The 49,073-nt window shown below is 38.9% G+C and carries 39 protein-coding genes, 1 pseudogene and 1 riboswitch; of the genes and pseudogenes, 19 read left to right on the top strand and 21 right to left on the bottom strand.

Going from position 1 to position 49,073, the window contains the following annotated elements; all coding sequences use genetic code 11:
- Positions 1-159: pseudogene (locus HMPREF2750_RS09985) on the bottom strand (metalloprotease TldD); the annotation flags it as partial.
- 66 nt (positions 160-225) lie between these two features.
- A complete protein-coding gene (gene rsmI / locus HMPREF2750_RS06805) occupies positions 226-1,074 on the bottom strand; it encodes a 16S rRNA (cytidine(1402)-2'-O)-methyltransferase (RefSeq protein ID WP_070583147.1) in 849 nt (282 codons plus the stop codon).
- 69 nt (positions 1,075-1,143) lie between these two features.
- Between rsmI and HMPREF2750_RS06810 the strand changes: the two genes are divergently transcribed.
- From HMPREF2750_RS06810 to lysS, 7 genes are all read left to right on the top strand, one after another.
- Positions 1,144-2,865 (top strand): penicillin-binding protein activator, encoded by a 1,722-nt coding sequence (locus tag HMPREF2750_RS06810; protein WP_070583148.1) that lies wholly within the window; start codon positions 1,144-1,146, stop codon positions 2,863-2,865.
- 3 nt (positions 2,866-2,868) lie between these two features.
- Positions 2,869-3,228 carry a YraN family protein gene (locus HMPREF2750_RS06815; protein ID WP_049384218.1) on the top strand — a complete coding sequence of 120 codons (360 nt, stop codon included), beginning with the start codon at positions 2,869-2,871 and terminating at the stop codon, positions 3,226-3,228.
- A 12-nt stretch (positions 3,229-3,240) separates the two neighbouring features.
- Entirely contained in the window at positions 3,241-3,825 is a 585-nt protein-coding gene (locus tag HMPREF2750_RS06820) for a D-sedoheptulose-7-phosphate isomerase (protein WP_070583149.1), read from the top strand.
- Positions 3,826-3,909: 84 nt separating this feature from the next.
- Positions 3,910-4,491 carry a division/outer membrane stress-associated lipid-binding lipoprotein gene (gene dolP / locus HMPREF2750_RS06825; RefSeq protein ID WP_070583150.1) on the top strand — a complete coding sequence of 194 codons (582 nt, stop codon included), beginning with the start codon at positions 3,910-3,912 and terminating at the stop codon, positions 4,489-4,491.
- Positions 4,492-4,766: 275 nt separating this feature from the next.
- On the top strand, positions 4,767-7,037 hold the full coding sequence (gene nrdA / locus HMPREF2750_RS06830; RefSeq protein ID WP_070583151.1) for a class 1a ribonucleoside-diphosphate reductase subunit alpha: 2,271 nt from the start codon (positions 4,767-4,769) through the stop codon (positions 7,035-7,037).
- Between the two features lie 95 nt (positions 7,038-7,132).
- Complete coding sequence (nrdB, locus tag HMPREF2750_RS06835; protein ID WP_014065539.1) at positions 7,133-8,263, top strand: class Ia ribonucleoside-diphosphate reductase subunit beta; 1,131 nt, start codon at positions 7,133-7,135, stop codon at positions 8,261-8,263.
- 284 nt (positions 8,264-8,547) lie between these two features.
- Positions 8,548-10,056, top strand: a complete 1,509-nt coding sequence (gene lysS / locus HMPREF2750_RS06840) for a lysine--tRNA ligase (protein ID WP_070583152.1) — start codon at positions 8,548-8,550, stop codon at positions 10,054-10,056.
- A 135-nt stretch (positions 10,057-10,191) separates the two neighbouring features.
- Here lysS and HMPREF2750_RS06845 read toward each other — a convergent pair whose 3' ends face one another.
- From HMPREF2750_RS06845 to pxpB, 6 genes are all read right to left on the bottom strand, one after another.
- Positions 10,192-11,337, bottom strand: a complete 1,146-nt coding sequence (locus HMPREF2750_RS06845) for a 5-methyltetrahydropteroyltriglutamate--homocysteine S-methyltransferase (RefSeq protein ID WP_070583153.1) — start codon at positions 11,335-11,337, stop codon at positions 10,192-10,194.
- Positions 11,338-11,532: 195 nt separating this feature from the next.
- The gene (locus HMPREF2750_RS06850; RefSeq protein ID WP_070583154.1) at positions 11,533-12,897 is read right to left on the bottom strand and encodes a patatin-like phospholipase family protein; all 1,365 of its coding nucleotides are present in this window, start codon (positions 12,895-12,897) and stop codon (positions 11,533-11,535) included.
- A 135-nt stretch (positions 12,898-13,032) separates the two neighbouring features.
- Positions 13,033-14,226: an NRAMP family divalent metal transporter gene (locus tag HMPREF2750_RS06855; RefSeq protein ID WP_070583155.1), complete on the bottom strand. Its 1,194-nt coding sequence runs from the start codon at positions 14,224-14,226 to the stop codon at positions 13,033-13,035.
- 48 nt (positions 14,227-14,274) lie between these two features.
- Positions 14,275-15,018 (bottom strand): 5-oxoprolinase subunit PxpA, encoded by a 744-nt coding sequence (pxpA, locus tag HMPREF2750_RS06860; RefSeq protein ID WP_070583156.1) that lies wholly within the window; start codon positions 15,016-15,018, stop codon positions 14,275-14,277.
- Complete coding sequence (locus tag HMPREF2750_RS06865) at positions 15,005-15,934, bottom strand: 5-oxoprolinase subunit C family protein (protein ID WP_070583157.1); 930 nt, start codon at positions 15,932-15,934, stop codon at positions 15,005-15,007. Before HMPREF2750_RS06865 ends, pxpA begins: the two co-directional genes overlap by 14 nt.
- Complete coding sequence (gene pxpB / locus HMPREF2750_RS06870) at positions 15,931-16,572, bottom strand: 5-oxoprolinase subunit PxpB (protein ID WP_070583158.1); 642 nt, start codon at positions 16,570-16,572, stop codon at positions 15,931-15,933. Before pxpB ends, HMPREF2750_RS06865 begins: the two co-directional genes overlap by 4 nt.
- Before the next feature lie 208 nt (positions 16,573-16,780).
- On the opposite strand from pxpB, the gene fbp reads away from it, so the two are divergent.
- Positions 16,781-17,785: a class 1 fructose-bisphosphatase gene (fbp, locus tag HMPREF2750_RS06875; protein ID WP_065243994.1), complete on the top strand. Its 1,005-nt coding sequence runs from the start codon at positions 16,781-16,783 to the stop codon at positions 17,783-17,785.
- A gap of 90 nt (positions 17,786-17,875) precedes the next feature.
- On the opposite strand, the gene lptG is transcribed toward fbp, so the two are convergent.
- Together lptG and lptF are read right to left on the bottom strand one after the other, a co-directional pair.
- A complete protein-coding gene (gene lptG / locus HMPREF2750_RS06880; protein ID WP_371448516.1) occupies positions 17,876-18,949 on the bottom strand; it encodes an LPS export ABC transporter permease LptG in 1,074 nt (357 codons plus the stop codon).
- A gap of 11 nt (positions 18,950-18,960) precedes the next feature.
- Positions 18,961-20,052, bottom strand: coding sequence for an LPS export ABC transporter permease LptF (gene lptF, locus HMPREF2750_RS06885; protein ID WP_070583159.1), 1,092 nt, complete (start codon positions 20,050-20,052; stop codon positions 18,961-18,963).
- A gap of 104 nt (positions 20,053-20,156) precedes the next feature.
- On the opposite strand from lptF, the gene HMPREF2750_RS06890 reads away from it, so the two are divergent.
- Positions 20,157-21,632 (top strand): leucyl aminopeptidase, encoded by a 1,476-nt coding sequence (locus HMPREF2750_RS06890; protein ID WP_070583160.1) that lies wholly within the window; start codon positions 20,157-20,159, stop codon positions 21,630-21,632.
- Positions 21,633-21,691: 59 nt separating this feature from the next.
- Here HMPREF2750_RS06890 and HMPREF2750_RS06895 read toward each other — a convergent pair whose 3' ends face one another.
- Complete coding sequence (locus HMPREF2750_RS06895) at positions 21,692-22,543, bottom strand: endonuclease/exonuclease/phosphatase family protein (protein ID WP_070583161.1); 852 nt, start codon at positions 22,541-22,543, stop codon at positions 21,692-21,694.
- A 214-nt stretch (positions 22,544-22,757) separates the two neighbouring features.
- Here HMPREF2750_RS06895 and ytfE point away from each other — a divergent pair, with 214 nt between their 5' ends.
- Complete coding sequence (ytfE, locus tag HMPREF2750_RS06900; protein WP_070583162.1) at positions 22,758-23,432, top strand: iron-sulfur cluster repair protein YtfE; 675 nt, start codon at positions 22,758-22,760, stop codon at positions 23,430-23,432.
- 69 nt (positions 23,433-23,501) lie between these two features.
- Here ytfE and HMPREF2750_RS06905 read toward each other — a convergent pair whose 3' ends face one another.
- A complete protein-coding gene (locus tag HMPREF2750_RS06905; RefSeq protein ID WP_070583180.1) occupies positions 23,502-25,427 on the bottom strand; it encodes an LTA synthase family protein in 1,926 nt (641 codons plus the stop codon).
- A 146-nt stretch (positions 25,428-25,573) separates the two neighbouring features.
- Positions 25,574-26,848, bottom strand: coding sequence for a malic enzyme-like NAD(P)-binding protein (locus tag HMPREF2750_RS06910; protein WP_070583163.1), 1,275 nt, complete (start codon positions 26,846-26,848; stop codon positions 25,574-25,576).
- A gap of 201 nt (positions 26,849-27,049) precedes the next feature.
- Here HMPREF2750_RS06910 and HMPREF2750_RS06915 point away from each other — a divergent pair, with 201 nt between their 5' ends.
- From HMPREF2750_RS06915 to HMPREF2750_RS06925, 3 genes are read left to right on the top strand one after another with little or no spacing between them, the layout of a single operon-like run.
- Positions 27,050-27,679, top strand: a complete 630-nt coding sequence (locus tag HMPREF2750_RS06915) for a DUF1919 domain-containing protein (RefSeq protein ID WP_070583164.1) — start codon at positions 27,050-27,052, stop codon at positions 27,677-27,679.
- Positions 27,680-27,688: 9 nt separating this feature from the next.
- Positions 27,689-28,387: a 16S rRNA pseudouridine(516) synthase RsuA gene (rsuA, locus tag HMPREF2750_RS06920; protein ID WP_070583165.1), complete on the top strand. Its 699-nt coding sequence runs from the start codon at positions 27,689-27,691 to the stop codon at positions 28,385-28,387.
- A 1-nt stretch (position 28,388) separates the two neighbouring features.
- Positions 28,389-29,579, top strand: coding sequence for a Bcr/CflA family multidrug efflux MFS transporter (locus HMPREF2750_RS06925; RefSeq protein WP_070583166.1), 1,191 nt, complete (start codon positions 28,389-28,391; stop codon positions 29,577-29,579).
- Positions 29,580-29,652: 73 nt separating this feature from the next.
- Here HMPREF2750_RS06925 and HMPREF2750_RS06930 read toward each other — a convergent pair whose 3' ends face one another.
- The 3 genes from HMPREF2750_RS06930 to HMPREF2750_RS06940 form a co-directional block, all read right to left on the bottom strand.
- Positions 29,653-31,092 (bottom strand): alanine/glycine:cation symporter family protein, encoded by a 1,440-nt coding sequence (locus tag HMPREF2750_RS06930; protein ID WP_070583167.1) that lies wholly within the window; start codon positions 31,090-31,092, stop codon positions 29,653-29,655.
- 135 nt (positions 31,093-31,227) lie between these two features.
- Complete coding sequence (gene nagK / locus HMPREF2750_RS06935) at positions 31,228-32,145, bottom strand: N-acetylglucosamine kinase (RefSeq protein ID WP_070583168.1); 918 nt, start codon at positions 32,143-32,145, stop codon at positions 31,228-31,230.
- 145 nt (positions 32,146-32,290) lie between these two features.
- The gene (locus tag HMPREF2750_RS06940; RefSeq protein ID WP_049365786.1) at positions 32,291-33,016 is read right to left on the bottom strand and encodes a phosphatase PAP2 family protein; all 726 of its coding nucleotides are present in this window, start codon (positions 33,014-33,016) and stop codon (positions 32,291-32,293) included.
- 67 nt (positions 33,017-33,083) lie between these two features.
- Here HMPREF2750_RS06940 and ribA point away from each other — a divergent pair, with 67 nt between their 5' ends.
- On the top strand, positions 33,084-33,731 hold the full coding sequence (ribA, locus tag HMPREF2750_RS06945; protein ID WP_070583169.1) for a GTP cyclohydrolase II: 648 nt from the start codon (positions 33,084-33,086) through the stop codon (positions 33,729-33,731).
- 44 nt (positions 33,732-33,775) lie between these two features.
- Here ribA and HMPREF2750_RS06950 read toward each other — a convergent pair whose 3' ends face one another.
- Entirely contained in the window at positions 33,776-33,919 is a 144-nt protein-coding gene (locus tag HMPREF2750_RS06950) for a hypothetical protein (RefSeq protein WP_014065561.1), read from the bottom strand.
- 124 nt (positions 33,920-34,043) lie between these two features.
- A riboswitch (PreQ1 riboswitch) is annotated at positions 34,044-34,088 on the top strand.
- 1 nt (position 34,089) lies between these two features.
- Here HMPREF2750_RS06950 and queC point away from each other — a divergent pair.
- The 5 genes from queC to gltS all read left to right on the top strand — a co-directional run bounded on the left by queC (position 34,090) and on the right by gltS (position 41,590).
- On the top strand, positions 34,090-34,767 hold the full coding sequence (gene queC / locus HMPREF2750_RS06955; protein WP_070583170.1) for a 7-cyano-7-deazaguanine synthase QueC: 678 nt from the start codon (positions 34,090-34,092) through the stop codon (positions 34,765-34,767).
- A gap of 196 nt (positions 34,768-34,963) precedes the next feature.
- Positions 34,964-36,862: a DNA topoisomerase IV subunit B gene (gene parE, locus HMPREF2750_RS06960; protein WP_070583171.1), complete on the top strand. Its 1,899-nt coding sequence runs from the start codon at positions 34,964-34,966 to the stop codon at positions 36,860-36,862.
- A gap of 16 nt (positions 36,863-36,878) precedes the next feature.
- Positions 36,879-38,072: a copper-containing nitrite reductase gene (gene nirK, locus HMPREF2750_RS06965; RefSeq protein WP_070583172.1), complete on the top strand. Its 1,194-nt coding sequence runs from the start codon at positions 36,879-36,881 to the stop codon at positions 38,070-38,072.
- 11 nt (positions 38,073-38,083) lie between these two features.
- Entirely contained in the window at positions 38,084-40,339 is a 2,256-nt protein-coding gene (parC, locus tag HMPREF2750_RS06970; protein ID WP_070583173.1) for a DNA topoisomerase IV subunit A, read from the top strand.
- A 36-nt stretch (positions 40,340-40,375) separates the two neighbouring features.
- A complete protein-coding gene (gene gltS, locus HMPREF2750_RS06975) occupies positions 40,376-41,590 on the top strand; it encodes a sodium/glutamate symporter (RefSeq protein ID WP_070583174.1) in 1,215 nt (404 codons plus the stop codon).
- A 51-nt stretch (positions 41,591-41,641) separates the two neighbouring features.
- Here the strand turns inward: gltS and mfd are convergent, their stop codons facing one another.
- The 4 genes from mfd to HMPREF2750_RS06990 form a co-directional block, all read right to left on the bottom strand.
- Positions 41,642-45,079 (bottom strand): transcription-repair coupling factor, encoded by a 3,438-nt coding sequence (mfd, locus tag HMPREF2750_RS06980; RefSeq protein ID WP_070583175.1) that lies wholly within the window; start codon positions 45,077-45,079, stop codon positions 41,642-41,644.
- Positions 45,080-45,197: 118 nt separating this feature from the next.
- A complete protein-coding gene (locus HMPREF2750_RS10065) occupies positions 45,198-45,371 on the bottom strand; it encodes a DUF5363 family protein (RefSeq protein WP_014065161.1) in 174 nt (57 codons plus the stop codon).
- Positions 45,368-47,212 (bottom strand): tRNA(Met) cytidine acetyltransferase TmcA, encoded by a 1,845-nt coding sequence (locus tag HMPREF2750_RS06985; protein ID WP_070583176.1) that lies wholly within the window; start codon positions 47,210-47,212, stop codon positions 45,368-45,370. The genes HMPREF2750_RS10065 and HMPREF2750_RS06985 overlap by 4 nt, the downstream gene beginning before the upstream one ends.
- 3 nt (positions 47,213-47,215) lie before the next feature.
- Entirely contained in the window at positions 47,216-48,982 is a 1,767-nt protein-coding gene (locus tag HMPREF2750_RS06990; RefSeq protein ID WP_070583177.1) for an ATP-binding protein, read from the bottom strand.
- Positions 48,983-49,073: the final 91 nt, after the last annotated feature.

A 49,073-nucleotide genomic window follows, 5' to 3' on the forward strand; every position in this document is an offset into this window, starting at 1 on the left:
AATACTGTCTTCTAATACCCAGCTTTCATCTTGGCTCAATTGAAAATAAAGATCCGCATAATCAATATGACGATGCGACATCACATCAAAAATATTAAGCAATGATTGATACGATAAATTGCTTGGTGCAAGTAAGGTATCTGAAACCTGTTTTAACATTTGTTCTCCGAAATTAATCAAATTCTGTTTTCATCCCTCTTACTAAAGAGGGCTATTTCTTAAAAATTAGTCTAAATTATCCAATCCAAATTGGTATAAAGCATTTTTCTTATAACCATAAAGTTCTGCCACAATTGCTGCAGCTTTTTTTAAAGGTAATTCTTTGGCGATCAAGGTGAGCGCTTTAATTGCTTGTGGTGCAAATTCGTCACTACCTTCTGATTTTGGTTTGCCTTCCACGATTAACACCATTTCACCTTTCGTGCGATTCGGATCTTCACTTAACCATTGACGAAGATCACTTAATTTATCCCCCGCAATGCTTTCCCACGTTTTCGTAATTTCACGGGCAAGTACTACATAGCGTTCACCACCTAATACCTCTTGCATATCGGTAAGGGTATCTAAAATGCGGTGCGTTGATTCATAGAAGATTAAAGTGCGGTCTTCTTCCGCAACGTTTTCTAACTTATCCTTACGCGCCTTGGTTTTCGCAGGTAAAAAACCTTCAAAGCAAAAACGGTCTGACGCAATGCCCGATGCACATAATGCCGTAATTGCCGCACAAGCACCGGGTAGCGGCACCACTTTAATACCTGCCTCACGACATTGACGCACTAAATGAAAACCCGGATCGCTAATCAAGGGCGTTCCCGCATCAGAAATTAATGCAATATTGGTGCCTTGTTTTAGCTTTTCTACCAATACATGAGCTTTTTCTTGTTCATTGTGATCATGCAAGGCGAAAAAAGGCTTTTTGATACCATAATGACTGAGCAATAAACCACTGTGGCGTGTGTCTTCCGCAGCAATTAAATCCACTTGTGAAAAGGTCTCTAAAGCACGTTGTGTAATATCTTGTAAATTCCCGATTGGCGTGGCGACAATATATAAAATTCCGGTTAAATCATTCATTTTTGTTTGCTTTTACATTGTGAGATAAGTAAGATCGCCCATTATTGATTTATTCATTATGGAGCGAATATGTCTATTCTATTACAAGGCGGTCGTTTTAAAAAACGTTTAATGCCGATTTTATTGTCTGTTGCGTTAGCAGGTTGTTCTAACTTATTTGGCAGCAGCTTTACCCAAACATTACAACGTGATGCCAATGCAAGTTCTGAATTTTATATGAACAAATTAGGGCAAACACAGGATAAAGAAGATCAACAAACATACAAACTCTTAGCAGCTCGTGTATTAATTTCTGAAAATAAAGTACCCCAAGCGGAAGAGCTATTAACGGAGTTAGTTGACTTAAACGAAGCACAACAATTAGATCGTACGTTAATTGAAGCGCGCATCGCCGCAGCAAAAGGTAATAATGATGTTGCTGAAGGTAAATTACGTGCACTCGATCTGACTAAATTAAGTCCATCACAAAAATCTCGTTATTACGAAACCTTTGCTCAAACAGCAGAAAATCGTAAAGACGTGATTGAAGCGGTGAAAGCGCGCATCAAAATGGATGAAAATTTAACAGACATGCAACGTCGTAAAGATAATGTTGATAAAACTTGGTCATTGCTCCGTTCTGCGAATGCCGCTGTCATCAATAATGCCTCAGATGAAGGTAGCGTAGCATTAGGCGGTTGGCTCACCTTAATTAAAGCTTATAATGACAATATCCGTCAGCCAGTACAATTAAGCCAAGCGTTACAAAGTTGGAAATCCGCTTATCCAAACCACGTTGCGGCAACCTTTTTCCCTAAAGAGCTAGAAAGCTTGTTGAATTTCCAACAAACGAATTTAGCTCAAATTGGTTTAGTCTTACCTTTAAGCGGCGATGGCCAAATTTTAGGTACAACTATTCAATCAGGTTTCAATGATGCAAAAGGTGACTCAACCATCCCTGTACAAGTATTTGACTCATCAACTACACCGATTAATGACATTATTGCACAAGCAAAAGCATCGGGTATTAAAGCGTTAGTGGGTCCACTACTTAAACAAAACGTCGATGCCATCATTGCGAACCCAAGCGCAGTACAAGGCATGGATGTGCTCACATTAAATGCAACAGCAAATACTCAAGCAATTAACCAAGTCTGTTATTACGGTTTATCTCCAGAAGATGAAGCAGAGTCTGCAGCAAACAAAATGTGGAAAGATGGTATTCGCAATCCAATCGTTGCGATGCCGCAAAATGATTTAGGACAACGTGTAGGAAACGCTTTCAACGTGCGTTGGCAACGTCTAGCGGGTACAGATGCGAATATTCGCTACTATAATTTACCAGCTGATATTACCTACTTCTTCCAAGGTGCACCACAAGATACAAGTGCACTTTATGTCATCTCTTCACCAGATGAATTGGCTGAAATTAAAGGTTATTTAGATACCAGCAATCCGAATGTCCGTATTTATGCAAGCTCTCGTTCTAACGCAGCAAGCAATACACCAGAATACTATGCGAAAATGAATGGCGTTCAATTTAGTGATATTCCATTCTTTAAACAAAGCGATTCTTCACAATATCAAAAAGTGGCTGGCTCAACCGGTGGTGAATTCCAATTAATGCGTTTATATGCTATGGGTTCTGATGCATGGTTGCTCATCAATCACTTTAATGAATTACGCCAAGTACCAGGTTACACCTTAAGTGGTTTAACCGGTCAGCTTAGCGCGGATTCAAACTGTGATGTGGATCGCGATATGACATGGTATCAAGTACAAGATGGTAACGTGGTAGCGGTTGCGAACTAATCCATGTTTTCATTAAAACGTCAACAAGGGGCGGGCTTTGAACATCAAGCCCGCCTTTTCTTAGAGTCTAAAGGTCTCAAATTCATCGCAGCAAATCAACATTTCAAATGCGGTGAATTAGATCTCGTTATGCAAGACGGGCAAACCATTGTGTTTGTTGAAGTACGCCAACGCTCCAACTCAACATTTGGATCTGCTGTTGAAAGTGTAGATTGGCAAAAGCAACAAAAATGGCTAAATGCCGCAAATTTGTGGCTTGCCAAACGCAACCTAAGCCTCGAAGATGCGGATTGTCGTTTTGATCTCATCGCCTTTGGAAAAACCGCCAGTGATATCCAATGGATTCCTAATTTTCTCGATTAACCTTTTCCGATTATGTTACAAAAAGTTAAAGATATTTATAGCGAAAGTATTCAGATTCAAATCTCTGCTTCGAGCCTATTATCAGAAAATATTGCCACCGCCACACAAATGGTGATGCAATGTTTATTAAGTGGTCATAAAGTGATTGCCTGTGGTGTCGCTCGTTCTTATGCGAATGCGCAGTTCTTAGTGTCAAATTTGCTTAATCGTTATGATTTTGAGCGCCCGAGCCTGCCATCCGTACATCTTAGCCTTGAAAGTGCGGTCGGTTCTTCACTGGTTTTTGATCAACCTATCGATCAGCTTTATCAACATCAATTCAACGCTATCGCTAAGCCTGGCGATTTATTGATAGCCTTTGCGCCTCTTGGTACAGAAAAAGCGGTGCTGAATACGATTGCGAATGCCGTCAATAAAGAAATTCAGGTCATAGCCTTAACCGGTGCAAACAATGATGCAATTCAAGGTGTGTTAGCTGAAACAGATTTAGAAATCTCGATTCCCGCGACGAAAGAAGCACGCATTTTGGAAAATCATTTATTCATTATTAATGCACTGTGTGAGCTTGTTGATAGCACGCTTTTTCCAAGAGCTTGACATTAAAGGCTTTTCCAACCAAACTATTTCTAAAATTAATTGACTAATTAGTTAACTCACTCATTTATAAAAAGGAGATTAGTGATGAAATTAACCCCATTAAAAAAACTCGCCTTCGTACTTGGTGCATCTATTATGTTACAAGGCTGTGTGGCTGCTGTACTTGGTGGCGCGGCTGCTGGTGCTAAAGTTGCAACGGATCCTCGCACAATGGGGACCCAAGTCGATGATGAAACCCTAGAAGTAAAAGTTGAAAATGCATTAGATAAAGATGCACAAATTAAATCAGAAGGTCGTGTACATGCCGTTTCTTATAGTGGCCGTGTATTATTAATTGGTCAAGTGCCAAGTGAAGGCGTGAAAGAAACCGCAACCAGTCTTGCAAAAGGCGTGGAGGGTGTGAATGACGTCTATAATGAATTACGTGTGGGTAATAAAATTAACTTTGGTCAAATTACCAAAGACAGTTGGATTACCACACAAATTAAATCTAAACTCTTTGTAGGCGATAATGTAAAAGCAACAGATGTGAAAGTGATCACCGAAAATGGTGAAGTATTCTTACTCGGAAACGTCACACAATCACAAGGTGACTCAGCTGCAGAAATTGCAAGTAAAGTTACCGGCGTTCAAAAAGTTGTCAAAGTATTTAAATATTTGAATTAATTAATTTTTTAACCCTTAAAGTGCGATCAAAAATCATCTCGTTTTTGACCGCACTTTTTTCTTTACAAAGATTTACAAAAAAGATCCTGCTTAAAAAAACATCACTTCGAAAAAAAGTTATTTGTTTTAAATGACTTATCTTTTGTCAATAATGTAAGTAAAAAATTTACTGCTTGAATTCAATTTTAAAACACTCTATCTTGTGCATCGTTATTTTTCATAACACTATATCTTGTGTTTTTTTAAAGTCATCTCTCTAGCAGGTTTTATCTCCCATGAACAAAGGATTAATGGTTACAAAGCGCGATGGTACGCTTGAACAAATCAATTTAGACAAAATTCACCGAGTGATTACTTGGGCGGCTGAAGGCTTGGAAAACGTGTCTGTTTCTCAAGTTGAATTGCGTTCTCATATTCAATTTTATGAAGGCATTCGTACCTCTGATATTCACGAAACGATTATTAAAGCAGCGGCAGACCTAATCAGTAAAGATACCCCGGATTATCAATATCTTGCTGCACGTCTTGCGGTTTTCCATTTACGCAAAAAAGCGTATGGCCATTTTGATCCGCCTCGTTTATACGATCATGTGAAAAAATTAGTGCGCATGGGCAAATACGATCCTGCACTTTTAGCCGACTATACTCGTGAAGAATGGGATGAAATGGATGGGTTTATTGATCACTGGCGTGATATGACCTTTTCTTATGCCGCAGTAAAACAATTAGAAGGAAAATATTTAGTTCAAAACCGTGTAACCGGTGAGATCTATGAATCTGCGCAATTCCTTTATTTATTAGTTGCAGCGAGCTTATTCTCAAAATATCCACAAGAAACCCGTTTGGATTATATTCGTCGTTTCTATGATGCGACCTCAACCTTTAAAATTTCCTTACCTACGCCAATTATGGCGGGGGTTCGTACGCCTACTCGTCAATTCAGCTCTTGCGTATTGATTGAATGTGGTGACAGCTTAGACTCTATCAATGCTACCTCTGCAGCAATTGTGAAATACGTTTCACAACGAGCTGGTATCGGAGTAAATGCAGGTGCAATTCGTGCGTTAGGTAGCCCTATTCGTGGTGGTGAAGCATTCCACACTGGCTGTATTCCATTCTATAAACACTTCCAAAGTGCCGTTAAATCTTGTTCACAAGGTGGCGTACGTGGTGGTGCGGCGACAGTTTACTACCCGATTTGGCACTTAGAAGTTGAAAGCTTATTAGTATTGAAAAATAACCGTGGTGTGGAAGATAACCGTGTGCGTCATATGGACTACGGCGTACAGTTAAATAAATTAATGTATCAACGCTTAATTAAAGGCGCAGACATTACTTTATTTAGCCCTTCAGATGTACCTGGACTTTATGAAGCTTTCTTTGCTGATCAAGATAAATTTGAAGAACTTTACGTGAAATACGAACAGGATCCAAATATCCGCAAACGTGCTGTAAAAGCCGTTGAGTTATTCTCTTTATTAATGCAAGAACGTGCATCAACCGGTCGTATTTATATCCAAAACGTGGATCACTGTAATACCCATTCACCATTTGATCCGCTTGTTGCCCCAGTGCGTCAATCTAACTTATGTTTAGAAATTGCATTACCAACTAAACCATTACAACATTTCCATGATGAAAATGGTGAAATTGCCCTTTGTACACTTTCAGCGTTCAACTTGGGTCAATTAGATGATTTAGACGAGTTAGATAACTTAGCGGATCTTGCAGTACGTGCATTAGATGCATTACTAGATTACCAAGACTACCCTGTTCCAGCGGCAAAACGCTCTTCATTAGGTCGTCGTTCACTTGGTATTGGTGTAATTAACTATGCGTATTATTTAGCGAAAAATGGTGTGCGTTATTCTGATGGTTCAGCGAACGATTTAACTCACCGTACATTTGAAGCGATTCAATACTATCTATTGAAAGCCTCCATGAACTTAGCGAAAGAATTAGGTGCATGCGAATACTTCAATGAAACCAATTACGCGAAAGGTATTTTACCAATCGATACGTATAAGAAAGATATCGATAGCTTAACGCAAGAACCATTACATTATGATTGGGAAACATTACGTCAAGAAATCAAAGAATTCGGTTTGCGTAACTCAACCTTAACCGCATTAATGCCGTCAGAAACCTCTTCACAGATTTCTAACGCAACAAATGGTATCGAACCGCCACGTGGTCATGTGAGTATTAAAGCGTCAAAAGATGGTATCTTAAGACAAGTTGTACCGGATTATGAAAACCTAAGTGATAACTACGAGTTGCTTTGGGATATTCCAAGCAATGACGGTTACTTACACTTAGTGGGCATTATGCAAAAATTCGTAGACCAAGCGATCTCTGCAAATACCAACTACGATCCGAAACGTTTTGAAGACGGTAAAGTGCCAATGAAAGTGTTGTTAAAAGATCTTTTAACCGCTTACAAATACGGCTTAAAAACCCTTTACTATCAAAACACTCGTGATGGTGCTGAAGACAGCCAAGAAGATTTAGATGATGGCTGTGCGGGTGGCGCTTGTAAGATTTAATAATTTAGGTGGGCTTGTTTACAAGTCCGCCTTTTGATATTTTTAGGCAATCAATCATTAAGTGGGTAAAAGCCCGCTATAAATAAGGATATAACATGGCATATACTACTTTCTCACAAACTAAAAACGACCAATTAAAAGAGCCTATGTTCTTTGGTCAAAATGTTAATGTTGCACGTTACGATCAACAAAAATATGAGACGTTTGAAAAGCTCATTGAAAAACAACTTTCTTTCTTCTGGCGTCCGGAAGAAGTGGATGTTTCACAAGACCGTATCGACTATGCCGCGTTACCTGAGCATGAAAAACATATTTTCATCAGTAACTTAAAATATCAAACCTTATTAGATTCTATTCAAGGCCGTAGTCCGAACGTTGCATTGTTACCGTTAGTGTCTATCCCTGAATTAGAAACCTGGATTGAAACTTGGACCTTCTCTGAAACCATCCACTCTCGTTCTTACACACACATTATTCGTAACATTGTGAACGACCCATCTATCGTGTTTGATGATATCGTGACGAACGAAGAAATCATCAAACGTGCGCGTGACATTTCTTCTTATTACGATGATTTAATCCGTGATAGCCAACTTTACAGCCTGTACGGTGAAGGTACTTACACGGTAGATGGTAAAGAATGTGTGGTGACATTACGTAACCTGAAAAAACAACTTTACCTTTGCTTAATGAGTGTGAACGCACTTGAAGCGATTCGTTTCTACGTATCTTTCGCTTGTTCCTTTGCCTTTGCAGAGCGTCAATTAATGGAAGGTAATGCGAAAATCATTAAATTTATCGCACGTGATGAAGCCTTACACTTAACGGGTACACAGCACATTTTAAACATCATGGCTGCGGGTCAAGACGATCCTGAAATGGCAGAAATTGCGGAAGAATGTAAACAAGAAGCTTATGATTTATTCTTAGCCGCCGCAGAACAAGAAAAAGAATGGGCAGATTATTTGTTCAAAGACGGTTCAATGATTGGTTTGAACAAAGACATTCTGGTGCAATACGTGGAATATATCACTAATATCCGTATGCAAGCCGTTGGTCTTCCATTACCATTTGGTGCACGTTCAAACCCAATTCCATGGATTAATGCATGGCTTGTTTCTGACAACGTACAAGTGGCACCACAAGAAGTAGAAGTGAGTTCTTACCTTGTTGGTCAAATTGACTCTAAAGTCGATACCAATGATTTCGGTGATTTCGATCTTTAATTAATCATTCTACGTAAAGAGCGGTCAGTATTTTCAAAGTTTAAAACCTCTGAAAAATTGACCGCTCTTTTTGTTTGTATGAATATCAAGACATGATGATAAACGTTTTGATTAAAAAAATAGCACAATTTTGCTTTCCTGCATTTATCACCAACGCTTTCCCTATAAAACAGATGACTTCATTAAAAAAGGCTTAACAAAAAACAATGCTATGGGTAGAATAGAAGAAACCTTTTTATTTTCAATAAATCACATTCTAATTACAAACTAGCGAGGTAAAGGATATGTCAGAACAAGAAGTGAAAGAATTAGATCTCAATGGCGAAATGCTCGTTCGCCGTGAAAAATTAGCCGCATTACGTAAAAAAGGTAATGCGTTCCCGAATCAATTCCGTCGTGACGCCCTTGCTCAAGATTTACATGATAAGTACGAAGCCGAAGATGGTGAAGTATTAAAAGAAAAAGCCATTGAAGTTGCCGTTGCTGGTCGTATTATGACTCGTCGTGCAATGGGTAAAGCTACCTTTATTACCTTGCAAGATATGAGCGGCAAGATCCAATTATATGTTGCTCGTGATAACCTTCCTGAAGGCGTTTATGCTGAAGATGTAGGTAACTGGGATTTAGGCGATATCATTGGGGTGAAAGGTACACTTTTCAAAACCAAAACCAATGAATTAACCATCAAAACCACTGAAGTTCAACTTTTAACCAAAGCACTTCGTCCGTTACCAAATAAATTCCATGGTTTAACAGACATGGAAGCCCGTTATCGCCAACGTTACTTAGATTTAATTTCTAATGAAGAATCTCGTCGTACTTTTGTGATTCGTTCAAAAGTGGTAGCAGGTATTCGTGAATTCTTTATTTCTAAAGGCTTCATGGAAGTTGAAACTCCAATGCTACAAGTGATTCCAGGCGGTGCGTCTGCTCGTCCATTTATCACTCACCACAATGCATTAGACGTTGATATGTATCTTCGTATTGCGCCAGAACTTTACTTAAAACGTTTAGTGGTTGGTGGTTTTGAACGTGTCTTCGAATTAAACCGTAACTTCCGTAATGAAGGGGTTTCTGTCCGTCACAACCCAGAATTTACCATGCTTGAATACTACCAAGCTTATGCGGATTATCATGATTTAATGGATAACACCGAAGAATTATTACGCAAACTCGCGATTGATATTCTTGGTACAACCATTGTGAAATACGGTGATTTAGAATTTGACTTTGGCAAACCATTTGAACGTATTACATTACATGATGCAACCATTAAATATGGTGCTGATAAAGGTATCGTAAAAGAAGATCTTTATGACTTCGATCGTGCAAAAGCGACAGCTGAACGCTTAGGTATCGAAGTACAAAAATCTTGGGGTCTCGGCTCTATCGTAAATGCGATCTTTGAAGAAGTGGCTGAACATCACTTAATTCAACCAACCTTCTTAATGGCGCATCCAGCAGAAATTTCACCTCTTGCACGTCGTAACGATGAAAATCCAGAAGTAACAGACCGTTTTGAATTGTTCATTGGTGGTCGTGAAATTGGTAATGGCTTCTCAGAGTTAAACGATGCTGAAGACCAAAATGAACGTTTTGATGCACAAGTTGCAGCGAAAGAAGCGGGTGATGATGAAGCGATGTTTAAAGACGATGACTTCGTTGTTGCACTTGAACACGGTTTACCACCAACAGCAGGTGAAGGTTTAGGTATCGACCGCTTAGCAATGCTTTTCGCTAACGCACCATCTATCCGTGATGTGATCCTCTTCCCTGCAATGCGTCAAAAATAATTAAATTAAAATAACATAAAAGGAAGTCTATCGGCTTCCTTTTTTATTATTTAAAAGTGCGGTCATTTTTAACCGCACTTTCATAAAAAAGAGATAACCGCTTTCACCGTTATCCCTTTTACATTCCAATTGAAATTATTTACCCCAAACTTCTTCCGCGATACTACGGATAAATTCGAGTTTTTTCCATTGTTGTTCTTCTGTCAGAATATTCCCTTCTTCTGTTGAAGCAAAACCACATTGTGGACTTAAGCAAAGTTGATTGATATCCACATATTGTGCTGCTTCTTTAATACGAGCAATAATTTCATCACGGTTTTCTAACTCACCCGATTTTGAGGTTACTAATCCTAACACCACTTGTTGATTCTTAATAAAGCGTAAAGGTTTGAAATCGCCTGCACGATCACTGTCATACTCCAAGAAGAAACCATCTACATTACAATGACCAAATAAGGTTTCTGCGATAGGCTCATAACCACCTGCCGAGAACCACGTTGAACGGAAGTTACCACGACAAATATGCATTGTAATCGCTAAATCAGCTGGTTTCGCAGCTACGATTTTGTTTAACATATACACATAATCTTTAGCAATCTGATCTAAATCTAAACCGCGTTCAGTATAGGTTTTACGTTTATCTTCCGCACAGAACTCGCCCCAACTGGTATCATCCAACTGTAAGTTACGGCAGCCTAATTTATAGAAGATATTCATCGCATCAATATAAGCATCAGCAATATCATCTAATAACAACTGATTGTTATCTTTATAACGTTCAATTGGCTGATAATCTGTGGCTCGTACTGTACAAATTAAATGAAGCATAGACGGAGAAGGAATGGTTAATTTAACTTCAGTCTCCCCTGCCATTTTTTGCAATGAGCGGTAATGCTCTACGAAAGGATGGCTCTCTGAAAAACCGATCTTATCCACAATTTTTAACGTTTTCGGACGGACATTATCGTGCTTAAATTGCACTGAAAATTTTTCAGCATCCACTTCTTTCACGCCATCTAATGCCGCTAAGAAATCTAAATGCCAAAAAGTACGACGAAATTCACCATCGGTCACTGCATGTAATCCAACATTTTTTTGATGTTCAACCAATTTAGCAATTTCTGCATCTTCAACTTGCGTTAAATCAGCACAAGAAATATCACCACAACTGCATTGATGACGAGCCTGTTTTAAATTCTCTGGACGTAAAAAACTGCCTACAATATCAAAACGATATGGCGCAGAAGTCCGAATTGTGGCATTTGGAAAAAGTTTACTCATTTTGCTTTCCTATATTTAATTAATTTTAAGATAGACTGAGTGTAACAAAATTAACGTCTTCATTAAAGATTTAGACGTCTAGATGGATGTGAATTTTGTTGTGATTTTATATGAATAGAATTGATATAAAGAATTTAAAAAAGAAAAGTGCGGTTAATATTCCTGATAAATTTTAACTGCACTTTAATCATTGGGCTATTGTAATGCTTTCAGTGCCTTATGATATTCTTTCGATTGTTCCAATAAAACCTTGGCCGCTTCACGCAATTTGTCCACATCTGATTGGGGTAAATAGAAAGATGTCCCGATATTAAGCACATCATTTTTTAACTGCCCCTCAGGCAAATCTTTCAAACTTAAATTAACAAAATAAGCTTTAATTTTTGCACCTTTTTTATGTTTAGCGTAAGCATTCCATTGGTCAGCAAATTTTTGTGAATATTTCACGGTAGATTCCGTTGTTTTATCAATCGGTACATTTATCACCGTGTTCACCACTTCTTTGATTCCTGGCACATCAGCAGACTTATCAATATGGCTCGAGAGCTCATTTTGGGCATTGACGTTTATCACGACAATATTGCGTAAATTGTAATTTTTCAGCTCTGTATACAATTTTTTGACAGTGAGTAAATTCGACATATCCAACAAGCTTGCCAAGCCCAAATTATCTGTTAAACCACCGTCAACCAAATGTAAATAAGGTTTTTCCTCATTATTTTGATAAGAAGCCGTACGTTTTTTCATGGTTTCAAAATTGTTTAGCCACAAACGATTTCCTACTTTCATCTGTGTCAATAATTCTTTTTTACTCTTGGCTTGGCAAGCACCACCATGATTATTTTGTGTAATGGGTGAAAAAATTAATGGAACAGCACTGGATGCTGCCACCGCTCTTGCAATTTCAACATCATTTAAATCTACACAAAGCCAATCAAAAAAATCTTGAGTGAAAGAGACCTCCTGTCCAGCGACCATGTCGGTAGCATTAATTACAGCAAAAGGTCCTTTACGTTGTTCAAGATCTGCAAATTTTTTCCCACGATATAAAGCAAGATTGAGTTGCTCCTGCAACAAATCGCTTCGGCCAAATTGTGGTGATGTAAGCCGAGGCACATTACTCACCGAAAATACTTCATTGATGACTTTTTTCTGGAAATTCTTTTTCAAAAAAGAATTATTAAATTTAGGGATAATGTCCTGTCCCTCCAAAGCAAAATAGGCTGCTAATACTGAGCCGCCAGACACCCCATACACAATATCAATATTTTGCAATAAGGTGCTACCTTTCTCTGTTGGACGCACTGAGACATTTTGGAACTGCTCTAACACGCCATAACCTAAAGATGCCGCGCGAGAGCCACCACCTGAAAAAGTCATAATCACCAAATTTTCTTTTTGTAATGCCTGCTGCATCGCATTTTCCAAGCGATATCCCTTTTGTGGATCTATTTGCTCAATCGTTTTAGTGGGATGATAAGTAATTGAATTGCAAGCAGCAAGCAAAGCAATACTGCCAGCAAGTAAACTTGATTTGAAAGGAAAATGAGTAAGTTTCATAACAGTATTCCTTTATTGTGATTGAATACTTTTAATTCTACACAGATTTAGGGATAAAAAAAGTGCGATTGATTTTTGAATATTACACTGAAAACTCTCAGTAAATTCTAACCGCACTTTAGTTTGAAATAAAAACTAACTTACAAAACTAGACACATAAGAAATTATGGTTTTTCCACTTAATATTGCCATAATAATCACTACAAACCAGCCAGCAAAAGCTAAACAAATTGGGTGTTTATAGCTTCCAACAATATCACTTCGGTAAGCCGCTAACAGAATTAATGCGAGTGCAATTGGGAGAATTAAACCATTCAATGTTCCCACAAAGACTAATACCGCTGCAGGTTTTCCGACCGTCACCAACACAACTGTAGAAATCACGATAAAGGCGATAATCCAACGATTACGGTTACGTTCAATGGTTGGACAAAGGCTTGAGAGGAAAGAAACTGAAGTATAAGCCGCACCGATAACAGATGTAATGGAAGCCGCCCAAATCACGACGCCAAATAACACTTGACCGAAATTGCCAGCTACATATTCAAAAGGCGTTTCAGCAGGATTTTTAGGATTAAGAGGAACACCTTTTACCACGATGCCAAGTACCGCGAGGAATAACACAATTCGCATAGTTGAGGCGATCAAAATAGCCGAAACAGAACTACGACTCACTTCCGCCATCGCTTTTTCACCTTGAATGCCTGCATCTAATAAACGATGAGCTCCTGCAAAGGTAATATATCCCCCTACGGTTCCCCCAACTAATGTCACAATGGCAATCGGATCAATTTGCTCTGGAATGAAGGTACGATATGCCGCCTCAACAACAGGTGGTTCCGTTTTAAACATGACATAAAATGTAAGTGCAATCATGATAAAACCCATTAATTGCGCAAAGCGATCCATTAATAATCCTGCTTCTTTACGCAAAAAAATTAAAATGGCAATAATACCGCTAATGATCGCTCCCGTTTCTGGTGCAATACCGAACATTGAGTTTAAACCAAGACCGGCACCACCCACATTACCAATGTTAAACGCGAGTCCGCCCATCACAATAAGCGCTGCAAGGAAATATCCTGCACCAGGGAAAACCGCATTAGAAATATCCTGCGCACGTTTTCCTGATACCACCACAATTCGCCAAATATTAAGCTGAGCACCAATATCTAACAAAATCGATAATAAAATCACAAAGCCAAAACTGGCTAATAAGGTATTTGTAAACGTTGCAGTTTGAGTTAAAAAGCCCGGACCTATTGCTGAAGTCGCCATTAAAAAAGCCGCCCCCAGCACCGCATTTCGGCGGTGAGTGATTGATGCCATAAAGCACCTCCCTTATTAAGTTGATGTTGTGTGTTATGTTTACTCGGCTTATGCCGTTATTGTTATTGTTATATGATTTTTCTCTAATTCTTCCACAATACGTGCCGCAAATTGTAGAGAATGTTGATTATCGCCATGTAAACAGATACTTTCTGCTTTTACTGGCACAAGGCTTCCATCAATGGCATTGACTTGACCTTCTGTTACCATTTGTAACACTTGTTGAATGGCTTCCTCATCAGACTCCACCATTGCATTCGGTTGCGAACGAGGCACTAAACTTCCATCAGGCATATAATGGCGATCTGCAAACACTTCTGAAATGATTTGCAAGCCTTCTTCCTCTGCTATACGTAACATTAAGCTGCCCGCTAATCCCATTAATTTTAAATTTGGATCAAATTGATGAACGGTTTGAGCAATCAAACGAGCAAGCTTTTCATCTTTTGCAGCTTGATTGTATAAAGCACCGTGAGGTTTAACATAACTCATCGTCACATCTTCACCATCACAAATTGCTTTTAAGGCGCCAAGCTGATAGCGTAAATGTGCAACTAATTCTTGCGCGGGTAAATCCATTTGAATACGCCCAAAATTGTCTCGATCTGGAAAGCCTGGATGAGCCCCAATGCGTACCTGATTTTCTTTCGCAAATCTAACCGCACTTTGCATTTCTTTTGCTCCACCAGCATGTAAACCACAAGCAATATTGGCAGAAGAAAGCAATTTTAATAAGGCCTCATCAAAAGGAAAACCTTCAGCAATATCGGCATTTAAATCAATTTTTTTCATCGACAATTCTCCTAATTTGATCGAGGTATATCTCATTTTTACGACGCAATTTTACGGCTTGTTCTAAACTAACTGCCTCGAATTGAATGGTTGAGCCTAAACGTACCTGTGCCAACGCACCAAGATCCGCATCGATCACATTGGCAATTTTTGGATAACCGCCCGTAGTTTGTGCATCAGCCATTAAAATAATTGGTTGACCACTTGGTGGCACTTGTACGCTTCCAAATTGAATAGCATGAGAGAGCATTTCCAGCGGTTGCTTTAATTCTAATTTTTGCCCTTGAAAACGATAACCCATGCGATCACTGTTGCTTTGCAACGTCCATTTACTTCGCCACCAATAATATTGGGATTTTCGTTTAAATGCCTGATATTCAGAGGACGGTAACGCATGAATAGTATGTTTAAGTGGAATAGGTGCAATCCCAATTTCACTACGCAAAATAGGATCATTTACCGTTTGCAGTTGATCGCCAACTTGTAAACAACGCCCTTCTACACCGCCTATTTGAGCGCGAAGATCCGTACTACAAGAGTTAAGCTCTTGGGATAAGACGAAGCCACCCTGAACACATAAATAGCCATACATACCAATTTTTGCACGTACCATTTTCAGCACTTGCCCCGCTCTTGCCTGATAACGCCAATAGGCAAAAATCGGTTTGTCATCTAAGGTCATTTCATAAAATGCCCCCGTCACACAAAAATTCATATCTTGCTGAAATTGTAATGTAAGACCACCTAAAGGCACTTCGATTGCTGGGGCTCCCTCTGCATTTCCCAGTAGAATATTGCCTGCTCGTAATGCTAATTTGTCCATTGCCCCACAATGACTGATTCCAAATCGACGTAAACCAAAACGGCCTAAATCCTGCATTGTGGCACGAGATTGCACATCAATAATATGAATCATAATTCAATGCCCTCCACAACAAATTTCACTGTATCGCCAGCTTGTAATAAAGTGGGTTGTGCTTGATTTTTGTCAAAGAGTGCTTGCTTGGTATGGCCGATTAATTGCCATCCACCTGGAGAGGAAAAGGGATAAATACCGGTTTGAGCTCCACCAATACCAACGGAACCTGCAGGAACAACAGTTCGAGGTGTGGCACGACGAGGCGTGTGTAAGCATTCAGGCAAACCGCCCAAATAAGGAAAACCAGGTTGGAAACCAATCATATACACGGTATAGGTGGGCTCACTGTGCATTTGAACGATCCGTTCCGGTGTTGTGTTATGTAATTTGGCGACCTCACATAAATCTTGGCCTAATTCACCGCCATAAATTACCGGGATTTCGATATGACGACCTTGAAAAGTGGATACTTTTAATTCTGTCCAACATTGTTCCAAGCGTTGAATAAGCGGTGCAAAATCCACATAAAAATCCGTGAAGACCGTGAGATTATTCATCCCCACGACAACTTCTACAATATCTTGCTGAGACTGTAGTTGGTTGGCAAACGCCCAGAGTTGACGTTGTTGTTGAAGTGAAGCTGGTGGTGGTAAAGAGCAAACCACCGCCGACTCGCTGATCGGGGTTATATTCATAGGATACCCTTTATTATGATGTTGTGTTGTTTGTTATTTTTTTGTTACACCTCTCTTTTAAAGGATATTTATAGCTTTTGTCAAGGCTTTATATTGAAAATAAAGTGTGATGCAGATCTCATTATTCATATTTTGATCTCAATCAAAATTATGAAATAGCGTATAATCAAGGTATCTGTTACTTAACAATGATAAAAAAGGAATAAAAATGAAAACATTGAGTGAATTTATTGTTGAACGCCAAGCAGAGTATCCAAATGCAAAAGGGGAACTTAGTGGTATTTTGTCTTCTATTCGTTTATTAGCAAAAATCATTCATCGTGATATCAACAAAGCAGGTTTAACCAATATTCTTGGTCAGTCTGGTGTCGAAAACGTGCAGGGTGAAAGCCAAATGAAATTGGACTTGTTCGCCCATAACACCATGAATGCAGCCCTTATGTCACGTGAAGAAGTGGCAGGTTTTGCTTCAGAGGAAGAAGAAAGTTTTATCGCTTTTGATACTGAACGCGCTCGTAATGCAAAATATATTATTTTGACCGACCCACTTGATGGTTCATCCAATATCGATGTGAACGTTTCTGTTGGTACGATTTTCTCTATTTACCGTCGTGTATCCCCTATTGGCTCACCTGTTACCTTAGAAGACTTTATGCAACCAGGTAATAAACAAGTGGCTGCGGGTTATATCGTCTATGGTTCATCTACCATGTTGGTTTATACCACTGGCCATGGTGTAAATGGTTTCACTTATGATCCATCTATCGGTACATTCTGCCTTTCTCATGAAAATATGAAGATGCCAAAAGAGGGTAAAATCTATTCCATCAATGAAGGACAATATCTCAAATTCCCACAAGGGGTAAAAAAATACATTAAATACTGCCAAGAAGAAGATAAAGCAACTAACCGCCCTTATGCATCACGTTATATTGGTTCATTAGTAGCTGACTTCCATCGTAACTTATTAAAAGGTGGTATCTATATTTACCCAAGTGCAACTAACTATCCAAATGGTAAGCTTCGTTTGCTTTATGAAGGCAATCCAATGGCATTCTTAGCAGAACAAGCGGGGGGGATTGCATCTGATGGTTACAATCGAATTTTAGATATTCAACCAAGTGAACTTCACCAACGTGTACCACTTTTCATCGGTTCCGCAGAAATGGTGAAAAAAGCAGAAGAAATGATGAGAGAATTTAAAGAAGATTAAACTCCTAAAGTGCGGTCAATTTTGATCGCACTTTTTTAGCGAACAAAAAGGCGAACTTTATATGTTCGTCTTTCTCATTTTTTGTATTAATTAATCTCGTTTTCTTGCAAGTAGCCACCAAATAATCGCCATAAATAAAAGACTTGGCATCAGTGCACCTAAAAAGGCTGGCGCATTAAATACCACACTCATTTGTCCAAAAATTTCATTGACGACATAGAACAAGAAACCAAAACAAATCCCCGTTACGATTCTCGCTCCTGCAGTGACACTACGTAATGAACCAAAGATGAAAGATAACGCAAGCATCATCATTACACCTACAGAAAGGGGCTGAAAAATCTTACGCCAATAGGTTAATTCAAAACGGCGAGAATCCTGTCCTGTTTGTTTTAAGAAAGCAATATATTCATACAAACCGGAAATAGATAATGACGTTGGACGTAATGAAACTGCGCCTAATTTATCTGGCGTTAAGCTTGTTGCCCAATCTTCTGTTAAACGGTTTGTTGTGGTAATTTGTTCTTTTGATACTGCTGAATTATTCACTTGACGCAACTGCCATTGATTATTTTCAGCAGAATATTGTGCTTGATTTGCATGCTTCAAATGAGTGAGATTACGCTGTTCATCAAAGGTATAAATATAAATATCTTCTAATTGTGCATCATCTTTAATTCGACGCACATACACGAAATTATTACCGTCTTTTGCCCATACACCATTTTTTACCGAAAGCATTGAACCACCGGAAAGCGCACGAGTACGCATATCACGGGCAAACTGTTCAGTTTGTGGAATCCCCCACTCACCAATAATCATGGTAAAAAGCACCAGTGGAAGTGCCGTTTTCATGACAGCTAATCCAATTTTAAAACGAGAAAAACCCGCAGATTGCATGACCACTAATTCACTACGGCTGGCTAAATTACCTAAAGCAATTAAGGCACCTAACAAGGCCGCCATTGGGAAAAAGGTTTCCACATCTTTAGGAATGGTTAATCCTGTATAAGCCACCGCTTGCCAAATATCATAAGAACCTTTCCCTACGCTACGGAATTGCTCTACAAATTTGATAATTGCTGAAAGGCCAACCAACGTAAATAGCGTGGCAAAAATTGCCCCCAAGATGCTTTTACCGATATAACGATCAAGAGTATTCATCAACATTGTTATTATCCTTTTCTGAATACACGACGGAATTTATGCATAGCGGTACTATCCCAACTATTCAGCACAATTCCTAAAATTAAAAAGGCGATATTTACCAACGGCATTAACAAACCAGCATCAAGCTTACCTGCACCACCTGCAGATTTAAATGAACTTTGTAATAAGAAGTAAATTAAATAAAGCAATAATGCCGGTAAGATTTTCGCAAAACGGCCTTGGCGAGGATTTACTTTACTCATTGGTACAGCAATAAGCGCCATTAAAGGCACGGCTAAAATTAAGGTAATTCGCCAATGCAATTCTGCTTTGGCTGCGGGACTTTTATCTTTTAATAATTGCTCAAAAGATAATTCAGCCGCTTCATCACTTTCTGTATTTGTCTCTTGATGGCCTAAATACGCTTGGTAGTCATCAAAATGTGTAATACGGAAATCAGGAAGCACGGATGTACCTTCTACACGCAAGGTATTCTGTAAATTCAAGACTTGGTCGCCATTTGGTAACGCTTTTAATTCACCTTTTTCAGCGGTAACCACTGACGGTTTCGTTTGGCCTTTGGCTTTCATTTGGAAAAGATAAACATCACTGATTTGATTACCGTTAATCTTATCAATGAATAAAACGAAATTATTGTTGCTTGTGGACATAAATTGACCCGAAGTCAACGCACCCATGGTGGGATTTGCTTTAGCATCTTCAACAATGGCTGCTTGTTTTTGAATCGCCCATGGGGAAAGCCATAAAGCGTTATAAGCAGCTAAGCCCGCTGTGAGTAAAGAAAGAATTAACGCCACGCGAACAAGAATACGTTGACCTACACCACAAGCACGCATAACGGTGATTTCACTTTCTGCATAGAGACGACCGAAAGTCAGCAAAATGGCGATAAACAAACATAATGGCAACATTAATTGCGCCATTGTTGGCATCCCTAATCCGAGTAAAGAGAACACAAGATCGGCAGGTACTTTACCATTTGCCGCAGAACCAAGTACGCGAACAAGTTGTTGGCTGAAGAAAATTAAAAGCAAAATAAACAAAATCGCAATCTGGCTTTTAAAAACTTCTTTTGTTAAATATCGGGTTAATATCATTCTTTTTTCTAACTAAAAAACACGGGAAACTGGCTAATTTAGATGGCGTATGATACCTTATTTTCACTGATTTAAATAGCAAATTAGCAACATAAGGAAATAACATGAAATATCAAGCAAACTCAACCACACTTTCTCAATCAACCGATTGCCTTATCATCGGCATTTATGAGAACAATGAATTGACAAAAAGTTTCAATGAAATCGACCAAATCACAAAAGGCTACCTTAGTCAGTTAGCCCAAAGCCAAGATCTTTCAGGTAAAATTGGCCAAGCGACTCTGCTTCATTCGTTACCAAATCTTGAGGCTAAACGTGTATTAGTCGCAGGTTGTGGTAAAAAAGGCGAAACGACTGAACGCCAATTTAAACAAATCATCCAACGTGTGACCCAAACATTAAAAGAATTAAATATTCAACAAGCGGTGAATAATTTGACAGATGTGGAAATTAAAGATCGCGATCTATTTTGGAATGTACGTTTTACTGTTGAAACCATTGAACATAGTCTCTATCAATTCGATGAATTTAAAAGTAAAAAAGCGGATGCTATCTCACTTCAAGAAATCATTTTTAATACCGATGATTCACTAGCTCAACAAGCTATCGCAGAAGCACAAGCCATTGCAAATGGTGTAAAAGCCGCGCGTAATATCGCGAATATGCCGCCCAATATTTGTACACCGGCTTATTTAGCTGAACAAGCTAAAAATTTAGCCGAAACATCAACCGCACTTTCCCTCGATGTGATTGATGAAGAAGACATGACAAAGCTTGGCATGAATGCGTATTTAGCCGTATCTCGAGGTTCACAAAATCCGGCTTATATGTCTATTTTACATTTCAACAATGCACCTGATAAAAATGCGAAACCAATCGTATTAGTGGGTAAAGGCTTAACCTTTGATGCAGGCGGTATTTCTTTAAAACCTGCCGCAGATATGGATGAAATGAAATACGATATGTGCGGTGCAGCGTCTGTTTTCGGCACAATGAAAGCTATTGCAGAATTAAACCTGCCATTAAATGTTATCGGCGTATTAGCGGGATGTGAAAACTTACCTGATGGCAATGCTTATCGTCCAGGTGATATTATCACCACGATGAACGGTTTAACCGTAGAAGTATTAAATACTGACGCTGAAGGACGTTTAGTACTTTGTGATGCGCTTACCTATGTAGAACGTTTTGAACCGCAATATGTGATTGATGTCGCAACCCTAACAGGTGCTTGCGTGGTGGCGTTAGGCCAACATAACAGCGGCTTAGTTTCAACTGATGATGCCTTGGCTGAACAGTTATTACAAGCCGCACAACAAACTACTGATAAAGCTTGGCGTTTACCGTTGAGTGAAGAATATCAAGAGCAATTAAAATCTCCATTTGCTGATTTAGCCAATATTGGGGGGCGCTGGGGCGGCGCAATTACTGCGGGGGCATTCCTCTCTAACTTTACGAAAAAATATACTTGGGCGCATTTAGATATTGCGGGGACAGCTTGGCTTCAAGGCGCCAATAAAGGTGCAACAGGTCGTCCAGTATCTTTATTGACACAATTCTTAATTAACCAAACTAAATAATTAATACATAGGGCTAACATTACGTTAGCCCTAAATTTTTCTAAAAATCTGACCGCACTTTATTCCAATTCGAATTCCATCAGTAATGGATTATGATCTGACGAAGTAACCACTTCTGATGTCGCACTTACCACTTTTACGCCTCGCGTAAAAATATAATCCAGTGGATAACCTAAAAATCTAACCCGCTCATCTTGAGAGAGCGCCACTGCATCTAGTCCATATTTTTGCATCAGATTATTCACTAAATTCAGACGACGTTCATTCCATGCATTAAAATCGCCAGACATAATGATGGAGCCTTGATGATTTTCCACAAAAGAAAAGAGCTGCTCTAACTGGGTTCGATAAGTGGAAATTCCCCATTCAAAATTAATCAAATGCATATTAATCAGTAGCAAGCTACTGCCTTTTTCTAACGGAAAACTCATCACACTAGCCACTTTAGGTATTTGTATTAATGGTTCAGCTACGCCACCACCGCAATACCATTCTGGCTGTGTTTGGGTAAATGTCTTGACACCGGATAAGAGATCTTTAAAAGAAAAAGAGGACACAAAAAGTGCGGTCGAAAATGTACTTAAATTTTGATGCTGCGTCGCCTCTTGTAATAACACAAAATCCGCTTGTTTAGAAAGTCGATCTAAATCTTCTTGCCATCCTTTATCTTGCCCTTTATGTACATTCCAAGTTATTAAATGAAAGCGAGAAGAGGTAAGTTTAGGAACTAAATTATCAGCCTTGTCACATTGCATATTTAACCTGTTTTCAAAAGGAATATAATTTACTTTTTGTGACGTATTTAATTGAATAAATGTACGTTCAAAAATTGTTAAATTCGCAAAAAAATATCCAGCACCTAAAACCACTAACATCAAGCCAATAGCCAAAAATCGATAGATCCACTTCATGATTATCCCCTCTCTATGCTCGAATAATAACACCTCATCAAAGCAATGCAACTTTCACTTTTAATACTCATCAATACCTACCTACAACACGGTAACTTTAACTTTTTGCTTTGATTTAAATCATACTTTGCTAAAAAAACCGTTGCATTTTCCATTTATTATCTTAGTATTTCACTCAACTTTTAACTCTACCTCATCAATAAGGAGATTCATTATGTATTTTGGAGATAAAAAATTAAGTGAAATCGCAGTCAGCGTACCCGGCTCAACTTCTCTACTTCGTGAATATAATTTGGATTTCTGCTGTGGTGGTTCCGATACACTTGCAAACGCAGCGGCAGAAAAAGGATTAAATTTAGCAGAAATTGAAACGCGCTTAACCGAGCTTCAAAACAGCAAAGCAGAAAACCCGGAAGAATATTGGGTTAATGCAACTTATCCTGAAATTATCGATCATATCTTAGTTCGCTACCATCAACGCCACCGCGAACAGCTTCAAGAATTAATCGTCTTAGCGGATCGTGTAGAAAGTGTTCATGGCGATCGTGAAGATTGTCCTATGGGTGTGGCAGCTGAATTACGCAATGTCTATGAAGATTTAAGCAACCATATGATGAAAGAAGAGCACGTGCTTTTCCCAATGATCAAAGCTGGCAACTATATGATGGCGCAGATGCCAATTCGTATGATGGAAATGGAACACTCCGAACATGGCGAACATTTGGAAGTATTGAAATCATTAACAAATAATATGACGCCTCCAGCAGATGCTTGTAATACATGGCGTGCACTTTATAGCGGCATCCAAGAATTTGCAGACGATTTAATGATGCATATTCATCGTGAAAATAACATTTTATTCCCACGTGTGATTGCTGAAAATCACTAAGCAAAAATCATATAAAGAAAAAGGGCGAAATCATTCGCCCTTTAAAATTAGCCTAAAACTGACCGCACTTTACTTCTCTTCACTGCCTTTATATAAACGGTTTTTATACAAATAGCTGCCAAGTAAAGCATGTGCCAACGCTTCTTTTTTCATTTCTTCCGGCACCTCTTTTTCGGTCAATGTATCTTTTTCTTTATCATACACATAGCCTTTTGCTTTGCTATTTGGTGTTTGAATAACAACATCATGATTGCCTTTCATTAAGGCTTGAGTTTGATCAAACTGCATAAAGGCACGATTCGGATTCACATCTTGCGTTAAATCAAAGCCAATCATCGGATAATTACCACTTACACCCGCAATAGAAAGTAAGGTCGTTGGCATATCAATTTGGCTCACTAAACGACTGTCTCGGCGTGGCTCAACATGATCACCTAAAATTAACGCAGGAATATGGAAATGCTTAATTGGCACCAAGCTTGCCCCAGCTGCACGAGAATCATGGTCGGCAATCACCAAGAACACGGTATCTTTCCAATAATTAGATTGTTTCGCTAATTTGAAGAAATAACCAATCGCATAATCTGCATATTTTGCGCTGTTATTACGGGTTGCTTTTGGTTGCTCGTAAAGCTCAATTTTACCATCAGGAAATTCAAAAGGATCGTGATTGCTCGAACTAAACACTAAGCTAAAGAATGGTTTTCCTTCATTCTGTAATTGGGTAAAAGTTTCGTTCGCTTTATCAAATAAATCCTCATCACTCACGCCCCAAGTCGCAGTAAATTTAGGATTTTGGTAATCTTTTTGATCGATAATATTTTGGAAACCATTACCATAGAAGAAGCTTGCCATGTTATCAAAGTGTTTTTCACCACCATAAATAAAGGAAGTGTTATAACCTTGTTTAGCAAGTAAATCTGCAATAGTAAAGAAACCACTTTGACTATTATTTAATTTCACTACCGCACGTGCTGGAGTAGGTGTAAAACCAGCTGTCGTGGCTTCAATACCACGTACAGATCGTGTACCAGTTGCATAGAGATTTTCAAATAACCAGCCTTCTTTGGCTAATTTATCAAATTCAGGTGAAAGTGGTTTTCCGCCTAATGTACCGACAAATTGCGCGCCAAAACTTTCTTCCAAAATAATGACGATATTTTTCGGTTTACCTTGATAAGTGGCTTGGTTTTTCGTTAAGGTTGGAATCTTCTCTGAAATATAATCACTTTCAGGACGGCCACGGCTTGCTTTAACAATACGCAACATTTCATCGGTATCCATTTTGCCATAGGCTTCAGAAGATGCCCCTTCGTCTTTAAATTGTTGGGCGGCATAAAGAACAGAATAGCCTGAATTCAACACGAGCGAATTGACTAACCCATCGGAAGAAAAAGCCACCATTGCAGGGTTCACACCACGGTGCTGAAAACTCGAACGCGCCCCTAAAAAGGCAACTCCAATCACGAGTAATGCGACAACGGGGCGTAATTTCCAGCTCATTGAACGTAAGTTCTTCACCGCATAACCCGAGAGTATCCAATAACAGAAGAAAGCCGTAACGGTAAAAATAAGGCTAAAAATGACCGCAGTTAAATGGCCTTCCATCAACATTGAAAAGACTTCTTTCGGATAAATTAGATATTCGATAAACAGACGGTTTGGACGAAAATCATAGGTTTCGATAAATGCAGGCGTAGCCAGTTCCATAAATAGAATGAACACACTACCGAGAGTAAGCCAAATGCGTAAAATCATTTTCCAAATACGGCTATTATGAAATAACACCGTAAATAATGCTGGCACACCAAATAGATAACACAAAGCCACGATGTCCATACGCAAGCCTTGTAAGAATAATTGCCCCCAGCCCGCTACCGCAGAGACACGGTCTGCCTGCCAAATCGCAAGCCCAAGACGAGACAAGGTGAAAATGATCAGATTAATGATGACGAAGAGAAAAATCGGATATAAAGGAGAACGTGTTTGTTTCATTTTGACACTCATAAGTCCTAAGGGGATCGCTACCCTCTGATTAATTTAAAGCACGTGAATGTGCCATTCCTTTCATAGACAGATAAAAAAACACAAAGTGCGGTTAAAAATATCATCATTTTTGACCGCACTTTGAAAGAGAAAGACTAAGCTGCAACTAACGCTTTTAATTGTTTTTCATAAGCTGCCCAATCAGTAATTGGACGTGTTGCAACACCGGTTTCCATCGCTTTTTTCGCTACCGCAGAAGAGACGGTAAATAATAAGCGTGGATCAAATGGTGTTGGAATCACATAATCCGGTCCAAAAGATAATGCACCGTAATTTGAAATAATTTCTAACGGAACCGGTTCTTTTGCCAAATCTGCAATCGCGTGAGAAGCCGCTAATTTCATTTCTTCATTAATAGCTGTTGCCCCTACATCTAATGCACCACGGAATAAGAATGGGAAGCAAAGTACGTTATTCACTTGGTTTGGAAAGTCTGAGCGACCAGTACAAACAATCGCATCTGGACGTACTGCTTTCGCTTCATCAGGTGTAATTTCAGGTACAGGGTTAGCTAACGCTAAGATTAATGGATTCTCCGCCATGGTTTTCACCATTTCAGGTTTTAACGCACCTGCTTTAGAACAACCTAAGAACACATCAGCTCCCTTAACGGCATCCGCTAATGTACGCCAACCATTATCTTTAATCGCGTAGAATTGTTTGGTTTCATCCATGTTATCGCCACGCCCTTTAAAAATCACACCTTTAGAGTCACACATGGTGATATTTTCTTTTTTGAAACCTAATGCTCGAAGCAAGTTAGTACAAGCAATAGCAGAAGCACCTGCGCCATTTACCACTAAGCGAACATCTGCGATATTTTTACCAATAATTTCTAAACCGTTTAATGCTGCTGCACCGACAATAATGGCTGTACCGTGTTGGTCATCATGGAATACTGGAATTCCCATACGTTCACGCAACGCTTTTTCAATGTGGAAACATTCCGGTGCTTTGATATCTTCAAGGTTAATGCCACCAAACGTTGGTTCTAATGAAGCAATAATATCAATTAATTTATCTGGATCGTGTTCATTGATTTCAATGTCGAATACATTAATACCGGCAAATTTTTTGAACAATACCCCTTTCCCTTCCATGACAGGTTTTGAGGCAAGTGCACCAATATTTCCTAAACCTAATACAGCTGTACCATTTGAAATCACGGCAACTAAGTTAGCACGAGCGGTATAACGGCTTGCTGCTGAAGGATCTTTTTCAATTTCTAAACAAGGCTCTGCAACACCGGGGGAATAAGCAAGGGCTAAATCATGTTGGGTTTCTAACGATTTGGTTGGGGTGACAGCAATTTTTCCTGGAATTGGGAATTCATGAAAATCTAATGCGGCTTGGCGTAATTGTTCGCTCATATAAAAATACTCCATTTTCACTTAGGCTAAATAAAATTTGCGCCATTATACTCTCTTTTTTAGAGAAATTTGTGATATACCGCAAAAATTTTACAAAATGATTACAAAATATGAGTGAAATCGACCGCACTTTTTGTCTTTTCTTCACATTTTGAACCAAAAACGTTACTATGTCGCAAAAAAACATGCAGGATGTAAATAATGAGTTTGTTTTCTAAATTTAGAAGTGCCATCAATAAATTACAACGGAAAGCGATTAACAAAACCTTTCAAAAACGGTTAACTAACCAAGGCATGTCAGTGATTTCAGCAAACTGTGTCGGTGCATTTATTTTGCACGACCTAAATCAGCCTTTTAATTCTCCGTTTGTTAACCTTTATTTAGACCCAAGCGATTTTGTTCGCTATCTACAGAACATCACATTCTATCAAGCTCAACCGCTTCAATTTATACAAACAGAAAAACCATATCCTGTTGGTTTATTAGGTGATCTTAAGGTGCACTTTATGCACTACCACTCCGAACAAGAGGCTCGGGAAAAGTGGGAAGCACGCTCACAGCGTTTAAACCTCGATAACTTGTTTATTATGATGACTGATAAAGATGGTGGAAAGGGTGCAAAATATGAAGACTTGCAAGCCTTTGATAACTTGCCTTATCCAAACAAAGTTGTCTTTACCCACAAGCCATATCCTGAATTAAAATCCGCTTTCTACATTAAAGGCTTTGAAAACGAAGGAGAAGTGGGCGATTTATTTACTTTTTCCGGTTGGAATGGCGAAAAATATTACGACCAGTTTGATTACGTCAGCTGGTTCAATCAAAAATAAGAGTTTACGATGCGATTAGATAAATTTATTGCCGAGAATACTGGTTTAACCCGTTCACAAGCCACCAAGGCCATTCGCCAAAGTGCGGTCAAAATTAACGGTGAAATTGTGAAAAATGGGGCGACCAAAGTCAGTCAAGAAGATGAAATTTATTTTGAAAATGAATTGTTGCCTTGGGTAGAAGAAGGCCAATATTTTATGTTGCATAAACCTCAGGGCTACGTTTGCTCTCATGATGATGGTGACTATCCTACTATTTATCAATTCTTTGAACCACCTCTTTCTGGCAAGTTACATAGTGCTGGACGATTAGATGTTGATACGACAGGACTCGTGCTATTAACTGATAATGGTCAATGGTCACATCGTATTACCTCACCAAAGCATCAATGCGAAAAAACCTATTTAGTCACTTTAGCTGACCCGGTTGAAAACCATTATGCATCAGCTTGTGAAGAAGGCATTCTGTTACGTGGCGAAAAAGAACCGACCAAGCCAGCAAAATTAGAAGTATTAGACGATTATAACGTGAATCTGACTATCTCTGAAGGGCGCTATCACCAAGTGAAACGAATGTTTGCCGCACTGGGTAATAAAGTCGTGGCACTACATCGTTGGAGAATCGGCAACGTTGAATTAGATGAGAACTTAGAAGAAGGCGAATTTCGTCCACTCACTCAGGAAGAAATCGACAATTTAGTGAAATAATATGAGCCAAAATATTAAACCTACCTTTATTTTTATCACCACGCTCGGCATCCTCTCAATGCTACCGCCTTTGGGCGTGGATATGTATATTCCGTCCTTTTTAAATATTGCTGAAGACTTAAATATCAACTCCGAGCAAGTACAGCATACGCTAACATTCTTCGCTTATGGTATGGCCGCAGGACAATTATTCTGGGGTCCCTTTGGCGATAGTTTTGGTCGTAAACCGATTATTTTATTAGGTGTCATTATTGGTGCTATCACGGCTATTATTTTAACGGGCATTCATTCTATTGGCAGTTTCACTGCGCTACGTTTTATTCAAGGTTTCTTTGGGGCTGCACCTGTTGTGCTTTCAGGAGCTTTATTACGAGATTTATTTAGCAAAGATCAACTGTCTCGAATCATGTCCACCATCACGCTTGTCTTTATGATCGCGCCGCTTGTTGCGCCTATAATTGGCGGATATATCGTGAAATATTTCCACTGGCATATGATTTTTTATGTGATTGGCATCATGGGATTTCTTGCTGCATTGCTTGTCTTTTTTATTATTCCCGAGACCCATAAACAAGAAAATCGTATTCCCCTGCGGCTGAATATCATTGCCCGTAACTTCATGACACTTTCTAAACAAAAAGAAGTGTTAGGTTATATGGCGGCAGCCTCTTTTGGTTTTGGTGGTTTATTTGCTTTCGTCACTGCGGGATCGATCGTCTATATCGGTATTTATGGCATTCCAGTCGATGAATTCGGTTATTTCTTTATGATCAATATTGCCATCATGACAACGGCTTCTTATCTCAATGGGAAATTTGTATTGAAATTAGGTGCTGAAACCATGTTACGAATTGGTATTGCGGTACAATTTATTTCAGGAATTTGGTTATTTTTAACCGCACTTTTTGATTTCGGTTTTTGGCCAATGGCTATTGGCGTAGCCTTTTTTGTTGGACAAAATCCATTAATCTCCTCCAATGCCACAGCCTCTATTCTAGAGAAATTCCCAACGATGGCGGGTACCGCAAATTCATTAATGGGAAGTGTACGTTTTGGTGTCGGTGCGGTGATGGGTTCCTTGGTAGCGAGCTTTAAAATGGAAACCGCTGCACCAATGCTCTATACAATGACAGCTTGCGTGGTCATTTCAGCCCTCTCTTATTACTTCCTGACTTATCGAAATGAACGATAAAGTGCGGTCAATTTGAACATCATTTAAAACAACAAAGGCGGGATATCCCGCCTTTGTCATATTCCATCAAAACTTATTTCCAAATTCGATGATCTAATACTCGTTTTTTAATTTCAGGATAGAGGTCAATTTTAAATTCAGGCTCTTTTCCTGCTTTTAATTGACGTTGATAGTCCTTCATTAACTTCCACACAATTGGGGAAAGTAAAACAATCGCGACTAAGTTAATAATTGCCATCACAGCCATCACAGTATCCGCAAAATTCCACACAACATTACCTGATTTTACCGAACCGAAATAAACGAAGAATAATACCGATAAACGGAATGCCCATACAAACCAAGGTTTATTTTTAATAAAGCGAATGTTACTTTCTGCGTAAGCATAGTTACCGATAATAGAGGAATAAGCGAAAAGCAATAAAATGAAAGCTAAGAAGTGTACGCCAAACTCCCCAACATGATAACGCAATGCATTTTGCGTTAAGGAAATACTTTTCAGTGTTTCACTGCCATAGTTATCAGAAAGCAGGATAATCACCGCCGTACAAGTACAGACGATCATGGTATCTACAAACACACCAAGCATTTGTACTAAGCCTTGACTAACTGGATGTTTTACATGAGCGGCAGCCGCGGCATTTGGTGCAGAGCCCATCCCCGCTTCATTAGAGAATAATCCACGTTTAATCCCCATCATCATGGCTTTGGAGACTAAAGCACCAAACATACCACCAGCGGCTGATTGGAAAGTAAAAGCACTTTTATAAATATTGGCTATTACCGTCGGAATCATATCAATATGCATACCTAAGATAATTACCGCCATGATTAAATAAAAGAGTGCCATCATCGGTACTACGCTACTAGAAATGGTCGCAATACGTTTTACGCCACCGAAAATAATTACAGCAGTTAATACCACTAAAACAAGACCAACATATTCACCTTGCCAATTCCAAGCATTTTTGGTTGCTTCCACAATTGAGTTTGCTTGTACTGAATTAAATGCAAAACCAAAGGTAAAAATCAATGATAGGGCAAACGCTACTGCTAGCCAACGAGATTTTAAACCTTGTGTAATATAGTAGGCTGGGCCACCACGGAAAGAGCCATCTTTGTCTTGAATTTTGAATACCTGTGCTAAGGTTGACTCCGCAAAAGCACTCGACATACCAATAAATGCCGTTACCCACATCCAGAACACCGCACCTTCTCCACCAAGCGCAATAGCTGTTGCCACACCACTGATATTACCTACGCCAACTCGACTGGCGAGCCCGGTTGCAAACGCTTGGAATGGCGTTAAAGAATTTCCCTCTGCTGCGCGTCCAAACCACATTTCACGTATACTTGTAGGGAAAAGACGTAACTGCACTAACCCAGTAGTAATGGTAAAAAATAAACCGACACCTAATAAAATAACAATAGTGATATTCCATAATGGCTCGTCAAAATGTTCGATAACCCATGTTAATCCCTGTTCAATCCAGTTCCCAAATTCTGTCAACATAAAAACCTCACTAAAAAATCAATATTCTGATTGTAGAGAGACAAAAGAAAAAATCCAGTTTTCTTAGAGAAAAACTGGATTCTTATCCTATAACATAAAATTTATTCAAATTTTCACTGTATTTTTAGATTAAATCTATTCACAGTTTAAAAATAACGCGGCTGCTCCACGAACACCACCGGAATCACCATGTTTTGCTTTTTTGATTGGAGGCACTTTTGCACTACGCATTAAATGAGCTGACAATGCTTTTGGTAACGCTTCATAAAGATAATCAAAATTCGATAAACCACCGCCGAGCACAATCATATGCGGATCAAATGCAGTGATAATATTGCCGATAGAAATAGCCGCTAATTCAACAAAAATACGAACAAAATCAACCGCACTTTCCTCTTTCGCATAAAAGCGATCGATAATTTCTTTGGCTGATAACTCTTCCCCTTTTAAATCACGGTACAACATTTCAAAGCCGCGACCGGAAATATACGTATCTAAACAGGCCTGATTGCCACAACCACATTGGTAAATTGGCGCTTTATCCCAGCCCAATAACTTTAAGGCATGATAATTTAATTGAAGGTGGCCTAACTCCCCTGCCATCCCAACTTGTCCTGAGTGAATTTTGCCATTAATTACAAAACCACCACCAAAGCCCGTCCCCAAAATAAGCCCTAATACAGAAGGATATTGGATATTTTCTTCATCACAAGCTTCAGAGAGAGCAAAACAATTTGCATCATTTTCTGCCCGCACTTCACGATCTAAAACGCGTTCAAGATCGGCTAAAATGGGCTTATTATCTGCAACACGAATATTCGTCACTTCAGCAAGCCCAGTTGTTAAATTAACAAATCCAGGCAAACCTAAACCTACTGTGCCTTTTTCACCAAAGTGGGCATCAGCACGTTCTACTAGCGTTTTGATCGCTTGTAACCAATCTTGATAATCTGTTTGTGGCGTTGGCACGCGCTCGGTATAAAGTTTTTCTAATTTTTCATTAAAAGCAGCCAATTCAATCTTTGTGCCACCGATATCAATACCGTAATACATATTATCTCCTCAAAAGAGCGGTCAAAATTGTTGGAATGTTTGGACTGTATTTTCCTTGAAATCCAAATGAAAATCCATGATAAAAATCATATTTTCTACTAGCAATAAAAAAGACCAGCTTCATCACTCAAACCGGTCTTTGATGCTATTTATTGTTAAACAAGCCTTTCTTCTGTAAGAAACCAAAAATAATCAAATGAACAATCCATGCTGAAATTATCGCCACAAATAAATCGATAGGATAATGCATTCCTAGACGTACGCGACTAATTAACATTAATACGCCCCAAATTGTCATCGCTCCAATAAGCAATTCTGCTTTAAAAGAACGCTTCCCTAATAATTGGCTAAATCCAACGGCTAACATAAGCCAAGTGGCAGCAAAAATAGAATGACCAGATGGGAAAGAATAACCCGTTTCATCTTCATAATGAGCTTTTAACCAGGCTGGCGTATCGGCTTGTGTAGAATAAAATTTATCCACTAATTTCGCACGCTCAGAACGATCTTGATGATAAAAAGCATCCGTCGTACTTTCTGTTTTTTCCGCTAAATAGACAGTAAAAGGACGTGGCTCGGCAAAAACCGTTTTTAAACCTGTTTTAATTACTTGTGTAGATAATACCGACAGCCCCATTACAATGACACCCATAATCCATTGTTTACGATTTTCAAAAAGAAAACGGAAAAGTAAAGCAAATACACCACAGGTAATTAAAGCGTAAGGCACGCTACCGGTTTCAGTTAAAAGATAAAGCCAATAATCCCATTCCATTAATTGGTTGTTTCCATGCCAATGATAAGCAAAACCCCAAACAAAAAATGGTACAAGACAAAGGAATAACGTATATAATGACAGCCTTTTAAACATTGTTGCCTCTTGATAATAAAAATAAAGTGCACATTTTAGCAGAATAAAGTTGAAAAAAGGATAAATTATGTCAAAAATCCAATTGGTTGCCAAAGCCAATTTGCCTACCGAATATGGCATATTTAAAATGGTCGGATTTGAATTCCCCGATACAAAAAAAGAACATGTCGCTTTAGTGATGGGTGATATCTCAAACCCAGATGAGCCAGTGCTCGCCCGCATTCATTCTGAATGTCTAACAGGCGATGCATTACACAGTTTAAAATGCGATTGTGGTTTCCAACTAGCAGCGGCATTACGTCAAATTAGCGAAGCGGGTCGAGGTGTTTTAATCTATCATCGTGAAGAAGGCCGTGGCATCGGTTTAATTAATAAAATTCGTGCCTATGCATTACAAGATCAAGGAATGGATACCATTGAAGCCAATCTTGCATTAGGTTTTAAAGCCGATGAGCGTAACTTTAATGTGTGTGCCGATATGTTTGAATTATTAGGTGTGAAACAAGTTCGCTTGATGACAAACAACCCACAGAAAGTCGAAACCATGAAAAAAGCGGGCATTAATATTGTAGAACGTGTGCCATTGAATGTAGGTGAAAATCGTTACAATACGAAATATCTTGATACTAAAGCGAAAAAAATGGGCCATTATATTGTGCACAATAATGAAGAACATTTAATGACTTGCCCACATTGCCAAGAAGAAGTGATTTAATAAAAAAGCCATACAACTGTATGGCTTTTCTTTTATCAAAACAATTATTGATTAACGCCCCAATGACGAGTGTCTTTATCAAATTTCATGCCTGAATGCGATCCTTCCGAACCATTAAAATAAACGTCTTTATTTGCGCAAGCTGAAATCACTAATGCACCAATAACGATAAGAATTAATTTTTTCATTGTATTTACCTTTTTTAAAACTAGCTTACCGAAATTGTATCACAATTTTCTCCGTTTTTTCCTGCTTAAATTAGTCCTTTTCTTGCAAAATTTATCTTTGACTTCTACAATACCGCCTCATTTTTAACTTGTAGTTCGCAAACCTCCTACATAAAAAAACTAGGTATCCTATGAATATTTCAAATCTTAATCACAATCGTAAAGCCCTTGTCATCTTCTCTGGTGGACAAGATTCCACAACCTGTTTAATTCAAGCCATTGCTGAATATGGCGTAGAAAATGTCGAAACCGTCACTTTTCAATATGGCCAGCGCCATGCCATTGAATTAGAAAAAGCCCGTTGGATCGCCAAAGATCTCGGCGTAAAACAAACGTTGATTGATACGTCCGTCATCAAATCTATTACCCATAATGCCTTAATGGATGCAAATGCAGATATTGAGCAAAAAGAGGGTGAATTACCTAATACCTTTGTGGATGGCCGCAATGCACTCTTCTTATTGTATGCGGCGATTTATGCAAAAGGTCAAGGTATTAATGACATTATCACAGGCGTATGTGAAACAGATTTCAGTGGCTATCCCGATTGTCGCGATGTGTTTATCAAATCCATGAATGTTACCCTTAATTTAGCCATGGATTATCCGTTCAATTTAAAAACACCGTTAATGTATCTCACCAAAGCACAAACTTGGGCATTAGCTGATGAATTAGGTGCGTTAGATTATGTTCGTCAGCATACCCACACTTGCTATGAAGGTGTTGAAGGTGGCTGTGGGGAATGCCCAAGCTGTAAATTGAGAGATAAAGGCTTGCAGGAATATTTAGCAACAAAAGCAAAAGCTTAGTATCTCGATAACTCACTCCATAACAGATTAAATAGATTCAAATGAACCCCAAGTGCGGTCAAAATTCACGTCAAATTTTGACCGCACTTTTACTTGATATAGTATCCTTATCTTTTCTCATCTTTGATTTTATAAACGCGTCATTTTTTGATAAAATCACGCTAATTTTTTTATAAATAAGTAACTAATTTTAAAAATGACTACAAATTATTCCGCTCAAGAAATTACGGTTCTGAAAGATCTCGAACCGGTGCAAATTCGCCCCGGCATGTACACGGACACCACCCGTCCAAATCACCTTGCACAAGAAGTTATCGATAACAGTGTGGATGAAGCCCTTGCGGGTTTTGCTACCAAAGTTGAAGTGATTTTACACGCTGATCAATCGCTTGAAGTCATTGATAATGGCCGTGGGATGCCAGTAGATATTCACCCAACTGAAGGCGTTTCTGGTGTGGAAGTCATCTTAACCAAACTTCATGCTGGCGGTAAGTTCTCGAATAAAAACTATGAATTTGCTGGTGGTCTACACGGGGTGGGGATTTCTGTCGTCAATGCCCTTTCTGAACGCGTTGATATTCAAGTTAAACGTAACGGTGAAGTGTATAAAATTGCCTTTGAAAACGGTGCAAAAGTAGAAGAATTAGAAGTCATCGGGACTTGTGGCAGACGTACAACCGGCACCACCGTTCACTTCAAACCGAATCCAAAATATTTTGATAGCAAGAATTTTTCTGTCAGCCGTTTACGCCACTTATTACGTGCGAAAGCCGTACTTTGTTCAGGCTTAGAAATTAAATTTGTCGATAAAGTGAATAACACCGAAGATGTGTGGTGCTATCAAGATGGTCTATCCGATTACTTAACCGAAGCGGTGAATGGTTTTGAAACTTTGCCTGAAAAACCTTTTGTTGGTGAATTTAAAGGATCTACAGAAGCAGTAAGCTGGGCATTGTTATGGTTGCCGGAAGGTGGCGAGCTTATTGCAGAAAGCTATGTAAACTTGATTCCAACAGTACAAGGCGGAACACACGTAAATGGTCTTCGCCAAGGCTTGCTCAATGCCATGACCGAATATTGCGAATTCCGTAATAAATTACCACGTGGGGTGAAATTAACCGCAGACGATATTTGGGAGCGCTGTGCTTACATTCTTTCACTAAAAATGCAGGATGCTCAATTTGCAGGACAAACAAAAGAGCGGTTATCTTCTCGTCAAAGCGCGGTCTTTGTGGCAGGCGTTTTAAAAGATGCCTTCAGTTTATGGTTAAACCAGAACGTACAAGATGCGGATCGCTTAGCTGAAATGGCCATTAGCTCTGCACAACGTCGTTTAAATGCAGCCAAAAAAGTCGTACGTAAAAAATTAGTCAGTGGTCCTGCCCTACCTGGGAAATTAGCCGATTGTGCATCACAAAATTTAGAAAAAACCGAATTATTCTTAGTAGAAGGTGACTCTGCGGGTGGCTCAGCCAAACAGGCACGTGATCGTGAATATCAAGCGATCCTGCCATTACGTGGAAAAATCTTAAATACTTGGGAAGTAACCAGCGATCAAGTGCTTGGTTCAACGGAAATTCATGATATTGCTGTGGCGCTTGGTATCGATCCTGATAATGAAGATTTATCTCAACTTCGTTATGGTAAAGTCTGTATTTTAGCCGATGCGGACTCTGATGGTTTGCACATCGCCACCCTACTTTGTGCACTCTTTTTACGTCACTTCCCTAAATTGGTTCAAGATGGACACGTTTATGTGGCAATGCCACCACTCTATCGTATCGACTTAGGTAAAGAAGTCTTTTATGCCTTAGATGAAAACGAAAAAGAAGCGATTTTAGAACGCTTAAAAGGTAAAAAAGGTACCTTAAACGTACAACGCTTCAAAGGTTTGGGTGAAATGGATCCATCACAACTACGTGAAACCACCATGGATCCGAATACACGCCGTTTAGTTCAATTAACCTATGAGCTAGGCGAAGATCAAGGGGCAGAAACATTAGAATTAATGGATATGTTACTCGCCAAAAAACGAGCGGAAGATCGCAAAAATTGGTTACAAACCAATGGAGATCAAGTGGATTTAGCTGTTTAATTATTTGAGGTTAATCATGAACGAACAACGTCGAGATTTTTTTAAGAATAGTGCACTAGGCCTAGCAACAATTACATTAGGTGCAGGTTTAAGCCTTGTTCCTTCTGCTCAAGCAGAGGAAAAGCCCTCTAATACGGCAACCACTGCGGTTGAAAAATTACCTGAAATTGAAGCTGAACTGACGCTTGCGCCAAATGTACCAAAACCGATTGAACGTAATTACCCTGCAAAAGTTGTAGTAAAACTGACCGCACTTGAGCAAATTATGGATTTAATGGATGGTGTGCAATTTAAATTCTGGACATTAAACGGCAGCGTGCCAGCTCCGTTTATTCGTGTACGTGAAGGCGATATGGTGGAAGTCCAACTTTCCAATTCAGCGAGTTCAATGATGCCGCACAGTATCGATTTCCATGCTGCCGCTGTGCCAATGGGCGGCGCTATCGCAAGTGAAACCCCACCAACACGTACATCAACCTTCCAATTTAGAGCGTTACGTTCGGGCATTTATTTGTACCACTGCGGCAGTCAGCCTGTGGACATTCACCTTGCCAAGGGGATGTATGGTTTAGTTTTGGTTGAGCCGAAAGAAGGTTTACCAAAAGTGGATCGTGAATTTTACATTATGCAAAGTGAATTCTATACCAAAGGCGAGTTTGGCGATCCTGGCTTGCAACCATTCAGTATGCAAAAAGCCATTGATGAACGTCCTGAATACGTCCTCTTCAACGGTAAAGTCGGTGCAACTATGGATGGAAATGCCTTAAAAGCGAAAACCGGTGAAACCATTCGTCTATTCGTAGGAAATGCAGGGCCTAATTTATGTTCTTCTTTCCACTTAATCGGTGCGGTATTTGACAATGTGTATGTAGAAGGCGGCACACTTGTTAATCACAATGTTCAAACGACCTTGATTCCATCTGGCAGTGCCACCATGGTAGAAACTCGAATTGATGTGCCGGGTACTTATGTCTTTATGGATCACTCCATTTTCCGTGCTGTAAATAAAGGTACAATGGGACAAATAGTGGTAGAAGGCAAAAAAAATCCTAATATTTATTCCGGCAAATTAAAAGACGAAGCCTTTAAAGAAGCCAATCCACAAAAACCACAACCTGTTCCTTACGAAATTGACAGTCACAAAGGAATGGATATGGGACATTCTCCTCACGAACATTCCGATGGGAATTCCGGTGCAACAAGAAAATAGATTAGAAAAATATGAGCAATATTAACTACGAAGGCATCGAGCAGATACCACTTCGCACCTTTACAGAAAAGGCTTACCTTAATTATTCAATGTACGTCATTATGGATCGTGCATTGCCTTTTATTGGCGATGGCTTAAAGCCTGTTCAACGTCGTATTGTCTATGCGATGTCTGAACTTGGCTTAAATGCCGCGGCAAAATTTAAAAAATCCGCACGTACCGTCGGTGATGTGTTAGGTAAATTCCATCCACATGGTGACTCCGCTTGTTATGAAGCCATGGTATTAATGGCACAACCCTTTTCTTATCGCTATCCTTTGGTAGATGGTCAAGGAAACTGGGGGGCGCCAGATGATCCTAAATCATTCGCGGCAATGCGTTATACAGAATCTCGCCTGTCCAAAATTTCTGAAATTCTATTAACTGAATTAGGTCAAGGCACTGTTGATTTCCAACCAAACTTTGATGGCACTTTAGAAGAACCACAATATTTACCTGCGCGTTTACCTCATATTCTGTTAAACGGTACTACCGGGATTGCCGTCGGAATGGCAACAGATATTCCTCCACACAATATTAATGAAGTAGCAGATGCAGCTGTGATGCTATTAGATAATCCAAAAGCAGGATTAGATGATGTGCTCAATATCATTCAAGGCCCTGATTTCCCAACTGAAGCGGAAATTATTTCCCCTAAAGATGATATTCGCAAAATGTATGAAACCGGTCGTGGCTCTATTAAGATGCGCGCAACATGGCATAAAGAAGATGGTGAAATCATCATTAGCGCACTTCCTCATCAATCTTCACCATCAAAAATCATTGCACAAATTGCTGAGCAAATGACCGCGAAAAAATTGCCAATGGTGGAAGATATTCGTGATGAAGCAGATTACGAAAATCCTGTGCGTATCGTGCTTGTACCACGTTCAAATCGCGTTGACACAGATGCCTTGATGGCGCATTTATTTGCGACGACTGATCTTGAAAAAAGCTATCGTGTGAATATGAATATGATCGGGCTTGATCATAAACCAGCCGTAAAAGGCTTACTTCAAGTTCTCACTGAGTGGCTGACATTCCGTCGCACAACAGTAACACGTCGTTTACAACATCGTTTAGATAAGGTACTCGCTCGTTTACATATTTTAAATGGTTTGATGATTGCCTTCCTCAATATTGACGAAGTGATTGAGATTATTCGTACTGAAGATGAACCAAAACAAGTTTTAATGGCTCGCTTTAACTTAAGTGATGAACAGGCAGAAGCCATTTTAAACTTACGTTTACGCCATTTAGCTAAATTAGAAGAACATCAATTACAAGCTGAAAAAGATAAACTTGAAGAAGAGCGGTCAAATTTAGAGTTAATTTTAGGATCTGAACGTCGCTTAAATACCCTGATTAAAAAAGAAATTCAAGAAGATGCGAAAAAATACGCCAGCCCTAGAATGTCTCAATTAGTTGAGCGTGAAGAAGCGAAAGCTATTTCTGAAAGTGAAATGACTCCAGCTGAACCAGTTACGGTCATCTTATCTGAAATGGGCTGGGTACGATGTGCAAAAGGTCATGACATTGATCCGGAAGGATTAAGCTACAAAGCAGGCGATAAATATCTCTCTCACGCTTGCGGTAAAAGCAATCAACCAGTGATCTTTATTGATAGTACTGGTCGTAGCTATGCTTTAGATCCATTAAGCTTGCCTTCTGCGCGTTCCCAAGGTGAACCGCTCACCGGTAAACTTACATTACCGGCTGGTGCGACCATTGAACAGGTTATTATGGAAACTGAAAAACAAGAATTATTGATGGCATCAGATGCAGGATATGGTTTTATTTGCAAATTTGAAGATTTAATTGCACGTAATAAAGCAGGAAAAGCCTTGATTTCTTTGCCAGAAAATGCGAAAGTCTTGAAACCTGAGACACTTTCCGAGTCGACCTCACTTCTTGTGTCCCTCACTTCAGCGGGTCGAATGCTGATTTTTCCGGTACGGGATTTACCGGCATTATCAAAAGGGAAAGGCAACAAAATCATCAGTATTCCAGCAACGAATGCAAAAGCGCGGTCAGAATTATTGGTGAAATTGTTCTTAATTTCAGAACAAGCCAGCCTTGAGTTCCATTCCGGCAAACGAAAAATCACATTAAAACCGGAAGATCTGCAAAAATTCCGTGCGGAACGCGGCAGAAAAGGCTCTCAATTACCACGTGGATTACATAGCAATGTTGATATTGTGGTAGTTGAACCCGAACACAACTCATAAGAATTCTCGAAACCAAACTAAATAGGAGGATATTTCGTGAATATTGTTTTTGATACCTATCAAACTCTTGCTTTAGCAAGCTTTGTATTATTACTTGGTTATTTTCTAGTAAAACGTATTCGCGTTTTACAAACATTCAATATCCCTGAACCTGTTGTTGGCGGCTTTATTGTGGCTATTGCATTAACCATTTTATACAAAGTAAATGGCACTTCATTCACTTTTGAGAAAAGCTTACAAACATCTATGATGTTGGTATTCTTCTCCTCTATCGGTTTAAGTGCAAACTTTGCTCGCTTAATTAAAGGCGGAAAACCATTAGTTATCTTCCTATTGGCGGCAGCAATACTCATTGTTTGCCAAAATATCATCGGTATTTTAGGTACTCAATTATTAGGCATTGATCCTGCTTACGGCTTACTTGCTGGTTCAGTTACCCTAACCGGTGGTCATGGTACAGGTGCGGCATGGGCAGAAACATTCACTAAAGAATTTAATCTACCGGCTGCGACAGAAATCGCCATGGCGTGTGCTACATTCGGTTTAGTCTTTGGTGGTATCTTAGGTGGTCCAGTATCTCGTTATTTATTAAATCATCAAAAACAAGGTGAAAATCCAGAGAATGATGAAATAGATGACGTACAAGAAGCATTTGAGCACCCAACTTACAAACGTAAAATTAATGCGCGCTCAATCATTGAAACCATCGCAATGCTTTCTTTATGTTTACTCATCGGTCAATACTTAGATGGCTTAACAAAAGGTACACACATTCAATTACCAACCTTCGTATGGTGTTTATTTACAGGTGTAATCATTCGTAACAGCTTAACCCACTTATTCAAATTCCAAGTGGCTGATTCAGCGATTGACGTATTAGGCAGCGTAGGTTTATCTATCTTCTTAGCGATTGCTTTAATGTCTCTAAAACTTTGGGAGCTAGCAGGTCTTGCAACAGATGTATTGGTTATCTTAGCGGTTCAAGTTGTCTTCATGGCTTTCTTCGCTATCTACGTCACATACCGTATGATGGGTAAAGATTATGATGCGATTGTATTAAGTGCAGGTCACTGTGGTTTCGGTCTCGGTGCTACACCAACAGCCGTTGCTAACATGCAAGCGATTACCAGCCGTTTCGGACCATCTCACAAAGCGTTCTTAATTGTACCAATGGTAGGGGCATTCTTTATCGACTTATTAAATGCCGGTATCTTAAAAATGTTCTTAAGCGTTGTTGAAGCGCTTCACTAATAAAACGTAAAAAAGAAAGGCTGACATGTTGTCAGCCTTTTTATTTACTTGCTACTCAGTCAGCGTCTTGACTAAATCCATCACAAATTCTAACCGCTCTTTATTTTCTGAAAGCGCTTTCACAAACTTAAATTTTAATGGTCCATCAAAACGATAAACAATTGGATTTTGTTGAATTAATTTGATGAATTTTTCAGGATCAACTTTTGCTGAAGGAGAGAATTCAATAAAGCCACCTTGAGCCCCTGCATCGATTTTCAGTACTTTTAATGGTTTCACCATTAAACGCATTTCAGCAATTTGTAAAAGATTTTTAGTTGCTTCAGGTAATAGGCCAAAGCGATCAATTAATTCAACTTTTAATTCATCTAGCTCTTGTTTACTCTCCGCTGCTGCAATACGTTTATAGAATGACAAACGCATATTCACATCGCCAAGATAATCATCTGGCAATAAGGCTGGAACACGTAACTCAATTTCAGCTTGCTGATGTGTAATCTCTTCTAATGAAGGCTCTCTCCCCTCTTTTAAGGCTTTTACTGCTGCGTCAAGTAATTCCATATAAAGTGAAAAACCGATACTTTCAATTTGCCCACTTTGTTCATTCCCTAATAATTCACCCGCACCGCGAATTTCTAAATCGTGCGTCGCAAGAATGAAACCTGCACCTAAATTATCTAAACTTTCTAATGCCTCTAAACGACGTTTCGCATCTTTCGTCATTAATTTTGGCGGAGGTGTAAGCAAATAGGCATAAGCCTGGTGGTGAGAACGCCCTACTCGGCCACGCAACTGGTGAAGCTGTGCCAAGCCAAAATTATCTGCACGTTCAATAATAATCGTATTTGCCGTTGGTACATCAATTCCTGTTTCAATAATGGTGGAACAGACTAATACGTTATAACGTTGATGATAAAAATCACTCATCACGCGTTCAAGTTCACGTTCTCGCATTTGACCATGACCAATCACGACTCGAGCCTCAGGGACAAGTGCGGTCAGTTTTTCTGCTGTATTTTCAATACTCGCCACATCATTATGCAAATAATAAACTTGCCCACCACGCAAAAGCTCACGCAGGATGGCTTCACGAATGATTAAATCATCTTTCTGGCGAACAAATGTTTTGATACTCACTCGGCGAGCCGGTGGCGTCGCAATAATAGAAAGATCACGAATACCATTCATCGCCATATTCAAAGTACGAGGAATTGGTGTTGCGGTCAGCGTTAAAATATCAATATTCGCTCGAAGTTGTTTAATTTTCTCTTTCTGTCCCACACCAAAGCGATGTTCTTCATCAATGATAAGTAAGCCAAGATCAGAAAACTTCACATCGGATTGGATTAATTTATGAGTTCCAATCAGAATATCGACTTTTCCTTCGGCTAAATTTTCTAAGATTTGTTTTTGCTCTTTGGCTGTTTTAAAGCGAGAAAGCACTTCCACATTAACCGGAAGATTAGCAAAACGATCTTTAAAATTCTCGTAATGCTGTTGAGCTAACAAGGTTGTTGGAACCAATACAGCGACTTGTTTATGATTCATTACAGCCAAAAATGCGGCACGCATCGCCACTTCAGTCTTACCAAAGCCCACATCACCACAAACCAAACGATCCATCGCCTTGGGTTGGCACATATCCGAAATAACGGCATTAATCGCCATGGCTTGATCGTGCGTTTCTTCAAAAGGGAAGGTTGCCGCGAATTGCTGGAATTCCTCACGATCATATTTAAACTCAAAGCCTTTTTTCACTTCTCGTTGGGCATATACATCAAGTAATTCAGCGGCCACATCACGAATTTTTTCTGCTGCCTTTTGACGCGTTTTCGCCCACGATTCATTACCTAATTTATGCAATGGTGCAGTTTCATCTGAGCCACCGACATAGCGACTAATTAAATGAAGAGAACCAACAGGCACATAAAGTTTGGATTCATTCGCATAATTGATCAGCAAATATTCTGCTTTTAAGCCCCCAGTATCGAGTGTCACTAAGCCACCATAACGCCCAACACCATGATCTAAATGCACCACAGGCTGCCCAATTTTTAATTCAGCCAGATTACGCACTAAGGTATCAGGATTGACCGCCTTACGTTTATCACGCTGACGTTGTTGTACTCGCTCGCCTAAAATTTCATGTTCAGTAATAACGGCGAGTTTAGCCTCATCAAGAATAAAACCTTGCTCAAGACGACTTACCCACAGATTAAACTTATCTTGATTGGCTTCAGATAAGGTTTTAATTTGTTTTGGTTTAATTTTTAAGGGTGAAAGTAAATCCAGTAAAGTTTCACGTCGTCCTTCAGTTTCAACTGAAAATAAAACATTTCCTTTAAAATGCTCAATAAACTGACAAAGTTGGGATAACGGTTCTTTTTGCTGTGATTGAATGGTCACTGCTGGTAATGCAGACACCGATAAATTTTTCTGACGAACAGATGAGCGCACTTTTTCTGCTTTAAAATTAATTTTAGGATAATTTTTTAATGCATGATTTACCGCATCAATACTTAGCCACAAACGTTCTGGCGGCAAAAGAGGGCGCATTGGATCAACTTTGCGATGCTCATAACGCTGTTTAGCATCAAGATAAAAACGTTCTCCTTGTGCTTGATTTGTTTCCATATCCACAAACAACGTTTTTTCGGGTAAGTAATCGAACAATGTTGCCATTTCATCAAAGAATAGCGGCTGCCAATATTCAATCCCTGAGATTAGTGTGCCTTTACTGATTTGCTGATAAATATGTTCTGGATCACGACGAATTTCACCAAAGGTTTCTCTAAATTGTGTGCGGAAAAACTCAATACCTTTCTCATCAGTTGGAAATTCGTGTGCCGGTAATAAATTAATAGATTGAATTTCATCTAACGTTCGCTGCGTATCGACATCAAAAGTACGAATCGAATCAATTTCATCATCAAAAAAATCTAAGCGAAATGGAACCGCACTTCCCATTGGGAAAAGATCTAAAAGAGATCCGCGCACAGCATATTCACCATGTTCTAGTACTTGCTCTACGGAACGATATCCTGCTGACTCTAATTGTAATCGCAATTTTTCAATGACAAGACGGTCACCTTTTTTAATTAGAAGGACATTGTGCTGTAGATATTTCGGCGGGCACACACGTTGCATTAATGTGCTAATCGGTAAAACAAAGATACCTTTTTTAGTATTTTGCAAATGAAATAGCGCACTTAAACGAGAAGAAATAATTTCTTGATGAGGAGAAAAAGAATCATAAGGCAACGTTTCCCAATCAGGAAAAAACTGAATGGGTTGAGAAGTTAAATCCGGTAAAACTTGTGATAAACGAACCGCACTTTTGGTATCCGGTGTCACAACCACAGTCAATCCATCGTATTGCTCAGCAATTTCACTAACCGTAAGTGTATCTGCACTCGCCAATACATTGCCGAGAATTTTATGATCATTTGGCTGAATCGGAATATCAAAATTAAAATAGGTTGTTTTCATAAGTGCGGTCAATTTTTATCTCATTTTTGCGTGAATAGCTTGCTAGTTTAGCAAATTCACTCTACTTTTCAATAATTATCTGTATAAAAAAACAGGGTTAAATTAACCCTGTTTTCTTTTATTTTTTGAGCGGTTCTAGTGGTTTCTCTTTTTTTACCTTACCATCATCATCAAATTCAATGCGTGGCATACAACCTCGACAGCTACCTTTATCTAAACCAAGCTCACTGCAAAATTTATTATATTCATCTACCGCTTTACGGAACCAACCTTTTTTTTCTTGTTCGCTCATTTTGCCTCCTTTTTTAATTTTTGTGCAATTTCCGAACGTAATAATTTTAACCCATTTTTCTTATTATAGGGTATCTGTTTTGTGATGAAATAATCTCTCATTAAAGGGTAATCTTTTTCATCTAAATTCATTAAAAATCGACGAATTGCCGGCAAAGCGGAAGCTAAAGTGCGGTGAAAATAAGCAAAATTTTTTAAGCTGAGCCAATCTTCGTCAATCAATTCCCAATCTACTGATATGCTATTAAATTCCTGAACGAGCGGATGGAAAGACAAAGGTATATTTCGTTGAAAAGAGTGCGTTGCTTCTTTTTCTAATTCAATCCCTTGTGCAGAAAGCCCCTTTAGAGCGATAGCTGAATAACAACCACTACTCGCCTCTAAATGCTCGCCTAAATGAACAAGAGAAAAACCACATTTCTGCCAAAATTGAGCTAGTTCTTTGGTATAACCGAAACTCACTGATAAATAATCTACATTGGCATTTTGCGTGATATATTCAATAAGTTGTGTACCAATACCATGTTGCTGCCACATAGGCTGAACCGCAATTCTCGAAATACGTAAAGAATGCAATTCACAAGCCTTTTGTTGTTGAGCATGAAAACAAAGTGCTTGCGGGACAAGATTACCTTTAGGGCGTCTAATGCCTAGATTAATGGCCTCTATAAGCGATGAATCTTCAATCCCGCCTTCTTTTAATGCCCAAACTGCGCCTAGTAAATTTTGCTCATTTTCAGCAGTAAAAAAACACTGTGAAGTGGCATCAAATAATCGCCGTAGATCTAATGGTGATGTACGATAATGAGCTAATGTCATCAAGCCATAGAATTGGGGCAATGAAGAAAGTATTTCCTCTTGTGAGCGTTCAGTGATTTGGCATATTTTGCTTTTATCGTATGGCGTTTGTTTAAAATCATCCTCTACATTCAATAATAAAAGCTCATCAATAAACGCCTCTAAAACATCATCTTTAGACCAACGTAGCGGTTCAATAAGTTCAAAGTCAGAAAAAGTGCGGTTAATTTTTTGCTTAAATTTAAGCTCAAAGCCTCGCCCGGTTCCCTCATAACTATGGATAGTAGTCGTAAATAGAATATGCTTAAAATGATGAGAAAAAGCGCTAAGTTGAGCAATCGGCAACATGGCTGCCTCATCAACAAAAAGCCAAGCATTTTCAGAAAAAGAAGGATCATTTTGCAAAGCAAGGAAAAGCTCATCTGGTGCAATAAAGATGATCTCTTTTTGTGAAAATTCAGCCAAAATTTTAACCGCACTTTTATTCGGTGCGGTGAGGTAAATTTTAGTATCCAGTTGATTCGCTAATAAGCCTGCTAGAGCTGATTTCCCTCTTCCTCGTTTGGCAGTAAGAAAGTAGAGTTCGGATTCTTTTTGTAAGATTTTCTCAATGATTTTCTGCTGATCTAAGGTCGCGTTGTGATTGACAAATGACTGCTGAAAAGTGCGGTCAAATTTTAAATTATTTTGATGATAAAGGATAGAGAAGCCATATTTATGAATACAATGCTTAAAATATGTCATAAATCTTGGCGTAGCAATTGCCTCAAGTGAACCTGACCAACGGAGACTATCTTCATCTATTTGAGAATGAAGTTTCTCCCAATTTGATAGCAATACAATTAAGGCACCATTCATTTTCAATGTTCCGGCCGCAATGGCTAGTGCCTCTAAATGGATACCTTTCCGCGCATCAAACAAGATCGTCTCAAACTCTTGTCCAAGAAGATTTTGAATTTTAGAGAATTCATTAATGATCAAGGTATTTACCGGCAAATTAGACGGCATATTCTCACTGATCAAAAATTGAAAATGACGGGTCATGAATTACTTTTCTAAATACGCTTCTAATTCAGCTACATTTTGAGGCCATTCATTACTGAGTTGCTTTATCCATGAAGCAATATCCAATGTCCAATTTGGCAATGAGGTATCTTGAGCCTGTTTTGCGATATTTTGAACATTAACAAGCCCTACCGACGCGGCTGCACCTTTAATTTTATGTGCGACATCTGACACGTTTTGTTTCATATCCGTGTTTGCTAGATAATCCTCATAAGCTGTTTCTAATTCATCTAAATAAATTGGCATCCATTGTTTAAATAACGCCACATTAGCTTTCGCTTGAGATTTTCCGATTAACTCAATAAGTGAAATATTGATGCCTTCTTGAACTTGAGGAGTTTCTTCTTCATCAGAGATACATTCAATATCATCGCCTAAAAAAGTTTTAAAGCACTGACGTAATTCAACCAAAGAAAGGGGCTTGCGCAATACGCCATCCATTCCCTGTTCTTGATATTCTTCTTCACTGTGCATCACGTTCGCTGTAAAGGCAATTAAAGGTGGGAGAAAATCATAAATCCCTTCTTCGTAGTTTTTACGTAGATAGTATGCAATATCAAAACCTGACATATCTGGCAACTTAATATCAAGAAAAACAATATCATAAGTATTTTTCTCAAATAATTGGATAGCCTGTTCACCATTCATGGCAACGTCAACATAATGACCTTGCTTTTCAAGAATGCTTTTGGCCACAACCACATTCAATTCAACGTCTTCTACTAATAAAATAGAAAGATGCTGCATAGCTTTTTCTGCATTTCCTTCATGAGCTTGCGCTTGTTCAGCAATGATCGTTAAGTAAAAGGTTGAACCTTTTTCCAATTCACTTTCAACCGTTAAATCCCCTTGCATTAACTGCGCAAGATTCTTAGAAATCGCAAGACCGATGCCACTTCCTGCAGAACGGTGAATATTATCTTTAACCTGATAATACATGGTAAAAATCTTATCTAATTCACAAGGTGCAATACCCGCTCCTGTATCAGTAACACTAAATTGATACTGATTATTTTGCATTTTCTGCACCTTTAGAACCACTTCTCCTTTATCAGTGAATTTGACGGCATTGCTAATTAAATTCCAAAGAATTTGGCTAAGGCGAGCACGATCGAGATAAAGCCAATTAGGTAAATTCTCATCCAGGTTTAAAGAAAATTTTAGTCCCTTTTGTTCTGCCATTAAGGTCCCAAAATTATAGAAATCATTAAGTAATGAATGGAAGTCGCAGGGTTGAATATTCAATTCAATGCGCTTGGAATCGATTTTATTTAAATCAATAATATCACTAAAAATATGACCTAAACTGACCGCACTTAGATTAATGGTATTAAGGTAATTTTGTTGTTGTTCCGTTAATTTATCATCCAGTAAAATTCGACTGAGACCAATGATCCCATTTAACGGCGTACGTAACTCATGGCTAATTGTTGCAAGTAAGGTACTTTTATCACGACTATTTTTTTCTAATCGCGCAAGCGTTTTAGAGAGCTCTAAACGGGAACGCTCTAATCGTTCAACAAGCAGCGTAAAAAAATAAATAACAAAAGGAGCGGTAAATAAACCAAAAGTAATTGAGCGAGCAATGTCACTCCAGTGAATACCATCACTAAGGAGCGTGCTTAATAAGATTTGTATACAGATAGCTAAAATCGCAAGAATAGCGATACCAAGTAAAGAGAAACGAACTCGACCTAATCGAATAACCCAATCAACATAACGTTGCGCAAAATATCTAAAGTTTTTCATGGTTTATATTGAGAAATAAAAATTGAGATCATTCTATATAATTTTTAATAAAAATCTATAAACAAAAACCCCAAGCCATTCAGCTCGGGGT

It is taken from the genome of Haemophilus sp. HMSC066D02 (assembly GCF_001810545.1).
Taxonomy (GTDB): Bacteria; Pseudomonadota; Gammaproteobacteria; order Enterobacterales; family Pasteurellaceae; genus Haemophilus_D.

Excerpts from the sequence above, each read along its gene's own strand:
- ribA (WP_070583169.1), top strand. The coding sequence starts at position 33,084 with ATGTCAAAAATCCAATTGGTTGCCAAAGCCAATTTGCCTACCGAATAT.
- lysS (WP_070583152.1), top strand. The coding sequence starts at position 8,548 with ATGTCAGAACAAGAAGTGAAAGAATTAGATCTCAATGGCGAAATGCTC.
- parE (WP_070583171.1), top strand. The coding sequence starts at position 34,964 with ATGACTACAAATTATTCCGCTCAAGAAATTACGGTTCTGAAAGATCTC.
- rsuA (WP_070583165.1), top strand. The coding sequence starts at position 27,689 with ATGCGATTAGATAAATTTATTGCCGAGAATACTGGTTTAACCCGTTCA.
- HMPREF2750_RS06890 (WP_070583160.1), top strand. The coding sequence starts at position 20,157 with ATGAAATATCAAGCAAACTCAACCACACTTTCTCAATCAACCGATTGC.
- HMPREF2750_RS06905 (WP_070583180.1), bottom strand. The coding sequence starts at position 25,427 with ATGAAACAAACACGTTCTCCTTTATATCCGATTTTTCTCTTCGTCATC.
- dolP (WP_070583150.1), top strand. The coding sequence starts at position 3,910 with ATGAAATTAACCCCATTAAAAAAACTCGCCTTCGTACTTGGTGCATCT.
- queC (WP_070583170.1), top strand. The coding sequence starts at position 34,090 with ATGAATATTTCAAATCTTAATCACAATCGTAAAGCCCTTGTCATCTTC.
- HMPREF2750_RS06855 (WP_070583155.1), bottom strand. The coding sequence starts at position 14,226 with ATGGCATCAATCACTCACCGCCGAAATGCGGTGCTGGGGGCGGCTTTT.
- nrdB (WP_014065539.1), top strand. The coding sequence starts at position 7,133 with ATGGCATATACTACTTTCTCACAAACTAAAAACGACCAATTAAAAGAG.
- nirK (WP_070583172.1), top strand. The coding sequence starts at position 36,879 with ATGAACGAACAACGTCGAGATTTTTTTAAGAATAGTGCACTAGGCCTA.
- ytfE (WP_070583162.1), top strand. The coding sequence starts at position 22,758 with ATGTATTTTGGAGATAAAAAATTAAGTGAAATCGCAGTCAGCGTACCC.
- HMPREF2750_RS06950 (WP_014065561.1), bottom strand. The coding sequence starts at position 33,919 with ATGAAAAAATTAATTCTTATCGTTATTGGTGCATTAGTGATTTCAGCT.
- HMPREF2750_RS06985 (WP_070583176.1), bottom strand. The coding sequence starts at position 47,212 with ATGACCCGTCATTTTCAATTTTTGATCAGTGAGAATATGCCGTCTAAT.
- HMPREF2750_RS06990 (WP_070583177.1), bottom strand. The coding sequence starts at position 48,982 with ATGAAAAACTTTAGATATTTTGCGCAACGTTATGTTGATTGGGTTATT.
- nagK (WP_070583168.1), bottom strand. The coding sequence starts at position 32,145 with ATGTATTACGGTATTGATATCGGTGGCACAAAGATTGAATTGGCTGCT.
- pxpB (WP_070583158.1), bottom strand. The coding sequence starts at position 16,572 with ATGAATATAACCCCGATCAGCGAGTCGGCGGTGGTTTGCTCTTTACCA.
- nrdA (WP_070583151.1), top strand. The coding sequence starts at position 4,767 with ATGAACAAAGGATTAATGGTTACAAAGCGCGATGGTACGCTTGAACAA.
- HMPREF2750_RS06845 (WP_070583153.1), bottom strand. The coding sequence starts at position 11,337 with ATGAGTAAACTTTTTCCAAATGCCACAATTCGGACTTCTGCGCCATAT.
- HMPREF2750_RS06815 (WP_049384218.1), top strand. The coding sequence starts at position 2,869 with ATGTTTTCATTAAAACGTCAACAAGGGGCGGGCTTTGAACATCAAGCC.
- pxpA (WP_070583156.1), bottom strand. The coding sequence starts at position 15,018 with ATGAAAAAAATTGATTTAAATGCCGATATTGCTGAAGGTTTTCCTTTT.
- HMPREF2750_RS06930 (WP_070583167.1), bottom strand. The coding sequence starts at position 31,092 with ATGTTGACAGAATTTGGGAACTGGATTGAACAGGGATTAACATGGGTT.
- HMPREF2750_RS06865 (WP_070583157.1), bottom strand. The coding sequence starts at position 15,934 with ATGATTCATATTATTGATGTGCAATCTCGTGCCACAATGCAGGATTTA.
- HMPREF2750_RS06915 (WP_070583164.1), top strand. The coding sequence starts at position 27,050 with ATGAGTTTGTTTTCTAAATTTAGAAGTGCCATCAATAAATTACAACGG.
- HMPREF2750_RS10065 (WP_014065161.1), bottom strand. The coding sequence starts at position 45,371 with ATGAGCGAACAAGAAAAAAAAGGTTGGTTCCGTAAAGCGGTAGATGAA.
- HMPREF2750_RS06910 (WP_070583163.1), bottom strand. The coding sequence starts at position 26,848 with ATGAGCGAACAATTACGCCAAGCCGCATTAGATTTTCATGAATTCCCA.
- HMPREF2750_RS06850 (WP_070583154.1), bottom strand. The coding sequence starts at position 12,897 with ATGAAACTTACTCATTTTCCTTTCAAATCAAGTTTACTTGCTGGCAGT.
- HMPREF2750_RS06810 (WP_070583148.1), top strand. The coding sequence starts at position 1,144 with ATGTCTATTCTATTACAAGGCGGTCGTTTTAAAAAACGTTTAATGCCG.
- rsmI (WP_070583147.1), bottom strand. The coding sequence starts at position 1,074 with ATGAATGATTTAACCGGAATTTTATATATTGTCGCCACGCCAATCGGG.
- HMPREF2750_RS06820 (WP_070583149.1), top strand. The coding sequence starts at position 3,241 with ATGTTACAAAAAGTTAAAGATATTTATAGCGAAAGTATTCAGATTCAA.
- HMPREF2750_RS06925 (WP_070583166.1), top strand. The coding sequence starts at position 28,389 with ATGAGCCAAAATATTAAACCTACCTTTATTTTTATCACCACGCTCGGC.
- HMPREF2750_RS06895 (WP_070583161.1), bottom strand. The coding sequence starts at position 22,543 with ATGAAGTGGATCTATCGATTTTTGGCTATTGGCTTGATGTTAGTGGTT.
- fbp (WP_065243994.1), top strand. The coding sequence starts at position 16,781 with ATGAAAACATTGAGTGAATTTATTGTTGAACGCCAAGCAGAGTATCCA.
- lptF (WP_070583159.1), bottom strand. The coding sequence starts at position 20,052 with ATGATATTAACCCGATATTTAACAAAAGAAGTTTTTAAAAGCCAGATT.
- HMPREF2750_RS06940 (WP_049365786.1), bottom strand. The coding sequence starts at position 33,016 with ATGTTTAAAAGGCTGTCATTATATACGTTATTCCTTTGTCTTGTACCA.
- parC (WP_070583173.1), top strand. The coding sequence starts at position 38,084 with ATGAGCAATATTAACTACGAAGGCATCGAGCAGATACCACTTCGCACC.
- lptG (WP_371448516.1), bottom strand. The coding sequence starts at position 18,949 with ATGAATACTCTTGATCGTTATATCGGTAAAAGCATCTTGGGGGCAATT.
- mfd (WP_070583175.1), bottom strand. The coding sequence starts at position 45,079 with ATGAAAACAACCTATTTTAATTTTGATATTCCGATTCAGCCAAATGAT.